60 protein-coding genes and 1 other annotated feature (1 of these 61 only partly in view) are annotated in these 57,671 nt (G+C 31.3%); of the genes, 53 read left to right on the top strand and 7 right to left on the bottom strand.

The window, feature by feature from the left end:
• The 9 genes from BN350_RS12130 to BN350_RS12090 all read left to right on the top strand — a co-directional run.
• Nucleotides 1–250: the final stretch of a hypothetical protein gene (locus BN350_RS12130; protein ID WP_028043841.1), read on the top strand. Its footprint begins 521 nt before the window's first position; only the last 250 of its 771 coding nucleotides appear in the window; the start codon falls outside the window, past its left edge; its stop codon occupies nt 248–250.
• 11 nt (nt 251–261) lie between these two features.
• Nucleotides 262–1,569, top strand: coding sequence for a tRNA (N(6)-L-threonylcarbamoyladenosine(37)-C(2))-methylthiotransferase MtaB (mtaB, locus tag BN350_RS12125; protein ID WP_028043840.1), 1,308 nt, complete (start codon nt 262–264; stop codon nt 1,567–1,569).
• Nucleotides 1,556–3,031: a UDP-N-acetylmuramoyl-L-alanyl-D-glutamate--2,6-diaminopimelate ligase gene (locus BN350_RS12120; protein WP_028043839.1), complete on the top strand. Its 1,476-nt coding sequence runs from the start codon at nt 1,556–1,558 to the stop codon at nt 3,029–3,031. The genes mtaB and BN350_RS12120 overlap by 14 nt, the downstream gene beginning before the upstream one ends.
• The gene (gene deoC / locus BN350_RS12115) at nt 3,009–3,671 is read left to right on the top strand and encodes a deoxyribose-phosphate aldolase (protein ID WP_028043838.1); all 663 of its coding nucleotides are present in this window, start codon (nt 3,009–3,011) and stop codon (nt 3,669–3,671) included. Before BN350_RS12120 ends, deoC begins: the two co-directional genes overlap by 23 nt.
• 75 nt (nt 3,672–3,746) lie before the next feature.
• On the top strand, nt 3,747–3,929 hold the full coding sequence (gene rpsU / locus BN350_RS12110; RefSeq protein WP_028043837.1) for a 30S ribosomal protein S21: 183 nt from the start codon (nt 3,747–3,749) through the stop codon (nt 3,927–3,929).
• Nucleotides 3,930–3,985: 56 nt separating this feature from the next.
• Complete coding sequence (locus tag BN350_RS12105) at nt 3,986–4,189, top strand: YabP/YqfC family sporulation protein (RefSeq protein WP_028043836.1); 204 nt, start codon at nt 3,986–3,988, stop codon at nt 4,187–4,189.
• Nucleotides 4,170–5,111 carry a sporulation protein YqfD gene (locus tag BN350_RS12100; protein ID WP_049945569.1) on the top strand — a complete coding sequence of 314 codons (942 nt, stop codon included), beginning with the start codon at nt 4,170–4,172 and terminating at the stop codon, nt 5,109–5,111. Before BN350_RS12105 ends, BN350_RS12100 begins: the two co-directional genes overlap by 20 nt.
• The gene (locus BN350_RS12095) at nt 5,095–6,057 is read left to right on the top strand and encodes a PhoH family protein (RefSeq protein WP_028043834.1); all 963 of its coding nucleotides are present in this window, start codon (nt 5,095–5,097) and stop codon (nt 6,055–6,057) included. The genes BN350_RS12100 and BN350_RS12095 overlap by 17 nt, the downstream gene beginning before the upstream one ends.
• Before the next feature lie 210 nt (nt 6,058–6,267).
• Complete coding sequence (locus tag BN350_RS12090) at nt 6,268–7,155, top strand: hypothetical protein (protein WP_028043833.1); 888 nt, start codon at nt 6,268–6,270, stop codon at nt 7,153–7,155.
• A gap of 48 nt (nt 7,156–7,203) precedes the next feature.
• Here BN350_RS12090 and mutY read toward each other — a convergent pair whose 3' ends face one another.
• On the bottom strand, nt 7,204–8,217 hold the full coding sequence (gene mutY / locus BN350_RS12085) for an A/G-specific adenine glycosylase (RefSeq protein WP_028043832.1): 1,014 nt from the start codon (nt 8,215–8,217) through the stop codon (nt 7,204–7,206).
• Nucleotides 8,218–8,275: 58 nt separating this feature from the next.
• Here mutY and BN350_RS12080 point away from each other — a divergent pair, with 58 nt between their 5' ends.
• From BN350_RS12080 to BN350_RS12040, 9 genes are all read left to right on the top strand, one after another.
• Complete coding sequence (locus tag BN350_RS12080; protein WP_028043831.1) at nt 8,276–9,463, top strand: deoxyguanosinetriphosphate triphosphohydrolase family protein; 1,188 nt, start codon at nt 8,276–8,278, stop codon at nt 9,461–9,463.
• Nucleotides 9,464–9,521: 58 nt separating this feature from the next.
• Complete coding sequence (locus BN350_RS12075; protein WP_008789799.1) at nt 9,522–9,848, top strand: cyclic-di-AMP receptor; 327 nt, start codon at nt 9,522–9,524, stop codon at nt 9,846–9,848.
• A gap of 37 nt (nt 9,849–9,885) precedes the next feature.
• Entirely contained in the window at nt 9,886–11,562 is a 1,677-nt protein-coding gene (locus BN350_RS12070) for a GNAT family N-acetyltransferase (protein ID WP_028043830.1), read from the top strand.
• Nucleotides 11,563–11,822: 260 nt separating this feature from the next.
• Entirely contained in the window at nt 11,823–13,391 is a 1,569-nt protein-coding gene (locus tag BN350_RS12065) for a DEAD/DEAH box helicase (RefSeq protein WP_028043829.1), read from the top strand.
• 166 nt (nt 13,392–13,557) lie between these two features.
• On the top strand, nt 13,558–16,194 hold the full coding sequence (gene ppdK / locus BN350_RS12060; RefSeq protein WP_028043828.1) for a pyruvate, phosphate dikinase: 2,637 nt from the start codon (nt 13,558–13,560) through the stop codon (nt 16,192–16,194).
• 117 nt (nt 16,195–16,311) lie between these two features.
• A complete protein-coding gene (locus BN350_RS12055) occupies nt 16,312–17,304 on the top strand; it encodes a DNA-processing protein DprA (protein ID WP_028043827.1) in 993 nt (330 codons plus the stop codon).
• A 4-nt stretch (nt 17,305–17,308) separates the two neighbouring features.
• Nucleotides 17,309–17,947 carry a rhomboid family intramembrane serine protease gene (locus BN350_RS12050; RefSeq protein WP_231385282.1) on the top strand — a complete coding sequence of 213 codons (639 nt, stop codon included), beginning with the start codon at nt 17,309–17,311 and terminating at the stop codon, nt 17,945–17,947.
• A gap of 11 nt (nt 17,948–17,958) precedes the next feature.
• Entirely contained in the window at nt 17,959–18,852 is an 894-nt protein-coding gene (gene galU / locus BN350_RS12045) for a UTP--glucose-1-phosphate uridylyltransferase GalU (protein WP_028043825.1), read from the top strand.
• Nucleotides 18,852–19,328: a hypothetical protein gene (locus tag BN350_RS12040; protein ID WP_028043824.1), complete on the top strand. Its 477-nt coding sequence runs from the start codon at nt 18,852–18,854 to the stop codon at nt 19,326–19,328. The genes galU and BN350_RS12040 overlap by 1 nt, the downstream gene beginning before the upstream one ends.
• A 22-nt stretch (nt 19,329–19,350) precedes the next feature.
• Here the strand turns inward: BN350_RS12040 and BN350_RS12035 are convergent, their stop codons facing one another.
• Together BN350_RS12035 and BN350_RS19165 are read right to left on the bottom strand one after the other, a co-directional pair.
• Nucleotides 19,351–19,932, bottom strand: coding sequence for a manganese catalase family protein (locus BN350_RS12035; RefSeq protein WP_028043823.1), 582 nt, complete (start codon nt 19,930–19,932; stop codon nt 19,351–19,353).
• 17 nt (nt 19,933–19,949) lie between these two features.
• The gene (locus BN350_RS19165; RefSeq protein WP_028043822.1) at nt 19,950–20,372 is read right to left on the bottom strand and encodes a spore coat protein CotJB; all 423 of its coding nucleotides are present in this window, start codon (nt 20,370–20,372) and stop codon (nt 19,950–19,952) included.
• Nucleotides 20,373–20,480: 108 nt separating this feature from the next.
• On the opposite strand from BN350_RS19165, the gene BN350_RS12025 reads away from it, so the two are divergent.
• Both BN350_RS12025 and BN350_RS12020 read left to right on the top strand, forming a co-directional pair.
• Nucleotides 20,481–20,906, top strand: coding sequence for a hypothetical protein (locus tag BN350_RS12025; RefSeq protein ID WP_028043821.1), 426 nt, complete (start codon nt 20,481–20,483; stop codon nt 20,904–20,906).
• Between the two features lie 201 nt (nt 20,907–21,107).
• A complete protein-coding gene (locus tag BN350_RS12020; protein WP_028043820.1) occupies nt 21,108–22,382 on the top strand; it encodes an O-acetylhomoserine aminocarboxypropyltransferase/cysteine synthase family protein in 1,275 nt (424 codons plus the stop codon).
• Nucleotides 22,383–22,418: 36 nt separating this feature from the next.
• Here BN350_RS12020 and def read toward each other — a convergent pair whose 3' ends face one another.
• Both def and BN350_RS12010 read right to left on the bottom strand, forming a co-directional pair.
• Complete coding sequence (gene def, locus BN350_RS12015; RefSeq protein ID WP_028043819.1) at nt 22,419–22,988, bottom strand: peptide deformylase; 570 nt, start codon at nt 22,986–22,988, stop codon at nt 22,419–22,421.
• A gap of 73 nt (nt 22,989–23,061) precedes the next feature.
• Entirely contained in the window at nt 23,062–23,271 is a 210-nt protein-coding gene (locus BN350_RS12010; protein WP_028043818.1) for a hypothetical protein, read from the bottom strand.
• A gap of 123 nt (nt 23,272–23,394) precedes the next feature.
• On the opposite strand from BN350_RS12010, the gene BN350_RS12005 reads away from it, so the two are divergent.
• The 13 genes from BN350_RS12005 to BN350_RS11945 all read left to right on the top strand — a co-directional run bounded on the left by BN350_RS12005 (nt 23,395) and on the right by BN350_RS11945 (nt 32,651).
• The gene (locus BN350_RS12005) at nt 23,395–23,655 is read left to right on the top strand and encodes a UPF0223 family protein (RefSeq protein WP_028043817.1); all 261 of its coding nucleotides are present in this window, start codon (nt 23,395–23,397) and stop codon (nt 23,653–23,655) included.
• Nucleotides 23,652–24,863: an FtsW/RodA/SpoVE family cell cycle protein gene (locus BN350_RS12000; protein WP_028043816.1), complete on the top strand. Its 1,212-nt coding sequence runs from the start codon at nt 23,652–23,654 to the stop codon at nt 24,861–24,863. Before BN350_RS12005 ends, BN350_RS12000 begins: the two co-directional genes overlap by 4 nt.
• A gap of 31 nt (nt 24,864–24,894) precedes the next feature.
• Nucleotides 24,895–25,203, top strand: a complete 309-nt coding sequence (ylbD, locus tag BN350_RS11995) for a spore coat protein YlbD (protein WP_187117136.1) — start codon at nt 24,895–24,897, stop codon at nt 25,201–25,203.
• 13 nt (nt 25,204–25,216) lie between these two features.
• A complete protein-coding gene (locus BN350_RS11990) occupies nt 25,217–25,378 on the top strand; it encodes a YlbE-like family protein (protein ID WP_231385281.1) in 162 nt (53 codons plus the stop codon).
• Between the two features lie 8 nt (nt 25,379–25,386).
• Complete coding sequence (locus tag BN350_RS11985) at nt 25,387–25,734, top strand: YlbF family regulator (protein WP_028043813.1); 348 nt, start codon at nt 25,387–25,389, stop codon at nt 25,732–25,734.
• A gap of 7 nt (nt 25,735–25,741) precedes the next feature.
• Entirely contained in the window at nt 25,742–26,293 is a 552-nt protein-coding gene (rsmD, locus tag BN350_RS11980) for a 16S rRNA (guanine(966)-N(2))-methyltransferase RsmD (protein ID WP_028043812.1), read from the top strand.
• A 4-nt stretch (nt 26,294–26,297) separates the two neighbouring features.
• Nucleotides 26,298–26,774 carry a pantetheine-phosphate adenylyltransferase gene (gene coaD / locus BN350_RS11975; RefSeq protein ID WP_028043811.1) on the top strand — a complete coding sequence of 159 codons (477 nt, stop codon included), beginning with the start codon at nt 26,298–26,300 and terminating at the stop codon, nt 26,772–26,774.
• Between the two features lie 110 nt (nt 26,775–26,884).
• Nucleotides 26,885–27,757, top strand: coding sequence for an aspartate carbamoyltransferase catalytic subunit (locus tag BN350_RS11970; RefSeq protein WP_028043810.1), 873 nt, complete (start codon nt 26,885–26,887; stop codon nt 27,755–27,757).
• A complete protein-coding gene (locus BN350_RS11965) occupies nt 27,750–29,024 on the top strand; it encodes a dihydroorotase (RefSeq protein ID WP_028043809.1) in 1,275 nt (424 codons plus the stop codon). Before BN350_RS11970 ends, BN350_RS11965 begins: the two co-directional genes overlap by 8 nt.
• Complete coding sequence (locus BN350_RS11960) at nt 29,025–29,783, top strand: dihydroorotate dehydrogenase electron transfer subunit (protein WP_028043808.1); 759 nt, start codon at nt 29,025–29,027, stop codon at nt 29,781–29,783. It abuts the gene before it with no gap.
• Nucleotides 29,776–30,693, top strand: coding sequence for a dihydroorotate dehydrogenase (locus BN350_RS11955; RefSeq protein ID WP_028043807.1), 918 nt, complete (start codon nt 29,776–29,778; stop codon nt 30,691–30,693). The genes BN350_RS11960 and BN350_RS11955 overlap by 8 nt, the downstream gene beginning before the upstream one ends.
• Before the next feature lie 456 nt (nt 30,694–31,149).
• Nucleotides 31,150–31,272: a hypothetical protein gene (locus BN350_RS21695; RefSeq protein ID WP_261797199.1), complete on the top strand. Its 123-nt coding sequence runs from the start codon at nt 31,150–31,152 to the stop codon at nt 31,270–31,272.
• A gap of 497 nt (nt 31,273–31,769) precedes the next feature.
• Nucleotides 31,770–32,651 carry a DMT family transporter gene (locus BN350_RS11945; protein WP_028043806.1) on the top strand — a complete coding sequence of 294 codons (882 nt, stop codon included), beginning with the start codon at nt 31,770–31,772 and terminating at the stop codon, nt 32,649–32,651.
• On the opposite strand, the gene BN350_RS11940 is transcribed toward BN350_RS11945, so the two are convergent.
• A complete protein-coding gene (locus BN350_RS11940; protein ID WP_338140307.1) occupies nt 32,626–33,615 on the bottom strand; it encodes an NAD(P)-dependent oxidoreductase in 990 nt (329 codons plus the stop codon). The two genes, BN350_RS11945 and BN350_RS11940, sit on opposite strands and share 26 nt — an antisense overlap.
• Here BN350_RS11940 and BN350_RS11935 point away from each other — a divergent pair.
• The 8 genes from BN350_RS11935 to BN350_RS11900 all read left to right on the top strand — a co-directional run bounded on the left by BN350_RS11935 (nt 33,590) and on the right by BN350_RS11900 (nt 42,449).
• Nucleotides 33,590–34,048 (top strand): hypothetical protein, encoded by a 459-nt coding sequence (locus BN350_RS11935; protein WP_028043804.1) that lies wholly within the window; start codon nt 33,590–33,592, stop codon nt 34,046–34,048. The genes BN350_RS11940 and BN350_RS11935 overlap by 26 nt on opposite strands.
• Before the next feature lie 130 nt (nt 34,049–34,178).
• On the top strand, nt 34,179–34,445 hold the full coding sequence (rpsO, locus tag BN350_RS11930; protein WP_028043803.1) for a 30S ribosomal protein S15: 267 nt from the start codon (nt 34,179–34,181) through the stop codon (nt 34,443–34,445).
• 155 nt (nt 34,446–34,600) lie between these two features.
• Complete coding sequence (gene mgtE / locus BN350_RS11925) at nt 34,601–35,959, top strand: magnesium transporter (protein ID WP_028043802.1); 1,359 nt, start codon at nt 34,601–34,603, stop codon at nt 35,957–35,959.
• A gap of 37 nt (nt 35,960–35,996) precedes the next feature.
• A complete protein-coding gene (locus BN350_RS19160; protein ID WP_231385280.1) occupies nt 35,997–36,320 on the top strand; it encodes a hypothetical protein in 324 nt (107 codons plus the stop codon).
• Nucleotides 36,321–36,536: 216 nt separating this feature from the next.
• Nucleotides 36,537–38,669: a polyribonucleotide nucleotidyltransferase gene (gene pnp, locus BN350_RS11915; RefSeq protein WP_028043801.1), complete on the top strand. Its 2,133-nt coding sequence runs from the start codon at nt 36,537–36,539 to the stop codon at nt 38,667–38,669.
• The gene (locus BN350_RS11910; protein ID WP_028043800.1) at nt 38,662–39,213 is read left to right on the top strand and encodes a Maf family protein; all 552 of its coding nucleotides are present in this window, start codon (nt 38,662–38,664) and stop codon (nt 39,211–39,213) included. The genes pnp and BN350_RS11910 overlap by 8 nt, the downstream gene beginning before the upstream one ends.
• An 88-nt stretch (nt 39,214–39,301) precedes the next feature.
• Nucleotides 39,302–41,221 (top strand): sensor domain-containing diguanylate cyclase, encoded by a 1,920-nt coding sequence (locus tag BN350_RS11905; RefSeq protein WP_028043799.1) that lies wholly within the window; start codon nt 39,302–39,304, stop codon nt 41,219–41,221.
• A gap of 109 nt (nt 41,222–41,330) precedes the next feature.
• Complete coding sequence (locus BN350_RS11900) at nt 41,331–42,449, top strand: 6-phosphofructokinase (RefSeq protein ID WP_028043798.1); 1,119 nt, start codon at nt 41,331–41,333, stop codon at nt 42,447–42,449.
• A 307-nt stretch (nt 42,450–42,756) separates the two neighbouring features.
• On the opposite strand, the gene ald is transcribed toward BN350_RS11900, so the two are convergent.
• Nucleotides 42,757–43,866, bottom strand: a complete 1,110-nt coding sequence (ald, locus tag BN350_RS11895; protein WP_028043797.1) for an alanine dehydrogenase — start codon at nt 43,864–43,866, stop codon at nt 42,757–42,759.
• 233 nt (nt 43,867–44,099) lie between these two features.
• Here ald and BN350_RS11890 point away from each other — a divergent pair, with 233 nt between their 5' ends.
• The 12 genes from BN350_RS11890 to radC all read left to right on the top strand — a co-directional run bounded on the left by BN350_RS11890 (nt 44,100) and on the right by radC (nt 56,452).
• Nucleotides 44,100–45,023 (top strand): hypothetical protein, encoded by a 924-nt coding sequence (locus tag BN350_RS11890; protein WP_028043796.1) that lies wholly within the window; start codon nt 44,100–44,102, stop codon nt 45,021–45,023.
• A 64-nt stretch (nt 45,024–45,087) separates the two neighbouring features.
• On the top strand, nt 45,088–46,368 hold the full coding sequence (gene tig / locus BN350_RS11885) for a trigger factor (protein ID WP_028043795.1): 1,281 nt from the start codon (nt 45,088–45,090) through the stop codon (nt 46,366–46,368).
• 118 nt (nt 46,369–46,486) lie between these two features.
• Nucleotides 46,487–48,811 carry an endopeptidase La gene (lon, locus tag BN350_RS11880; RefSeq protein ID WP_028043794.1) on the top strand — a complete coding sequence of 775 codons (2,325 nt, stop codon included), beginning with the start codon at nt 46,487–46,489 and terminating at the stop codon, nt 48,809–48,811.
• Between the two features lie 87 nt (nt 48,812–48,898).
• Nucleotides 48,899–49,489 carry a ribosome biogenesis GTP-binding protein YihA/YsxC gene (gene yihA / locus BN350_RS11875; protein ID WP_028043793.1) on the top strand — a complete coding sequence of 197 codons (591 nt, stop codon included), beginning with the start codon at nt 48,899–48,901 and terminating at the stop codon, nt 49,487–49,489.
• A 56-nt stretch (nt 49,490–49,545) separates the two neighbouring features.
• Nucleotides 49,546–49,851 (top strand): PTS sugar transporter subunit IIB, encoded by a 306-nt coding sequence (locus BN350_RS11870; RefSeq protein WP_028043792.1) that lies wholly within the window; start codon nt 49,546–49,548, stop codon nt 49,849–49,851.
• Nucleotides 49,852–49,911: 60 nt separating this feature from the next.
• The gene (locus BN350_RS11865) at nt 49,912–50,634 is read left to right on the top strand and encodes a LysM peptidoglycan-binding domain-containing protein (protein ID WP_028043791.1); all 723 of its coding nucleotides are present in this window, start codon (nt 49,912–49,914) and stop codon (nt 50,632–50,634) included.
• Nucleotides 50,631–51,536 carry a hypothetical protein gene (locus BN350_RS11860; protein WP_028043790.1) on the top strand — a complete coding sequence of 302 codons (906 nt, stop codon included), beginning with the start codon at nt 50,631–50,633 and terminating at the stop codon, nt 51,534–51,536. Before BN350_RS11865 ends, BN350_RS11860 begins: the two co-directional genes overlap by 4 nt.
• 29 nt (nt 51,537–51,565) lie before the next feature.
• Nucleotides 51,566–51,770: a binding site (T-box leader), on the top strand.
• 35 nt (nt 51,771–51,805) lie between these two features.
• Nucleotides 51,806–52,489 carry a DMP19 family protein gene (locus BN350_RS11855; protein WP_028043789.1) on the top strand — a complete coding sequence of 228 codons (684 nt, stop codon included), beginning with the start codon at nt 51,806–51,808 and terminating at the stop codon, nt 52,487–52,489.
• A complete protein-coding gene (locus BN350_RS11850; RefSeq protein WP_028043788.1) occupies nt 52,470–55,088 on the top strand; it encodes a valine--tRNA ligase in 2,619 nt (872 codons plus the stop codon). The genes BN350_RS11855 and BN350_RS11850 overlap by 20 nt, the downstream gene beginning before the upstream one ends.
• Before the next feature lie 105 nt (nt 55,089–55,193).
• Entirely contained in the window at nt 55,194–55,358 is a 165-nt protein-coding gene (locus BN350_RS20995; protein ID WP_187117135.1) for a hypothetical protein, read from the top strand.
• A 67-nt stretch (nt 55,359–55,425) separates the two neighbouring features.
• On the top strand, nt 55,426–55,785 hold the full coding sequence (locus BN350_RS11840; protein WP_028043787.1) for an SPOR domain-containing protein: 360 nt from the start codon (nt 55,426–55,428) through the stop codon (nt 55,783–55,785).
• Complete coding sequence (radC, locus tag BN350_RS11835) at nt 55,778–56,452, top strand: RadC family protein (protein ID WP_028043786.1); 675 nt, start codon at nt 55,778–55,780, stop codon at nt 56,450–56,452. The genes BN350_RS11840 and radC overlap by 8 nt, the downstream gene beginning before the upstream one ends.
• Nucleotides 56,453–57,671 lie beyond the last annotated feature (1,219 nt).

The raw sequence follows: 57,671 nt of genomic DNA, 5'->3' as shown, positions 1-57,671 counted from the left end.
TGAACGTCATATTTGTTTTTATTATGAGGCTTTCAAAACAATCTATATATTTCAAAAAGATACACAGAAATTATTAAATAAAATGATTATTCAAGATGAGCAGAGTCATGGTGATATTTCTATAGAAGATGTGCGAAAGATAGCTTTTGATATTGAAAATTATTTATATAAGGACTGTTTGGATTTATTAAAAGATAGACAATTGATATGTGATAAGACATATCAGAAGATATTAAAGAAATATCGATAGAAAGGAATTTTATGAAGACAGTTGCGTTTTTAACGTTAGGATGTAAAGTGAATACATATGAGTCTGAAGCTATGTTAAAATTGTTTCATCAAGATGGCTATCAGGAAGTGGATTTTAAAGAAGAGGCTGATGTATATGTGATTAATACATGTACAGTGACCAATACAGGTGATTCAAAATCACGTCAGATGATTAGAAAGGCAATACGCCAAAATCCCAATGCAATTGTTTGTGTTGTTGGATGTTATAGTCAAGTCGCAAGCGAAGAAGTTATTGCAATTGAAGGGGTCAAAGTTGTTTTAGGAACGCAATATCGTCAAAGAATTGTTGAGTTTGTTAAGGAATATGAAAAAACAAAACAACCTGTTATTCATATTGCTGATGTCATGAATTTATCTACTTTTGAAGATTTAGATATTGATGAATTTACGAAAAATACAAGAGCGTTTCTGAAAATTCAGGATGGCTGCAATAATTTTTGTACTTATTGTATTATTCCTTATGCTAGAGGGAGAGTACGTTCAAGAAAACCCGAAAGTGTCTTGATGCAGGCACAGAAACTTGTTGACCATGGCTTTGTTGAAATTGTATTAACAGGAATTCATACTGCAGGATATGGACAAGATTTAGAAGGCTATAGTTTTTATGATTTGCTGGTTGATTTAACAACTCAAATTAAAGGTTTAAAACGTTTGCGTATCTCATCCATTGAGATGAGTCAGATTACGCATGAAATTATTGATTTAATTGCGACATCTCCAATTGTTGTTGATCATTTACATATTCCTATTCAAGCAGGCTGTGATGCAACGTTGAAAAGAATGAATCGTCATTATACAACAAGTGAATTTGCAGATAAACTTAATGAATTAAAAACAAAGTTACCAACTTTATCAGTAACAACAGATGTTATTGTTGGATTCCCTGGTGAAACAGATGAGGAATTTGAAATGACTTATCGTTGGATTCAAGAAATGCATTTTAATCAATTACATGTTTTCCCTTATTCAAGACGGCAAGGGACACCAGCTGCTAAGATGAAAAATCAAATTGATGGGAAAGTCAAACATGAGAGAGTGAAAAGATTAATGGCTCTTTCAACGCAATTACAAAGTGAATTTGCAGCTCAACAAATAGGAAAAGTCATAGAAGTTTTAATTGAAGAAAGACATGGTGATTATATGATTGGACATGCTTCTAATTATTTGAAGGTTCATGTGATGTTACCAGATTCTTCTATTGGTCATATTTATCAGGTTATGATAGAAAAACAAGATGGTGTTGAATTGATAGGAAGTGTTGTGAGTGAAAAAAATTAATGAATTGTTTAATGTTGAAGATGATTTTAAGGTTGTTTCGATTCATAGTGATTCACGTTATGTAGGGAAGGATTCTATCTTCTTTTGCGTGGATGGATTAAGTGTGGATGGGCATAAATATATAGAGGATGCTGTTTTTCAGGGAGCTAAGTGTATTGTTTATTCTAAGCCTTTGGCTTATAAGCATCGTGATATTCTTTATATTAAAGTAGATAATGTTTTGGATGAATTGAATCGTGTTGCTGATTTGTTTTATGATCATCCTAGTTATAAGATGACTATGATTGGAGTGACTGGTTCAAGTGGGAAAACAGTTGTTGCTTTAATGATTAAAGAAGTTTTGTCTCATTATTTGAAAATGGGTTATATTGGTACAAATAATATTGAATATGCCGGAGTGATTGAACAATGTCCTTATACAACACCTGAGACAATATTTTTACAGCGTCATTTACATGATATGGTGAAGAGTGATATCAAGGGTGTAACATTAGAAGTTTCGAGTCATGGATTGGCTTTAAAACGTGTGGATAGTGTTCATTTTGATATTGCTATTTTTACAAATGTTTATGAAGAGCATTTGGATTTTCATGGGACAATGGAGCATTTAATGGCTTCTAAAGCAAAACTCTTTTCTTTGGTTGATGAAAAAGGATATGCTATTTTAAATACTGATGAAGTACGTTTTTATACAATGGTAAAAGATTCTTTGCATTGTCATCTACTGACATATGGAATTGAGCATAAATCAGATGTAATGGCAAGAAATATTCAGTTGTTTATTGATCATAGTGAGTTTGATTTGCAAATATATGATGAGATGAGACATATTTCTGTACCTGTTCTAGGACGATTTAATATTTCTAATGTATTAGCAGTCATTACATCAATGCTGGCTCTTGAAATGCCTATTAAGCAGGTATTAGAGTCTATTCGTTACATGAAAGGTGTGGACGGACGTATGGAACGTTTAGAACACCCTTATCCTTTTCATGTTATTGTTGATTATTGTCAGCATGCGAAAAGTTATGAGAAAGTTTTTGAGTTTGCTCATCATGTTAAAACATCAGGCCGTATTATTGCTGTTTTTGGTGCGCCAGGTAAAAAGAATTACAATAAACGTGAAAAGATAGGTAAACTTGCTAATCAGTACTGTGATCAAGTTATTTTGACAGCAGAGGATAATCGTGATGAGGATATTCATGATATTTGTCTAGATATCCAGGAATATATAGAAAAACCAGTCAGTGTTATTATTGAAGATCGTCGTATAGCTATTGAACAGGCTATTGAAATTGCAAATATTGGTGATATCATATTAATTTTGGGAAAAGGACATGAACAGTTTATGGCTTCATCAATTGGAAATGAACCTTATCCAGGAGATAAATATGTCGCATTAGAAGCAATAGATAAAATATTTAAAGGAGAAGATGAAGATGAATTACAACAAATTTATTGATCACACTGCATTAAAAGCAGACACAACAAAAGCAGTCATTGACACATTATGTCAAGAAGCAAAACAATATGATTTTGCTTCAGTCTGTGTTAATCCAACATGGGTACATTACTGTGCTGACTATTTAAAAGATACAGATGTTAAAATCTGTACTGTTATTGGTTTTCCATTGGGTGCCAATACTTCTGAAGTTAAAGCATTCGAAGCTAAAAATGCTATTGAAAACGGGGCTGATGAAGTTGATATGGTTATTAATATTGGCGCTTTAAAGGATGGAAGTAATGATCTTGTTTATCGTGATATCAAAACAGTCGTTGATGCCAGTGAAGGGCATTGTGTGAAAGTGATTATTGAAACATGTTTATTAACGGATGAAGAAAAAGTTACTGTTTGTCAGCTTGCTGCTCAAGCAGGAGCAGCTTTTGTAAAAACATCAACAGGATTTAGTACTGGTGGTGCAACACCGCATGATGTTGCTTTAATGAAAAAAACAGTAGGTGAAGTTTGTGAAGTGAAGGCGAGTGGTGGTGTCAGAAATTATGCTGACATGATGGCAGTAATTGATGCTGGAGCAACACGTATTGGAACGTCTGCTGGTGTTAAACTTATGCATAATGAAGAAAGTAAGGAAGATTATTAACAAAAAACCTTGATTTTCTTTCATTATCCATGTATAATGACGAATGTACTTGATTGTAAAGGGGGGAAGTTCAAAATGGCAAAAACTGTAGTAAGAGAAAATGAATCTTTAGATGACGCATTACGTCGTTTCAAAAGACAAGTTTCAAGAACAGGAACCCTACAAGAAGCTCGTAAAAGAGAATTCTATGTGAAGCCTGGTTTAAAACGTAAAATGAAATCAGAAGCTGCTAGAAAAAATAAAGGTAAACAAAGATAAGAAGAACTCAAGTTCTTCTTTTTTTGTTTTAACATATATTAAGATGAGGTGATAACATGCTGCTAATAGATCATCATAAGATATATGTGAAAGATTATTTGGAAATATTGATAATGAATCAGCAATTTTTTAAAATAAAGATGAATGGGTATTGTTTAAATGTAAGGGGAGAAGCCCTAGAAATCTATTATTATGATCATAATGAAATACGTTTAAATGGTCATGTGAAAGTGATTGAATATGATGAATATAGGGTATGATGTTTATGAGATTGATTATCAAGTTATTTTCCTATTATTAAAATTTGCAAAACAGAATAAATTAAAAATTCTTCATTTGAGAAAAAAAGACGATATGTATTCATTTCATATTCCTACATATCAAAGATATATTTTAAAGACATTTGATCAGCCTTGTTATTATATAAAAACAATAGGATTTATGAAATATATCCTGTTTTTATCAAAACAGTATTTGAATATGCTTGGTGTGGTGTGTTTCCTAGGTACAGTGATTACCTGTTCATACTTTATTTTTGATATTGAAATTATTGGCACTATGCCAGCTGTCAATCAGCAAATGATTACAGATTTAAAGAAAGAACAAGTTAATTTATTTTATCCCTTAAAAAGTTATGAACGCTTAAATACAATATTAGCTGATTTAAAAACCTTATATAAAGATAAAGTAGAATATATAAGTGTCTATCAGGTGGGTAGTGTTTTTCATGTAGAATATACAAAGCGTAAACAGGATCAAATAGAAAAGGATGATTTTCGTAATCTTTATGCAAAAAAAGATGGTATGATTGCTTCTTTTGATGTAGAAAGTGGACTCATTCAAGTTAAAAAGAATGATTATGTAAAAAAAGGTGATTTACTTGTAAGCAATACTATTGTATCAACGCAAAATAAGACCAAAATTATACCTGTTAAGGGTCATGTTTATGCTTATACTTTTAATCAATATACTGCAAGCATAAAAAATGTAAAACAGGATCAGGCAGAGCTATTCTACCAGTTACTGCTTGCAATTCGTAACCAGATACCAGCAAATGCAATCATAGATAAAGAAAATGTTTTACAAATGACAAAGACTCGTAGTAAAATAACATTGAAAGTACATTATACTTTGTTAGAAGATATAGCTATTAAAGGAGAAGAGAATGAAGAAAGTCATTAAATTAGATTCTTATACAATAGATGAAGTCAAAAGATTAATTGGTCCACAAGAAGAGAATATTCAAATATTAGAAGACACTTTTGAAACAGATATTATTGTTCGTGGTGATGAGATTGTCTTGAATGATGAGGAAGAAACCATTCAAAACATTGAAAATATTTTCAAGACACTCTTAAAACTTGTGAAACAAGGAAAAACAATTAGTAAAAGAGATGTTATGTATACATTGAAACTTGCAAAGAGTCATCATTTAGATGTTATTGATGAACTGTATCAGATAAAAATAGCACGAACAATGAGTGGGAAATTAATCTATCCAAAAACATTGGGTCAAAAGGAATATTATTATGCATTAAAACATAATGATGTCGTTTTTGGAATTGGACCAGCTGGAACAGGAAAAACTTATTTGGCAGTTATATTTGCAGTACAGGCTTTGAAAAATAATGAAGTGAAAAAAATTGTTTTAACAAGACCGGCTGTAGAAGCAGGTGAGAATCTAGGATTTCTGCCTGGAGATCTTAAAGAAAAAGTCGATCCTTATTTAAGACCACTTTATGATGCATTGTATGATATGCTAGGTCAAGAACAAACAGAACGTCTTATTGAAAAAGGAACAATTGAAATTGCTCCCTTAGCTTATATGCGTGGTCGTACTTTAGAAGATGCTTATGTTATTTTGGATGAAGCCCAAAATACAACGGATGCTCAAATGAAGATGTTTTTAACGCGTTTAGGATTTAATTCAAAGATGATTGTTACAGGAGATATCACACAGATTGATCTTCCTAAAGGTGTTGTCAGTGGTTTAAAACGAGCGTTAACGATTTTAAAAGATGTCAAAGGTATACGTTTTGTTTATTTAACAGCATTAGATGTTGTGAGACATCCTGTTGTACAAAAAATTATTGAACGTTATGAGAGTGATGAGCATTATACAGAATAATTTTGTGGTGGAGAAAGAAAAAGACATATTGATAACATATCATTGTAAAAGAAGACACTTTATTTGTAAACAGATCAAACAAATAAAGTGTTGTTTTTTTTATATTTATAATAGAGTTTAAGGAGGAATATTGATGAAAATATTTATTATAGAAAATAAGGGTTTGAATATTACTAGATGAGAATGGGAAAGCTGAAAGGAGAATGAATAATGAATAATTTACGTATACAACTTAAGGATTTTTTACAGGATCATTTTCTTGTGATGAACACATTAGATGATTCGACAAAGGAAAAACAAAGAGAAATTGTTGAATTTTTAAGTCAAATAGAGGAAATGCAGGATAATGCGCATAAAAAAATTGAAGATTTAAGTCAAAATTATTCTGAAATGATAAAAACTTTTCATTTACTTTATGATCAATTAAAACAAGTCGATAATGACCTTGAAAAAAATCAGAAGTCTTTGCAAAATATGACTATTGAAATAAATAAGTTAGGAATAGACATAAAAACATATGATGGCAAATATAGTGATATTGTCAATCAAATAAAAATCTTTCAACAGCAATTAAGCAATAAAGAAAAAGAATATAATCAAGCAGTTGGAATGTGCTTTATACCTTTTGCGGGATTCCATTATATGTCAAAATGTGCTGATATACGAAATAATCAAATACCATTAATTAAAAGAAATATTGATAAATTAATAGCTGATAGAATGACACAGGAGAAACAAAAAGAAGAAGCAAATATGCGAAATGCTTCATTGGTTTTTCAAATGAAGACAACAAAAATACTCATTAATGATATGATTTCAAAGAAACAAGTACTTACCCAACAGATGACTCAAAAGAAAGATGAAATCACAAGTAGCGTTCAACAAATGGTCTATTATTCTATCCTACAAGAAAAATTAAATAATTTTTTGACTCGAGGTGATACGTTGGACCAAGTTCTGACTTTGTTAGATCAAGAACCAGATATGATTCATTATGAAGATCAAACCTATTTTGATATTTTAAAAGCATTTTATGATAATCCAGATGATCAAGTTTTTGAAAGATATATTATGGATGCCCAAAATCAAATTTTTTAGAATAAAAATAAGACTTATTATTTGTTCGAATTATAAGTCTTATTCATTTTATTTAGTTTTTAAATAGGCTTTTAATACTTTTAAATGAGCAGTTGAAATTGGTAAATCAGTAATTTCATCTAAAGTGAATAATCCTTTGATTGGCTCATTGAGAACAAAATGATAAACATGCATCTGCCATGTACGATGAGTAAAGACATGTTTAATATCAGCAATATGAGACACAATAGATATAGGTATTTGATATTGTTGCTCAAACTCTTCAATGAAGCGATAAGGGCTTTCAATATCGTATTGAATCATACCATAAAGATTTTCCAAAAGACCAGTGGGATTTTTAATGAGTAGAAATTGATTTTGGTATGTAATAATACCTGTAATATAATGTATTTCTTGATGTTTTATATTTTTGATATTGATAGGTAAAACCATTTGCTGGTTATGTTTGTATGCTTTACAAAAAGTATTGATTGGACATTTTTCACATCGTGGATGAAGAGGGCGACAAATTGTTGCTCCTAAATCCATGAGACCCTGATTAAAAGCTGAACTGTCATAACCGATTAATAAATCTTGAACAAGTTCTGTTATCTTTTTTTGTGTTTTATTGAGTGCGATATTTTCTTTTAATAAATAAATTCTTGACATGATTCTCAGCACATTTCCATCGATTGCTGGAGTAGCCTGATGATAGGCTATGGAGCAGATAGCTCCTGCTGTATAAGGCCCTATTCCTTTTAAAGATAATATCTCTTGATATGTCTGGGGAAAGATACCATTATATTGATTAACAATGATTTGGGCTGTCATATGGATATATTTGGCTCGACGATAATAACCTAATCCTTCCCATAATTTGTATACCTCTTCTAATGAAGCGTTGGCTAATTGTATAATGTTTGGAAAGGTTTGGATAAAGCGTTCGAAATAGGGAATGACAGCTTCAGTTGTTGTTTGTTGCAACATAATTTCACTAATCCATATTCTATATGGATCTTCATTTTGACGCCATGGAAAATCTCGATGGTTTTGCTGATACCATGTTATTAAATTGTTTTGCATATAATCACCAAAGGTATTATACTATAAATAATGATGAAAAATCAAAGGAAGTGATATTTTGAAAAAAGAAGATAAAATTATTCATTCATCTTTAGTTGCTACAAATCTTATGGATGAACGTCTTTCGCCTTATGCAACCCAAAATAGTCAATGTATTAAAGTGAAACATACACACAAACCATCGACTGAATTTGATATAAGATGGCCGTTTGAAAAAGATATTGATCGTGTCTTATATTCAAAAAGTTATTCACGTTATGTTGATAAAACACAGGCATTATCATTTTTTAGTAATGTGCATATTACCAAACGTTCACTTCATGTTCAATGGGTCTCACGTATTGCTAGACAAATTGGACGAGGTTTAAATTTAAATCTTGATTTAATAGAAGCTATTGCTTTGGGGCATGATTTAGGACATGCGCCATATGGTCATGTTGGAGAAAAGGCTATTAATGATTGTTTAGAAGAAAGAGGCTTTGGCTATTTTAATCATAATGCCAATAGTGTTAGACATTTATTGTTTATAGAGCGTAACGGTGTTGGTTATAATGTCTCTTTGCAAGTTCTTGATGGAATTTTATGTCATAATGGTGAAATCCTTTCGAGAATTTATAAACCAGATCGTCATAAAACGATTGCTCAGTTTTGGGATGAATACGAAAAATGCTGGCATATTAAAAATTATTCAAAGAAAATTGTGCCAATGACATTGGAAGGGTGTGTTGTGCGTATTTCAGATGTGATTTCATATGTGGGGAAGGATATTGAAGATGCCATTAAGGTTGGTATTATTAGTGAAGATGACTTACCACAGGATGTTGTAACAGTATTAGGGAAAGATAATAAATCTATGATTAATCGCTTAATTGGTGATATTGTTATTCATAGTTATCGTAAACCTTATTTGGAATTTTCGGAAGAAGTCTATCGAGCTTTAGAAAGTTTATTTCAATTCATATCTGTTCATATTCATCATCATCCAACTTTGATTAAAGAAAATGAGAAATTAACACGTTTGGTAAAAGAACTTTATAATGCATTTTATGAAGATTTGATTGATGATAAAAATGAAAATCATGGAATTGATTTGCATGTTCATAAAATGGTAGAAACATATCAACAAACAGCAATTGAACTTATTGTGAGTGATTATTTATCAGGAATGACGGATAGTTATGCACTTCGTGTCTATGAGGATCGTTTTTTACCAAGACAACATGGGGAAATGATACAAGATGATTAAAAAGAGATGTAATTTTTTTTAAAAAGTGATAAAATGAATTTAAGAAGGGGGTAATCTTATGAAACTTATCATAGCCATTGTCAATAACGATGACAGTTCTACTGTTCAATCTGCTTTAACTGAAGGTGGGTTCTTTGTAACAAAACTTGCAACATCAGGGGGATTTTTAAAGAAAGGAAATACAACTTTCTTTATAGGAACCAATGATGATAAAGTTGATCCTGCTTTAGAAATTATTAAAGCGCATGCAAGAAAACGTGTAGAAAAAGAACCAACTGTCCCTCCTACTGAAATGGGTGAGTTCTTTACACCTATTATGGTAGATGTTTTGGTTGGTGGAGCAACTGTCTTTGTAGTAGATGTAGATCGTTTTGAAAAAATTTAAAAAACAGCTTAGGCTGTTTTTTCTTTAAGGAGAAGGTATGGAACTAAGAATTTTAAGAGGTCATGAAATCAAAGAAGCAAATCAGTTAATTAAAAGTGTATTTATAGAATGTTTATCATCATATTATACTCAACAGGGGATAAGGGAATTCCTGGTGACTTTTGAAGATGAAAATATATTGACTATGATTCAACAGCATCGTTTCATTATGGTTGGGGCTTTTGAAAAAAAACTCATAGGTGTTATAGGAATCAAAGATTTGTGCCATATACAAAGTTTGTTTATAAAAAAAGATTATCAGCGTCAGGGTGTTGGAGAAGAATTGTTAAATTTTGCAAAGAATTGGATGTATGGAGAAGTGACTGTTAATGCGGATGTACATGCTGTAGATTTTTATTTGCATCAAGGCTTTGAAATCGCTGAAAATCAGCAAGAAGTCAACGGTATTCGATTTGTTCCCATGGTATACCGTAGTTTTAATGAAAATCAGTTTCAAACATATGATGAAGTTCATGATTTTATAGCAAGCCAAAAAGATCGCGTTTATGCATTAGATAATTTTAAACATTTTATGCAAGATATGGGTCATCCCCAATCACTACTAAAAACCATTCATATCGGTGGGACAAATGGAAAAGGATCAACAACAAATTATATTCGTTCTGTTTTGCAAAAAGAAGGTTATAAAGTTGCAACATTTACTTCGCCTGTCTTAGTGACGAGATTAGAGATTATGCGTATTAACAATGAACATATCCAAGATCATGAAATCATTCAATATGCAAATCGTTATATGTCAATGTGGTTAAAATATGAATTATCAATGTTTGAAATTGAAGTATTTATTGCAATTATGTTTTTTATTAAACATAGGGTGGATTTTGCAGTTTTTGAAGTTGGTCTAGGAGGTGAATTAGATGCAACAAATATTGTTTCACCAATTATTGCTGCAAATACGAACATTGGTTTAGATCATACAGAATATCTTGGTGATACATATGAAAAGATTGCTCGAACTAAAGGTGGAATCATTAAAGATTATGTTCCTTTTATAACTGGTGAAAAGAAAAAGGAATGCTTAGATGTATTTAAGGAAATTTGTGAGTTGCATCACAGTCCGTTTTATATTGTTCAACCTATAAATAATGTCATCGATGATGCTCAACAGGTATCTTTTGATTATCGTCAGTATCATGTTGTTTTAAATACATCAGCCAAATATCAATGTGAGAATAGTGCCTTAGCTATAGAAATATTGCTTTATCTTAAAGAAAACGGATATATTGAACTTACCAATGGAATTCTTTTAGAAGGTCTTAAAGAAGCTGTGTGGCAAGGACGTTTTGAAGTGCTTTGTCAGCATCCATACATTATTATTGATGGCGCTCATAACAAAGAGGGAATGGAAGCATTCTATCAATCGGCACGTAAATATTCACATATTAAGATTATATTCAGTGCCTTAAGAGATAAAGATACTCATGCCATGCTAGAACTATTATTAAAATTAACTGATGATGTCACAGTCTGTGAATTTGCTTTTCATCGGGCTCAGAGTGCAGAAAAGTTAGCTGAAGATTTTCCAGTCAAAGTTGAAAAAGATTGGAAGAAAGCAGTTGATGAAGCCTTTTTGCATCAGGGTGTTGTCTTTATTACGGGATCTTTGTACTTTTTAGCACAAGTAAGACCTTACATTTTGAATCATCAAAAATAAACCTTGTTTTTTTATAAATGGTATGCTATTATCACATAGAAGAAACACGACTGAAATGTAAACCAGGAGAACTTCCTGGTTTTCTTTATGGGGATTCTTCGATATTGTCAGTTTTGAAAACACAAAAGTGTATTATATATATAGAACGTTCGCCTTAATTTGTCTGAAGTCTCAAAGAGTGTAGGTGAATGTATAGAAGTCACGCACATTTGAAGTTTTACAAAGTCAACAATAAAACAAAGACAAAGAAAGAGGAAAATATGGACAAAATAATATTTAAAGATTTAGGGTTATCACAGAATGTATTAAATGGAATTGAAGCAATGGGATATGTAAGCCCATCACCTATTCAGGAAAAATCAATCCCGGTTTTATTAGAAGGAAAAGATATTATAGGTCAGGCTCAAACTGGAACTGGAAAGACATTGGCATTTGGAAGTGTGCTATTGTCACAAATTGAACATAAAGAAAAATATGTACAAGCATTAATTTTATCACCAACCAGAGAATTGGCATTACAAATACATGAAGAATTGAAACGTATTGGGAAATATACTGATTTATCTATTGTTAGTGTTTTTGGTGGTAGTGATATTGAAAGACAAATCAGAGATTTAAAAAAAGGTGCTGATATTGTCGTTGGGACACCTGGACGTGTGCAAGATTTAATGCGTAGAAAAGTATTAAAAATTAATCAGATTAATCATATGGTATTAGATGAAGCTGATGAAATGTTAAATATGGGATTTGTTGAAGATATTGAAAACATCTTAAAAACAACTCCAGAAAATAAACAAACAGTTTTATTTTCTGCGACAATGCCAGCAGCAATCAAAAAAATTGCAAGTAACTATATGCAGGAAGATTATATGCATATTCAAATTAAATCAAAAACAAGAACTGCAGCAACAGTATCACAATATTATTTTGATGTACCAAGAGGATATAATAAATTTGAAATCTTATGTCGTATCTTAGATTCACGTCAAATGGATAGCACAATAGTTTTCTGTAAAACAAAACGAAGTGTTGATGAAATTGTAGCTGCTATGCAACAAAAGCATTACAATGTAGAAGCAATGCATGGTGATTTATCACAAAATCAGCGTACAAATACTTTAAAACGTTTTAAAGAAGGAAAAATTCAATATTTAGTTGCAACTGATGTTGCTGCAAGAGGAATCGATGTTGATAATATATCACATGTTATTAATTATGAGATGCCTCAGGATGAAGAATTATATATTCATAGAATCGGAAGAACAGGTAGAGCTAATAAAAAAGGTGAAGCATATTCGATTGTTTCAGGGCGTGAAAAAAGTTTCTTAATGTCAATTGGGAAAAGAACAAATAGTCAGATTGAAAAAATTGAAATTCCTAGCAATGAAGCAATCTTTGAACAAAAGATGAAAGAGTTATTGCTTGATGTTCAAGAGGAAATGCTAAAAGGGAAGAAAGAATTATTTAAAGAAGTTATTCAAGATATCCCTGAAGAATTAAGAGAAGATACAATGGCTACATTATTATCTATGTGTTATCGTCAAAGAGTTGGTTTTGACTATCAAGATATTAAAAAACAATCTTCAGGAACATATGATCGTATCTTTATGACTTGTGGAACAATGGATAGAATCAAAGTCCCTGATGTTGTCAATTTCTTAGTAAGATATGGAAAAATCAAGAAAAGTGATATTGGAGATATTGCATTAAAGAAAAAATTTACTTTTGTTGATATTAAATCTAATGTCAGTCAAAAAGCAATTAAGGGTTGTCATAAACAAAAATTAAAGAAAAGAACAGTTCAATTAGAATTTGCTGGAGATAGATAAAAATTTAAAATTGAAAAAGATATGATGAATTAAGGATAAATTGAAAAATGGATGAATCTAAAAAAAGATTTATCCATTTTTTTCATCATTTATATAAATTAATGGTTGAATGTAAGCACTCACATAGTGTATAATGTTATAAGTAATAAAAAGGAGGAACTTATAAATGGAAAAATATGTCTACCTATTTAGTGAGGGAAACAAAGAAATGCGTAACTTGCTTGGTGGTAAAGGTGCTAACTTAGCAGAAATGACTAATATTGGATTACCTGTGCCTCAAGGGTTTACAGTAACAACTGAAGCCTGCACTAAATATTATGAAGACGGGAAAATGATTTCTAAAGAAATTGAAGACCAAGTTTATGAAAAACTTGCTGAACTTGAAAAAATCACAGGAAAAACAATGGGGGATCCACATAATCCTTTACTTGTGTCTGTACGTTCTGGAGCAAGAGCTTCTATGCCTGGTATGATGGATACAGTCTTAAACTTAGGGTTAAATGATGAAGTTGCTAAAGAGTTTGCGAAAGCAACAAATAATCCTCGTTTTGTATACGATAGTTATCGTCGTTTTATTCAAATGTTTGCTGATGTTGTTATGGGATTCCCAAAAAGTTCATTTGAAAGAATGTTTGATAAAGTTAAAGAAGAAAAAGGTGTTGAATTTGATACTGATTTAACTGCTGAAGATTTAATGGAAGTTGTTGAAATTTATAAAAGTGAATATAAGAAACATGCTGGTGTAGATTTTCCTCAAGATCCAAAAGAACAAATGATGGAATCTATTAAAGCTGTCTTTAGATCATGGAACAATGATCGTGCAATCACTTATAGACGTTTAAATGATATCCCAGGTAGCTGGGGAACTGCTGTTAATGTTCAAGAAATGGTTTATGGTAACCGTGGAGATACTTCTGGTACAGGTGTTGCTTTCACAAGAAATCCTGCAACTGGTGAGAAGAAATTATATGGTGAATATTTAATGAATGCACAAGGTGAAGACGTTGTTGCTGGTATTCGTACACCTCAAACGATTGATACATTAAAAGAAGTTATGCCTGAATGTTATGATCAATTTGTAAAAATTAATGCTATTCTTGAAGATCATTATAAAGATATGCAAGATATGGAATTTACTATTGAAGATGGTAAATTATTCATGTTGCAAACACGTAATGGAAAAAGAACAGCTGCTGCTGCTTTAAAGATTGCTGTTGATTTAGTGCAAGAAGGAATGATTACAAAAGAAGAAGCTTTATTAAAAGTAGAACCAAAACAATTAGATCAATTGTTACATCCTAACTTTGATGATTTAAGTTTACGTTGTGCTCATGTTGTGGCTACTGGATTAGCTGCATCACCAGGTGCTGCAACTGGACGTATTTATTTTACTGCTGAAGATGTTATTGAAGCGTCTAAAAATGGTGTTCAAGATATCTTATTAGTTCGTCTTGAAACTTCTCCAGAAGATATTGAAGGTATGAATATTGCTCATGGTATCTTAACAATCCGTGGAGGAATGACTTCACATGCTGCTGTTGTTGCTAGAGGTATGGGAACTTGCTGTGTATGTGGATGTGGTTCATTAAAGATTGATGAAGAAAATAAAGTATTAACAACACCTGATGGTAAAAAATATCATGAAGGTGATTACATGTCATTAGATGGAAGCACTGGTAATGTTTATGGTGAACAAATTAAAACTGTTGAACCAGAAATTAGTGGTGACTTTGAAACATTTATGGAATGGGCTGATGAAGCACGTACTTTACAAGTTCGTACGAATGCAGACACTCCTAGAGATGCTTTACAAGCACGTAAGTTTGGTGCTGAAGGTATTGGACTTTGTAGAACTGAACATATGTTCTTTGAAGAAGAAAGAATTTTCAACTTCAGACGTATGATTACTGCAGAAACTGTAGAAGCAAGAAAAGAAGCATTGGAAAAAATCTTACCATATCAAAGATCTGACTTTAGAGAATTATTTAAGGCTATGGAAATCTATCCGGTAACTATCCGTTTCTTAGATCCACCTTTACATGAATTTTTGCCTCATACTGATGAAGAAATCAAACCATTAGCTGAAAGTTTAGGAATGACTTTTGAAGCTTTAAAAGCACGTGTTGAATCTTTAAAAGAATTCAACCCAATGATGGGGCACAGAGGTTGCCGTCTTGCTGTCACATATCCTGAAATTGCTGAAATGCAAACAAGAGCTGTTATTGAAGCGGCTATTGCGGCTAATCAAGAAGGACAAAATGTTGTTCCTGAAATCATGATTCCTCTTGTAGGAGATGTTAAAGAATTACAATATGTTAAAAAAGTTGTAACTGATACTGCAGATAAGATTATTGCTGATGCTGGAGTTGAATTACCATATAAAGTTGGTACAATGATTGAAATTCCAAGAGCTGCATTAACAGCTGATAAGATTGCAGAAGAAGCTGAATTCTTTAGTTTCGGTACAAATGACTTAACTCAAATGACTTATGGTTTCAGCCGTGATGATGCTGCTAAGTTCTTAGATGATTACTATTCTAAACAAATCTTTGAAGCTGATCCATTTGCTAAAGTTGACCAAGAGGGTGTTGGACAATTAATGCAAATTGCTGCTGAAAAAGGTCGTAAAACTCGTCCAGATATCAAATTGGGTATCTGTGGTGAACATGGTGGAGAAGCAAGTTCAGTTGAATTCTGTCATAGATTAGGATTAACTTATGTATCATGTTCTCCTTATCGTGTACCATTAGCACGTTTAGCTGCTGCTCAAGCTGCTGTTAAAGAAAAAATGGGAATTGAATAATTGAAAATGAAGGTATGTCTAAAAAGGCATGCCTTTTCTTATAGAAAGTATTTTCGTGTATCGACTCATGAAAAGAACTATGATATAATAGTTGGAAAGTGCAGGGCAGGTGGTATAATGAAAATACAATTAAATTTGGATAGTATAGCTGTTCTTTTATTTTGTGGTGACTTGGTTGTTGATAATACTGCTCCATTATCACAAGATGAATGGTATGAGGTAGAACGTAGATTAAAATCTTCGACAAAAAAGACACCTTCTAAACTTTTTGGAATGAATAGAGATACTTTAATTCAAATACTAGGGATAGATGAATATATTGCATATAAAATGATTGCAAGAAAAGAAAGATTGAATGATTTAATGTTTGCCTTAGCAAACTTGGAAAATGAAGGTATTTACATTACAACAAAATATGAAGAGAATTATCCTCAAAATTTAGCAATACTAAAGAAAAGAGCGCCTTTATATTTATATTATGTAGGCGATATATCAATAACACAGAAACATATGGTATCTGTAGTTGGACCTCAAAATTTAGAGAAAAAATTGAATTCATTTACTAGGAATACAATCACAAAAATATTTGATGAAGAAAAAATATTGGTTGCTAATGGAACAAAAGGGACTGATGCTTATGCTTTAAAAGCATTTATGCAATTAGGCGGAAAGGTTGTTTGCTTTGTGAGTGATCATATGTTTGATAAAAAGAAAACATATTCTAAAGCTATTAAAGAGGGACGAATGGTTTTGGTAAGTGCAGTTGATCCTTTTGCTTATTTTAATGTTACAAATGCATTAGATAGAAATATTTATGTATGTGGTTTATGTGATTTACAAATTGTAACTGCAACTCATATTAATAGTGGTGGTGTTTGGTTTACTACAATTCAAAATTTCCATTATCATTGGACAAAACAAATGGTTTTAGATGATGATAAATATAATGGAAATATTCGTCTTCTTGAAATGGGTGCTATTAAAGTGACATATGATGATATGTTGTCTTTATTGACTCTTGATCAAATTGTTGAAAAAAATGAAATTATTGAGGAGGAAGAAGAAATTCTCGTAGATCAGATGTCTATATATGAATTTTTAGATGAATAATATGATGAATGAACTTATAAAAAAATATAAAAAAGCGCCAGTAACAATGGGGTTGATAACAGTATGTATTATTGTTTATTTGATTTCATTTGTTTTGTATGGTGAAGAAATGAATGTGTATGAAGGAATAACAATGGGTGGATATAATCCTATATACGTTTATCTTGATAATCAGTATTATCGATTATTAACAGCAAATTTCATACATTTTGGGTTGTTGCATATTGCTGTTAACTGTTATTCTTTATATGGTATTGGTATGTTTATAGAGGCTTCCTTAAAACCAAGGAAATATGCAATAGTATTACTTGTGAGTGCACTTGCAACAACTGGATTACCTTACTTGCTTTTTTTGATAAATGGCTTTGAGGCTAATACAGTAAGTGGAGGAATTAGTGGGGTTATCTTTGGCTTGATTGGTGCTTTGGGAGCGTTAGCTATAAAATATAAGAATATTTTTATGGATATATTTAAACAGTTAGCACCAAACGTCATATTGATGCTTGTGATTTCATTTATTGTGCCAACGATTTCTATGTCGGGACATGTATCTGGATTGATTGGTGGTTTTGTGGCAACTTATGTTATGCTGAATATGAAATCTAAACAGAAAAAGAACCCTTATAGTGATTTGATAAATTAAAGGAGAAGATTATGAAGAATCAGAAAGTAAGAAAAGCAGTTATTCCAGCAGCAGGATTAGGAACGAGATTTTTACCTGCGACTAAAGCATTAGCTAAAGAAATGCTTCCCATTGTTGATATTCCAACAATTCAATATATTATTGAAGAAGCAGTTGCAAGTGGTATAGAAGAGGTTCTTGTTATTACAAATAGTAATAAACATGCAATGGAAAATCATTTTGATGTGAATTATGAATTAGAAGAGCGTCTTAAAGCATCTGGTAAAGATAGGCAGGTCAAATTAATTCGTGATATTGCTGATTTGGCTAATATTTATTATATCCGACAAAAAGAGCCTAAAGGATTAGGTCATGCAATATTATGTGCAAAAACGTTTATTGGTGATGAACCCTTTGCTGTTTTGTTAGGTGATGATGTTGTTGTGAATAAAGAAAGTAAACCAGCATTACAACAATTAATTGATGCTTATCATCAAACTCAGTCTTCTGTGGTTGGTGTTCAAACTGTGAAAAAAGAAGATGTTTGTAAATATGGTATTGTAGAACCTGATCAGGCTCATAAGACACAGGGAAGACTTGTTAAATTATCAAGTATGGTAGAAAAACCTTCAGTTGACAAAGCACCAAGTCAGATGGCTGTTTTAGGACGTTATGTATTAACACCAGAGATTTTTGATTTATTGGAAACACAAGAAACAGGTGCGGGTGGAGAAGTACAATTGACAGATGCCATCAAACGTCTGATGGATAGACAAGCTGTTTATGCGTATGATTTTGAAGGTGTTCGTTATGATGTAGGAGATAAGTTTGGCTTTATTAAAGCAACGATTGATTTTGCATTAGATAGAGAAGAACTTCATGATCAGGTATTAGCTTATATTCAACAGATAGCAGGTGAACAATAATGTCATTTGAAGATAAATTTAAACAATATAAAGAACGTCAGGAAGCAAAAAAGTATTTTAGAGCAAATAATGATCAGTTTCTTAATTCGAATGAATGGATCAAAACAATTGGTGGAGGATTTCTTGCTTCTATAGCCACAGGTATAGTTTTAGCAATAGTGATATCAGCGTTGCATATTACATCATCACTCTTTTACTTAATTAGTGCATATGTTGTTGCGACAGCAGTCACAAAAATCGCTCAAGTACGGTCACAGCAAGTTGCTATAGCAACTGTTATTTTAACTTTTATATGTTATGTTGTCAGTGAAATAACAATGAGTTATCTTGTTTTAAGTCAATTAGGTATTCCTATTGGTATTATTGAAGTTATACAACTCATTATTCCAAGCATAAAAAGTCTATTTGTTGGAGACTTGTTTACGACAATAGTCGCTGTTATTGGTCTATTTATTTCATATGAGATGGCAAAGTAAAAACCCGAATTATCGGGTTTTTTTAACATTTTTGATTAAAATCTGGCTGATAATACTTTTTGACATACTCTTCGTATAATTCTCTAAATCTTTCATAATGAACAATTTCTCGTTGTCTTAAGAAAGATAATGGAGCAAGTATATCAGGATCATTTGTCTGATCCATTAGGTTTTCATAAACAGCTCTTGCTTTTTGTTCAGCCGCCATATCTTCTGCTATATCAGCAACTGGATCACCGGTTGCAGCAAAGTAAGCAGCAGTAAATGGTACTCCATTTGCATCAACAGGATATAAAGAACATCCGTGCTCTGTATAATATCCTTGAAGTCCAGCAGCTTTAATTTCCTCTATAGTCGCTCCTTGAGTTAACTGGTAAACGATTGTTGAAACCATTTCCATGTGTCCGAGTTCTTCTGTCCCTATATCAGTTAATAAAGCTTTTCCTTTTTCATCAGGCATTGTGTATCGCTGAGAGATATAACGCATCGATGCAGCTAATTCACCATTTGGACCACCAAATTGAGTGATGATATATTTTGCCATTTTTAAATCTTTATTTTTTATTGAAATAGGGTATTGTAATTTCTTGCTGTAAGCCCACATTCCTTAAATTCCTCCTTTTAACATTGATATTCCCAAGGCCAAGGCCCCTGAACCCATTGAAATGGGATTGTGTTATGACTGTCTTTAACTGCTAATGGTCCAAATTCTTTTTCAAATTGACACTTTGCTTCTTCAGCTTTTTTAGCATATTCAGTATAAAGTTTAACCATTCTTTGATTTTGCGGATGCATGTCTAAATATAAATTGATTTCATGCGCTACAAAGTCATACATCTGAACCTCTAATAATGCTTGTTGTCTTTTTGTTTGAGGTTGTAGACAATAATTTGAGAAACCATGATATGTCATATACAAGTCTTTAAAAAGATTTCCTAGCATAATGGCTTCTTGTGGATCAAATAATTTTGGATTCTTTTCTAAATTTGTTTCTGGCATAAAAAATGGTTGAAAGCATGATTGATTATCTTGAAAAACGTTCATAATTCCCTCCTTCAACTTACTATATGCCATTTTTTTTATAGTGTGAGGACAACTGTTTATTTTCAGTTCATATTGTATGATTATAATAAATAAGGAAAGGGTGATTGCATGAAAGTTCAAGTTGTTTATACTACTCATTGTAAAGATGCTAAAATACTTGCTGAAGATATGGCAAGATATGCGCGAACATACGCTAAGCCTATTTCTGATTTTTGTTTTGATGAAGATATTGACTTGTTAGTTATTGGTTTTGAAGAATACCCCTGTTTAAAAGATAAGGAATTAGAAGATTTTATATCTCATCTTTCTCGTAATCATATTCATAATTTAGCTTTGTTTAATTTGTTTTGTTTTAAGAATAAACAAATGGATAAAGTAATTCAATTATGTCAAAAGCAAGATTTACCATTAATGAGAGAAACATATTCATGTAAGAAAGGTATTAAACCAAAACAGATTTTGGATGATGATGTTATTTCTGGTGGCAGAATCTATATAGAGGATATGGTGAATATTTGTATAAATTATTATTGATGGTTTTATTTGAGTATTCAGTTTTATAATAAATGGTAGAGTTTTGATATAAGAAATAGAATTCTTTGTATTTTGTTTTATCAAAAGTTATGGTAAAGAAGTTTATTGAGATTATATATAGCATGATGTAAAAAAGAGCGATTGCTCTTTTTTTTCATTTTATGATATGATACAATACTTTCATTAAGGGGGAATAAAGTAATGAATAAGAATTATCAATTTGAAACATTGCAAATTCATGCTGGCCAAAAACCAGATCCAGTGACAAAAGCTACAGGTGTACCGCTATATCTATCGAATGCTTTTACATTTGATGATGCAGATCAAGCCAAAAATATTTTTGCATTAGAGGAAGGAGGGTATTTTTATTCACGTTTATCTAATCCAACAGTTGATGTTTTGCAGCAAAGAATGGCAGCATTAGATGGTGGTGTGGCTGCTGTTGCATTTTCTTCAGGAACTGCTGCTATTATGGGATTGATCATGACTGTTTGTCAATCTGGTGATGAGATTATTGCAGCTAATAATTTATATGGTGGAACAATTGGATCATTGTCTGGAACAATGGCAGGGATGGGATTTGTTTCTCATTTTGTTAATCCAAGGGATTTAGAAGCAATAGAATCACTTATTAATGAAAAAACGAAATTAATTTTCGTAGAGTCAGTAGGAAACCCTAATGGTGATATGTTGGATTTTGATGCAATTAGTATGATCTGTAAAAAATATGGAATCTTATTTGTTGTAGACAATACGACACCAACACCATATTTATTTAGACCTATTGAACATGGTGCTGATTTAGTTGTCTATTCTACAACAAAATATATCGCTGGTCATGGTAATGTGATGGGTGGCATTATTGTTGATAGTGGAAAATTTAATTGGCATAATGATCGTTATCCATTATTTACAAATCCTGATAAAGCATATCATGATATTATTTATGCTGATTTAAATGAAACTGCATTTTCTACAAAAGCAATTGCGAAGACATTGAGAGATTTGGGTGGATGTATGTCTCCATTTAATGCGTATATGACATTATTAGGATTAGAAACATTGTCTTTACGTATGGCTAAGCATGTTGATAATTCAAGAAAGATTGCTCAATTCTTAAATGATAATGATGCTGTTGAATGGGTGAGCTATGCTGAATTGGAAGGTCATGAATCACATGATTTATGTCAAAAATATTTTCCATGTGGATTTGGAGGATTGTTTACATTTGGTGTAAAAGGTGGTATAGATAGTGGAAAAACTGTAATTAACCATATTCAGCTCTTTACTCACGTGACTAATTTTGCAGATTCTAGAAGTTTACTGACGCATCCCGCTTCAACAACACATGCTCAAATGAGTGAAGAAGAACGATTAGCTGGTGGTGTTCAACAAGGAACAATTCGTATTTCTGTTGGATTAGAAGATCCTGGTGATTTAATTGCAGACTTACAACAAGCATTTGATCAAATATAATTAATATAAAAACTCTATTCTGTTAAGAATAGAGTTTTAATCTACCACTATAGCATTTGGAATAGGTGCTTTTGGATGTTCTTTGTCAATACGATCATAGAAAAGTTTTCCATCAAAATGATCTAATTCATGTTGTAAACAGATAGATAAGAAACCTCTTGCAACAATTGTGACTTCTTGCTTTTGGAAAATATCATAACCTTTAACAGTTACTTTTGCAAAGCGAGGAACATAACCGTCAACTTCATCGTTAACACTTAAGCAACCTTCGCCATCTTTTAAATATGATTTTTTTTCAGTATATGCAATAATCTTTGGATTAACTAATCCATAATCATCAGCTTTTTTTATGTTTCCTTCATCATCATATGTAAGAACATGAATAGCACACATTCTTTTTAATATACCGACTTGTACTGCAGCTATACCAACAGCAGGCCTTATATCATATTTTTCAGACATTTCATCATCTTGTGAATTCACTAGGAATTCATGCATATCACGTAATAATTGTTCATCTTCCTGACTAATTGGCATTTCAACTGGCTTTGAAATTTCTCGAATAAGGGGATGATGATCATCAATTATATCTTTCATCAATAACATATCGTTCACCTCGCGATAATTATTTTATCATAAAAATAAAAAATATGCCAGAATTCTGGCATATTTTCTTTGACTAACAAATTTTAGTACATCCACAGATGATGAGTAATAAGAAGACAACTAATACAATAGCGAACCAAGTACATCCACTACCAGTACCAAAACCACCACCGCAGCTCATAGTTGGGTAAGTTTGACATCCACCACAACCAAATGGGTTACAAGCGTAAGCAGGCATATAACTATTGCATCCGCATCCTCCATAATTATAACAAGAGTTCATTGAATTCCCTCCTTTCAATTTAACATATTCTTGTTTTACAAAATTGCTAGTGTTTCTACCCAATTCTTATTTTATTTTTGTAGAATATCATGTATAATAGAAAAAACGAAGGAAGTGAGTGAAATGTATGATTATCCATTAGATCCTTATTGGAGTACTGAGGACATTATTGATGTGATGGCTTTATATAATGCAGTAGAACAGGCTTATGAAGAAGGTATCTCAAAAGAAGAATTTATGAATTGTTATCGTAAGTATCTTCAAGTTGTTGATTCAAAGAGTGAACAAAAGAAGATTGATACAGCATTTGAAAAGGTTTCACATTATTCTATATATCGTGTTTTTCAAAAGGCAAAAGAAAATGATTGGATTGACATGCGATGATTAGCCTAATCAGAAGGATATTTAAGAGTCGTGGTGTTGATAAGACAATTTATGCCTGTGTTGTGATTTTGACTATTTTTGGAATTGTTATGATTGGAAGTGCATCAATTGGACAAACAGCCAAATACGGACCTACATATGCAACTATGAATATGGTTAAACAAGGAATTTTCGTTATATCTGGGTTTGGCTTTATGATTTTTCTAACTCGGTGTTTTAAAAAAAGTTGGGTAAATTCTACAACAACATGGGTATGGTACTTTATAGGAATTGCTTTATTGTTATCGTGTTTATTATTCAAAGATGTTAAGGGATCCCATGCATGGATACATATTGGTTCTTTTACAGTTCAACCTGCTGAATTTATGAAAGTCATTATGATTCTTTATCTCTCTTTTCATTTTGGAGAAATTGAAGAGTATTGTCAAATTCCAAAGAATATTTCTAGAAACAAAAAAGAAGAGTTGCAGAAAAGAAAACTATGGTATTGTGTACTAAGACCAATTCTAGCAATCTTATTTGCATTTATCATTATAGGTTTTGTTCAAAAAGATTTGGGTAGTGCTTTAGTTCTTGGGTTTATGTGTATGATGTTGTTTTTTATTACACCTAAAACTTATTATTCTAAATATAAAAAACTATCTTTAATTATATTGGGAATAGGTATTCTTGCTTTTGTTTTTGGAGCGACTTTCATATTGAAACCTCATCAGTTAGGAAGAATTAGTACTTGGTTAAATCCTTTAGGGGATATTGAAGGTGATGGATGGCAATTGATTAATTCAATGGTTGCTTTTTCTAATGGTGGTTTAATAGGTAAGGGGTTTGGTGCTTCGCAGCAAAAATATGGTTTTATTCCTGAATCTCATAATGATTTTATTGTTGCTATTATTTATGAGGAATTAGGATTGGTTGGTTTTTTATTGTTTTTGATTCCTTATTGTATTATTATTTTTAAGATGTTTAATTATGGATTAAAAGTTAAAGAAACAAAGAGTAAAATTATATTATATGGTGTTGGTCTTTATTTCTTTACCCATTTACTGGTTAATGTAGGTGGTGTATCTGGTTTGATCCCAATGACTGGGGTTCCCTTGTTACTAATTTCTTCTGGAGGATCATCAACTTGGGCAGGTATGATAGGCTTAGGTGTTGCACAGTCAATTATCGCTAAGTATAATCGAGATCAGTTAAAAGAACATATTTAGTTTATTTGCATATTCTAGTATAGGTGAGAATATGGAAATAGATGATTTTAAAGCTTTTGTACGAACGATTCCTTCGATTAAAGAGGAAGTTATTAAGGGAAGATATACTTGGCAGCAGTTGTATGAATTCTATGTTTTATATGGTGAAGATGATAAAATGTGGGAACCATATAAAAAGTCACAAGTTGATTTAACAGGAATTTTAGATATTGTTAAGAATGTTGATTTAGATGCTTTGTCAAAGAGTTTTGAAGGTATTCAAAAAGTATTGGATTTAGTGAGTGGTTTTGTTGTGAAAGATGAACCAAAAACTCAGACAAAGCAATGGTATGATGATTAATGATGAAATGAGGATGTATTTAAGATTACATCCTAAATGGTATCTTATTCTTTCACGCTATCCACAAGAATTTCCAACAATGATGGAGCAATATCGTATTGAAAATAAACTAACATTAGCTGATCGCATTGAAAAAGTAGGAACAATGCTTCAAATGTTAGAAATGTTATTATAGGAGAAAAAATGTATAAAGAAATAGATGAACTTATTGAGAATATTATAGTAGATGAGGTATTCCTGAATTATTGTCAAACTGAAAGGGAGTTATATGATGAGACGACTCTTGCATTAGTATCAAGACATCAGATTCTTCAGGAAGATTATTTGCGTATAAAAGCATATTCAAGTGAAGATGAATTGAAAGAAATGAGAGAAAAGTTAAAAGAATTAAATAGTGAAATATCTCAAAATCAAAAGATAACAGATTATTATCAGGCTTATCATCATTTAAATGATCTTTTAGAGGAAATCACACAGATGGTTTTTGCAAATATTAGTGATGAACTTGTTTTGGACAGGTTTACATTGTGAGGTAAATATGAGAGTAGTAGCTGGAAAATATAGAAGTCGACAATTGAAAAGTGTTGATTCTCATTTAACAAGATCAACAACTGATAAAAATAAAGAGAATCTATTTAATATGATTGGTCCTTACTTTGATGGTGGAGTATGTTTGGATTTGTTTAGTGGCAGTGGGGGGTTAGGTATTGAGGCTTTGAGTCGTGGTATTGATAAACTTTATTGTGTTGATAAGCAATATAAAGCATTTGCGACAATAAAAGAAAATATAAAGAGTTTAAAGATTGAAGATGTGACAGAAGTTTATAAAATGGATTATCAAAAAGCATTACAATTATTTGCACAAGAGAATTTAAAATTTGATTTGGTTTTCTTGGATCCACCTTATGGAATGAAAATCAATCAAGAAATTATTCAATATATGGCACATCATCATATGCTACAAAATAATTGTGTTATTATTATTGAAGATTTGATAGAGGAAGTTATTGAAATCAAAACACCATTTGTTTTAAAGAAGCAACAGTCGTATGGAATAACAACATTACAGATTATAGAATATAAGGAGTAAGAAGATGAAAGCAGTTTATGCAGGAACATTTGATCCCGTAACTAATGGACATTTAGATATTATTGAAAGAGCAAGTCTTATGTATGAACATTTATATGTGACTATTTTTGAAAATCCCAATAAAACAACAATGTTTGATTTAGAAGAAAGATTGGTCTTATTGAAAGCAGTTACAGAGAAATTTGATAATGTTACTGTGGATAGCAGTTCAGCATTAGCAGTAGAATATGCGAAAGAAGTAGGCGCTTCTGTTTTAGTTCGTGGGTTACGAGCAACAATGGATTTTGAGTATGAACTCCAATTGGCTTTTTCTAATCAATATTTAGATGATAGTGTGGATATGGTTTTTTTGATGACAAGACCAAATCATTCTTTTATTTCATCATCTTCTGTTAAAGAAATTGCATCACATCATCATAGTGTCAGAGGACTTGTTCCTGCAGTTGTAGAAAAAGCATTAAAAAGAAAAATAAATGAATAGAATAAATTGTCAAAATATTATACATTTGATATGATATTAAAGATAAAGGTATATCTATTCATAAAAAGGAATATACCAAAAAGGTATATTTTTTTTGGAAGGAGAAAGACATGAAAAATATTTTCAATTTAAGTGATTTAAGTCTAGAGGAAATTAATGATCTTATTGATGAGGCTATTGCCTTTAAGAATGGCAAAGAAATCAATTATCAACAAAAAAAGGTTGTTGCAAATTTATTTTTTGAACCATCAACAAGAACGCATTACAGTTTTGATATGGCTGCTGGTAATTTGGGGTGTCGTACACAAAATTTTGAAGCAAGTAATTCAAGTTTAAAAAAAGGTGAGACCTTATATGATACTTGTAAATTATTTGAAAGTATTGGCTGTGATGTATTAGTTATTCGTCATACTGATGAGGATTATTACAAACAATTGACTGGGTTGAACGTACCAGTGTTAAATGCAGGTGATGGAAAAGGAAATCATCCTTCTCAATCATTATTGGATTTAATGACAATCAAAGAAGAATTTGGTTATTTTGAAGGATTAAAGGTGGTTATTGTTGGTGATATCTTACATTCAAGAGTTGCTCATTCTAATTATGATGTGATGCAGCGATTAGGAATGAAAGTTTATACATCTGGACCATTAGAATATAAACAGGATGGCTATAATTATGTTGATTTTGATGAAATTATTGAGGAGATGGATGTTGTTATGTTATTACGAGTGCAACATGAAAGACATACTGGAGATGAAAACTTTTCTAAAGAAAAATATCATCAAATATATGGTCTTTCTCAGGAAAGATATAATTGTTTAAAAGATACAGCGATTATTATGCATCCTGCTCCTATTAATAGAGATGTTGAAATTAAAGATGAACTCGTAGAAAGTGAGAAAAGTCGTATTTTTACACAGATGAAAAATGGAGTTTTTGTAAGAATGGCGATGATTCATAAGGTGTTGGAAGATGAATAATTATTTATTAAAAAATGCAAATTTATATAGAAATCAAAAGTTTCAAATTGTCGATATTTTGATTGAGGATGGGGTGATTACTGAAATTGCTCAAAATATTGAAAAAAATATACCTACATATGATTTGAAAGGTAAAATGGTCTCTCATAACTTTATTGATATGCATGTCCATTTAAGAGAACCAGGATTTGAATACAAGGAGACAATTGCGAGTGGAAGCTTAAGTGCATTATATGGTGGTTATGGGACAGTTGTTGCAATGGCAAATACACAGCCTTGTATGGATGATTTAGACACTATTCATGATTTTCAAAAACGTGTTGAAAAAGATGCGCATGTGAATGTTTATACATATAGTGCAATTACAACAGATCTAAAAGGAAAAGAATTAGTAGATATGGCTCATATTGTTGAGGAAGATATAGTTTTAGGATTCTCGGATGATGGAAAGGGTGTCCAAAGTGATGAAATGATGGATTTGGCAATGCAGTTGGCAAGTAATATAGATTCTATTATTGTTGCTCATTGTGAAGATGAAAGTGAACTGCAGGGTGGATGTATTCATGATGGTCTTTATGCAAAAAAGCATCATCTTGTTGGAATTAACAGTGCTTCTGAATATAAACAGGTTGCAAGAGATTTAGAACTTGTACGTCATTATCACAATCGCTATCATGTATGTCACATTTCGACTTTAGAAACTGTAGAATTATTGAGACAGGCTAAAAAAGATGGCTTGCCTGTTTCTGGTGAAGCATCACCACATCATTTGATTTTGACAGAAGAAAATATTCGAGATTGTCATCCAAATTATAAAATGAATCCACCACTTCGTTCAAAGGAGGACCATCAAGCTCTTATTCGAGGATTAAATGATCAAACAATTAAAGTTATTGCAACCGATCATGCTCCTCATGCAAGAGAAGAAAAAAATCGTCCTATTCAGGATGCACCATTTGGGATTATTGGAATTCAACATGCTTTTCCATTGCTTTATACATATCTTGTACAAAAGAATCTCGTGAAACTTGAAACAATTTTAGATGCTTTAACAACAGGACCGGCTCATGTTTTAAGGTTAAAAGGAACTGTTGAAGTAGGAGCTATTGCTAATTTATGTATATTCGATTTAGAAAAATCATTTGTTATTGAAGAAAAAGATATTCGTTCTAAATCTATAAATACACCATTTCTTGGAGTAACATGTCAGGGAAAGTTAGTTGCAAATATTATTAATGGAAAAATGATAGAAATGGAGGAAATGTAAGTGGCACATTATCAGGGAATAATGACTATTATATCAAAGAAAGAACTTGTGAAGGATGTTTATGAAATGGTTTTAGAAGGGGAATCAGCATCTTATGTTACAACACCAGGTCAATTTATTAATATTAAGATTAATGATTCTTTACAACCTTATTTAAGAAGACCTATGAGTATTTGTGATTATGATAAGAATCATATAACAATTATTTTTAGAGTCGTAGGAGAAGGTACAAAGATTCTTTCAGAAAAACAAATTGGAGATCAGTTAGATTGTTTAACTGGTTTAGGAAATGGTTTTGATGATTTGGATTATCAAAATGCTGTTGTAATAGGTGGAGGATTAGGTGTTCCGCCAATGTATAAATTAACAAAAGATTTATTAGCAAAGGGTGTAAAAGTCACAGCAATCCTAGGATTTAATACAAAAGATGCAGTTTTTTATCAGAAGGAATTTGAAAAACTTTGTCCCACATTCATTGCTACTATGGATGGCAGTTTAGGTGATAAAGGGACTGTTGTTGATGTTTTAAAGAAACATGAGATAGACATGGATGTTTATTATGCTTGTGGTCCTGAAAAAATGTTAGATGCATTAGTTTTAGAGTGTCCGGATAAAGGCTATCTATCTTTTGAAGCCAGAATGGGTTGTGGTTTTGGAGCATGTATGGGATGCTCATGTAAAGTCAAAACAAAACCATATAAAAGAATTTGTGTTGAAGGACCAGTATTACATTCAAGTGAGGTGATTGTCAATGGCTAATTTAAGAGTAAAATTACCAGGATTAGATATGAAAAATCCTGTTATTCCAGCAAGTGGGACATTTGGTTTTGGCTATGAATTTGCAAAGTTTTATGATATTAATGTTTTAGGTTCAATGATGTTAAAAGGGACAACATTAGAGCCACGTTATGGAAATCCTTTGCCTCGAATTGCTGAGGGACCAAGTGGACTGCTTAACGCAATTGGGTTACAAAATCCAGGTGTAGATGCTGTGATTAGTGAAGAATTAGAAAAATTAAGACCTTTATATACTGATAAAGTGATTGCTAATATTGGTGGTAATGGTATTGAAGATTATGTTGAAACAGCCAAAAGATTATCAGCTCATGATATGGTTGGTGCTTTAGAATTAAATATATCTTGTCCTAATGTTCATTGTGGTGGAATTCAATTTGGGACTAATCCAGAAATGGCTGCTGAGGTGACACGAGCTGTTAAGGCAGTCAGTACAAAGCCGGTCTATGTCAAATTGTCTCCAAATGTTACAGATATTGTGGCTATGGCTTTAGCTGTCGAAGCAGCAGGGGCTGATGGAATTACAATGATCAATACGATGATTGGTATGCGTTTTGATATTAAAACAGGAAAGCCGATCATTGCTAATAAAACAGGTGGTTATAGTGGACCAGCAATTTTTCCAGTTGCCTTAAGAATGGTTTATCAGGTGACACAAGCTGTTTCTATTCCAGTGATTGGAATGGGTGGTATATCAAGTGGAAAAGATGCTATTGAAATGATGATTGCAGGAGCAAGTGCTGTTGCTGTGGGATGTCAAAATCTAGTTGATCCTTATGCGTGTCCAAAAATTGTACAAGAAATGAATGATTTACTTGATGAAATGGGAATTAAAGATATAAACGAAATTGTTGGAAAATCTCATCAATACTAAGATGCATAACATGATATGCATCTTTTTTTCAAAAAGTCTTGACCTTATAGTTAATATAAGGTGTATAAAGGATGAAGAGGTAATTATGTAAAAATTAAAGAATTAGAAGAGATAACATATTTATCTAGTCAAGCAATTCGCTTTTATGAAGATAAAAATTGCTGCATTTCAATAGAGATCAATCTGGATATCATGATTATATAACAGAAAATGTTGAACAATTTTTCAAAATCAAATTATTAAGAAGGTAAGGTTTAACAATTCACGATATTATTCAATTCAATCATGAGAAATCAATATTGAGGATATCTTATATGAGAAAAATTCTGATTATGAGAAAAAAGATTTAGAATTATCTGTTTAAAAAGAATTATGTTTACAAGTTATTAAGGCTAAGGGGGATTATCAGTCTCTTTATGAGAATATTGATTATTTTGATTCTCAAGAGTTTAATATATGGAAGAATATCAAAGGTTATCAATTGGCGTCATTGCTTCCGTGATTGCTAGAATTGTCTTGACATTAAGTTGGAAATCTTTCTTAAAAGATTATCGTTCTCAAATGAAAATATATATGTAAGAAGGTATATATATTTTATCACAGTCACGTATTTATTCTTTTCTTTATATTATATTGTCTTTTGAAGTAATAATTATTTTGATAATTTTTCTATCTAGGTTCCTCAAGCATCACGATTATCAAAGTTATGATTTTGTTTTACCATTAATAAAAAAACATTTTTTACCATAGATGATTATCAATGGTTTATACTGTTTTTGAGAATGTAACAAAAGTGAGTCATTAAATTATTGTAAAACACTTTTTTCATTCATTAGGAAGCACATATCATTTATCTGATATAGAAAAAGTCAAAACAAGATTTCGTGAAAATGGATTTTGTTCTTATATAACCAAAGAAATTTTTATTATCAAATCACAATGAGTGATGGTGTTATGTTAGACCAAATATATAGAGATTGTTTTCTTCAAACATAGAAAATAAGTAAGCAGAAAACTCTTTTACATTTTCTGCTTTTAAATATAAAAAAATGGTGCATACTATTTTGGGTGATATCATGTCGATTTATTTACAATTATTATTAGCAAGTTTCTTTTGGGGAAGTAATGTCATTGTTATGAAACTATTATTACAAGAACTTCCTTTTTTATTATTGGCAACAATGCGTGTTTTTTTATCTTTTCTTTTTTTAGGAATTTATATGAAAATGAAACATCTTTCTTTTCATTACGACTATCATAAAAAAGCACTCTTTATTGGTATGTTCGCAATTTATCTCAATTTTTTCTTTACTTTTTTAGGAATGAATGAAGTGAAAGGAATAGATAATGCATTTATGAATGCTCTAGCTCCAATGATGACTTTTGTTTTTTCAGTTCTTTTATTAAAACAGAAGGGAAACTTGAGAGAATATATTGCAATTGGATTAACAATTTTTGCATTTTTATTATCAATACGTTTTCAAATTTTTGATATTCAAATTGGATTTTGGTATTTGTTTTTAGGAATGATTTTATATATGCTAGCTAATGTTTGTATTCAAAAATGGCAACTTCATAATTGCTTAACTCTTTCTTTTTATGAATTGTTTTATGGATTTCTTTTTTTAGTCATTCATTGTTGGATACAAAATCAACTTCATTTTCAACCATTATTTGAAATATCTTTATTCCACTGGATTTTGTTTATTGTAATTTCAGGAATTGGATTTGCTTATATACAAGTTATTTATATGAAGTCTATTGGAACCATTGGTGCTTTGAAAACAAGTTTTTTTCTGAGTTTAAATCCTATTATTACTTATATTGAATCATTGATTTTTTTAAATGAATCATTTGATTGGTTACATTTTATTGGTTTTGTTTTACTAGGCATTTCTATTTATTTTATTAAAGGACAAAAAGAAAAAGGAACTACACTTTTTCGTAATAATGAATAAGCGCTTGTGTTCCATTTTCGTCTTCATGAAGATTTTCATACATTTCTAAAACCTTATCTAATATATTTAAATGGGTTTCATAAGAATCCATTTCTTTTTGAGCAATTTTCATATCTTTAATAAAGTGTTTAATATAAAATCCCGGATTGAAATCCTGATCAATCATTGCTTGACCATTATGTTCTAATTGCCAGCTCCCAGCAGCACCTGATGATATGCATTGCATCATTGTTTCAGTATTAAGTTTGGCTGTATGAGCATAGTGAATAGCTTCAGCAACACCTGCAATGGTACCAGCTATGACAATTTGATTGGCCATTTTTGTGTGTTGACCCATACCGGCATCACCAGTATAATGAATTGTTTTTCCTAAAATATGAAATAACGGTTTGGCTTTTTCAAAAGCATCCTCATCACCACCAACCATAATGGAAAGCGTTGCATTTTTTGCACCAATATCGCCACCTGATACAGGAGCATCTAAGCTTAATAATCCTTTTTCATTAGCACTTGTATAAATTTTTTGAGCTAAAGCAGGAGCAGAAGTTGTAAAATCAATAAGCAAAGTTCCTTTTGGAACATTTTCTAAAATACCATTTTCGCCATAGTAAACTTCTTCCACATCTTGAGGATATCCAACCATTGTCATAATAACATCCTGATTTTGAACACATTCTTTAACTGTATCTTTCCAGATGATTCCGGATTTTAATAAATCTTCGACTTTTGATTTTGTTCGTGTATAAATCGTCACAGTATAACCAGCATTATGTAAATTTCTAACCATTGATTGGCCCATAACACCAACACCAATAAATCCAATATTTTGCATATAATACCTCCTCATTAGAAATATTCTATCATTTTTTGACTTTTTTGGAAATGATATGACAAAAAAAAGAATGAGTGATATACTAAAGAAGCAGGAGGGATCATTTATGAAAAAGAAATCAATAATTTTCATTGTTGTTGCTGTGATTGGTGCTATTTTGTTATATTTTGAATTAAATTCGAATCAATTGGGAAAAGATACGTATAATGAGGATCACATTGAAACAATTGAAAATCAATGGAATCTTCAATTACCAGATTCTAAAACACTTGTATATCAAAGAAGTACACCGTTTGGATTTCATGGAGATCAAACAAAATATTTCTTATTTAATCTTTATCATTCTGATCAGTCTTATTTTGTTGATTATATAAAAGAACCATCAACAGAATTCGAAAATGAAGTTTCTCAATTATTATTAAATCTTCAATATGAAGAACAATATATCCCAAAATTTGATGAAGGATATGCTTATCAAAAATTAAGTCAAAACAATTTTCATCAACTTTATCTCATTGTATCAGATGATTTATCAAAACTATATGTGATAGAAAATAAAATATAGTGATAAATGGAAAATATCTTGACATATGTATCAAAATCTTTATAATAACATGTGCGGCTACATCTAGGATATAAGAGTCCTCGACCTATATCTTGGAAATAGCTAAGTTAAAATACAAGGAGGAAATGTTATGTTAACTAAAGAAGAAAAAACTGCTATTATTAAAGAATATGCAACTAAAGAAGGAGATACTGGTTCTCCAGAAGTACAAATCGCTGTTTTAACTGCCGATATCAACAAATTAAACGGACACTTTAAAGTTCATAAAAAAGATCATCATTCAAATAGAGGTCTTTTAAAGAAAATTGGTAGAAGAAGAGATTTATTAAAATATTTAAAAAATAAAGATCTTGATAGATATACAGCATTAGTTGACAAATTAGGATTAAGAAGATAAAAGATATTCAAAAAAGAATATCTTTTTTTCTTTGTCTCGTTTATAATAATGTTAGATTTTATCTTGAAAGGATGTGATTTGTATGTTTTACAGTAATAACGATGTTCCTGAGCCGTTATCCTTTTTACATACAATAATATCTTGGAGGGAAAAATATGGAAGAAAGAATAGAAGAATTAGAAATTCAAATTAAAGATTTATTAGAGAATAAAAAATATCACCAGATTAGAGAATTATTAGTTGATTTAAATGAAGCAGATATTGCAGAAATTATTGAAACAATTGATGAACGTGAAGATGTTGTGCGTTTGTTTAGATTATTACCTAAGGATAGTGCAGCTGATGTTTTTTCATACATACCAGTTGAATATGAACAAATGATTATTGAGTCTTTGACAAATCGTGAGATTGGACAAATCATGAATGATTTGTATTCTGATGATGCAGTTGATATGTTAGAAGAAATGCCTGCAAATGTTGTGAAAAAGGTTTTAGCAGCAACTGATAAAGAAACACGTAGAGATATTAACAGTTTGTTAAAGTATCCAGAAGATTCTGCTGGTAGTATTATGACTGTTGAATTTGTTGACTTACGTGCCTATATGAGTGTGAGTGATGCGATTGAACGTATTCGTAAAACAGGAATTGATAAAGAAACAATTAATATCTGTTATGTTACTGATGCCCAAAAACATCTGTTAGGAATTGTAACATTAAGAGAAATTATTTTGTCTAATGAAAACATAAGTATTAAAGAATTGATGACTGAAAATATCATTACAGTTCATACATTGGATGATCAAGAAGAAGTTGCAAAACAGTTTCAAAAATATGATTTTGCAGCTATGCCAGTTGTTGATAATGAAAATAGATTGGTTGGTATTATTACTGTAGATGATGTAATGGATATCATTGAAGAAGAGGCAACTGAAGATATCGAAATGATGGCTGCTATTACACCAACTGATCAACCATATATGAAAACCAGTGTTTGGGATACTTACAAAAAACGTATTCCTTGGCTCTTGTTATTGATGATTTCTGCTTCAATTACGGGAAAAATTATTCAAGGTTTTGAATCAGCTTTATCCACTTATGTTATTTTAACTGCTTTTATTCCTATGTTAATGGACACTGGTGGAAATTGTGGGTCACAGGCATCTGTATCTGTTATTCGAGCTTTATCATTGGATGAAGTTGAATTTAAAGAGCTTCCACTGGTCATCTGGAAAGAAATGAAAGTTTCTATTATTGTTGGAGGTACACTTTCAGTAGCTAATTTTGTAAAGATATTATTAATTGACCAAACAACAACATTAGTTGCTTTTGTTGTTTGTTTAACTTTATTTGTTACTGTTGTTGTTGCTAAATTGGTAGGCTGTATATTACCTATTTTGGCTGATAAAATTGGGTTTGATCCTGCTGTGATGGCAAGTCCTTTTATTACAACAATTGTAGATGCTTTATCTTTATTAGTATATTTTAATGTTGCAGGGATATTTTTGAATTTATGATGGATATATATATGTTTCTTGGATTGGAATTATTTACTTGATAGGGTTAATATTTCCTAATCTTCTTTGGGCAAAACATCAGCCTATTGGTTATGATACATCTCATGAAAATAAAGTTTTATTGGTATTGGAAAGAGTTGGTGAAGTTCTTACATCTTGTTTTGGTGTAATATCTTTTCAAGAAGTTGTTTATTGTTTTGACATTTTTATGATGATTTCTATAGTAGCTATGTTTATTTATGAAGGTTTTTGGGTTCGATATTTTAAAAGCGCTCAAACGCTTAATAACTTTTATGCTTCATTTTTAGGTATTCCACTTGCTGGAGCAACTTGTCCAGTTATTGCTTTTTTGTGTTTATGAATATCAATTCAAAATATTGCTTTGATTGTATCGACAATACTTTTAGGAATTGGACATATTGGTATTCATTATCAGCATTTTAGAGATATAAAGGGGAAACATTAGAGAAAATGTTTCTTCTTTTTTATGAGTTTATGAATATCTCAAAATAAATGTTTTGTTATTAGGACAATTTATGCTATAATGTCTTAGATAATGAAGAGGTGGAAATATAATATGTCAAAACAAGTATTTAGTTTAGAATTTTATGGTAAGACATTAACTGTAGAAACAGGAGAACTTGCTAAACAAGCCAATGGTTCTGTATTGGTAAGATATGATGATACAGTTATTTTGTCAACTGCTGTAGCAGGGAAAGAACCAAAAGATGTGGATTTTTTCCCATTAACCGTTACATATGAAGAAAAATTATATTCTGTAGGTAAAATTCCTGGAGGATTCTTAAAAAGAGAGGGACGTCCTAGTGAACATGGGACATTAACGGCTCGTATGATTGACAGACCAATTCGTCCGCTATTTGCTGATGGGTTTAGAAATGAAGTTCAAGTTGTGAATACAGTTTTATCTGTAGATCAGGATGCATCACCAGAAATGGCTGCAATGTTTGGGGCTTCATTAGCATTATGCTTATCTGATATTCCTTTTAATGGACCTATTGCTGGTGTACATGTTGGATTGATTGATGGTGAGTTTACTGTTAATGCAGGGCCAGAGGACATGGAAAGAAGTTTAATTAATCTAGAAGTTGCAGGGACTAAAGATGCTATTAATATGGTGGAAGCTGATGCTAAAGAAGTTGATGAAGAAACAATGTTAAATGCATTGATGTTTGGTCATGAAGCAATTAAAGAATTAATTGCTTTTGAAGAAAAGATTGTTGCAGCTTGTGGCAAGGAAAAAGTTGAAATTCCTTTATTTGAATTAGATCCTGCAATTGTTGCAGAAGTTGAATCATTAGCCAAAGAAAGAATGATTGATGCAGTTCGTATTCCAGGAAAATTGGAAAGATATGGAGCTATTGATGATATTAATGATGAAATTGTTGCTTTATTTGAATCGAGAGAATATGCAGATTTTAAAGAAGAAGCAAAAGTTATCAAACAAGTCAAAATGGTTTTACATGACTTAGAGAAGGATGAAGTCAGAAGATTAATTACGGAAGATAAAGTAAGACCTGATGGACGTCAAATTGATGAAGTGAGACCATTAAATGCTCAGGTAGATTTATTGCCAAGAGTTCATGGTTCAGCATTATTTACACGTGGTGAAACACAAGTACTATCAGTGTGTACATTAGGGGCGCTAGGAGAACATCAAAAGATTGATGGCTTAGGATTAGAAGATCAAAAGAGATTCATGCATCATTATAACTTCCCACCATATTCTGTAGGTGAAACAGGAAGAATGGGGGCTCCTGGTCGTCGTGAGATTGGACATGGTGCATTAGGAGAAAGAGCATTGGCTCAAGTTATTCCAAGTGAAGATGAATTTCCATATACAATTCGAGTTGTATCAGAAGTATTAGAATCAAATGGTTCATCATCACAGGCATCAATATGTGCATCTTCAATGGCTTTAATGACAGCTGGAGTTCCTATCAGTAATCCAGTCAGTGGGGTTGCTATGGGATTAGTAAAAAAAGGTGATGACTATACAATATTGACAGATATTCAAGGAATGGAAGATCATTTAGGCGATATGGATTTTAAAGTCGCAGGTACAAAAAAAGGAATTTGTGCATTGCAAATGGATATTAAAATTGATGGAATTACTAAAGAAATTTTGCAGGAAGCATTAACGCAAGCTAAGATTGGACGTCAACAAATTATGGATTGTATGTTAGGAGCTATTGATCAACCTAAAAATCAATTAAGTCCATATGCTCCAAAAGTCTTTATGATGAGAATTGATCCAGATCAAATTAAAGATGTTATTGGACCTGGTGGAAAGAATATTAATGAAATTATTGAAAAATCAAATGATGTGAAGATAGATATTGAACAAGATGGTCGTGTAACAATTTATCATTTTGATCAAGATGCTATTAATACAGCTGCTAAACTTATTGAAAACATTGTCAAGAAAGCAGAAGTTGGAGAAATCTATGATGGTAAGGTTGTTCGTGTAGAAGACAAATTTGCCTTTGTTGAATTATTTGAAGGAACAAATGGATTCTTACATGTTGGAGATGTTGCACATGAAAGAATTAATAAAGTTTCGGATGTTTTAAAATTAGGTGATGTTGTGAAAGTAAAAGTTATTAAAATAACTGATAAAGGTGTTAATGTTTCTAGAAAAGCATTATTACCAAAACCAGTTCAATCAAAGGAAGATAAATCTGGTGAATAAAATTATTCTGGCTTCAACGTCTCCTAGACGAAAAGAATTACTAGAAAGAGAAGGCATCGATTTTATAATCGATGCTTCTTCTATAGATGAAATTATGGATGAAACATTACCCATTCCACAAAGATTCATTTCTTTAGCAATTGATAAGGCAACACCAATCCATCAAAAATACCCTGATGATATAGTGATTGGTGCTGATACAATTGTTTATTTTAACAATCAAATTATTGGTAAAGCTAAAGATGAAAAAGAGGCGAGATATATATTAGAAATGTTATCTGGACAGAAACATACTGTGTATACAGCGGTTGCAATTTATTTTGGAAGTCAATTAGAAACTTTTGTTGAAACGACAGATGTTTATTTTAAGGATATTCATGGAATGTTGGATAAGTATTTAAACTCAGGTGAATGGCAAGGTAAAGCTGGGGCTTATGGAATTCAAGGGTTAGCTGATTGTTTTGTTGATTATGTTGATGGCGATAAAGATAATGTTATTGGATTACCAGTATCAAAAGTTGTAAAGAAATTAAAATATCGTTAACCTATCTTTGATAGGTTTTTTCTGTTATCTATAAGGTAAATATGGTATGATAAGAAAAATAATCTATTGTAAGAATTGGGGAATGATAATGCAAAAAATAATGCGAAAATATTTATTATTTATAATGATAATTGCAATGATTGCTATTTTAGTATTTCATTACAATGCAGTAGGAATGACTTTAGTCAATGAAAAACAACGTTCTTTTCAAAATAAAATAAATCAATTAATCTCTGTAATAGAAAATAATGATATTGAGTTACAAACTTTAACAGAAAGTTTAAACGAAGATTATTTAACGCGTGCAAAAGCTTTTGCATATATAATTGAAAAGGATTCAAGTATCTTAAAGAAACAATCGGAGCTAGAAAGAATATCAAAATTGTTAAATGTAGATGAATTACATGTTACAAATAGTCAAGGAATTATTACATATTCAACTGTTCTCAAGTATATTGGAATTGATTTTCATGATGGTGAGCAAACAAGTGGTTTTTTGCCAATTTTAGAGAGTTATCCCCAAAATAGTTATGTTATTCAAGAAATGCAACCTAATACAGCCGAAAGAAAAATGATGCAGTATGTGGGTGTAAGTCGTCCTGATGAAAAAGGAATTGTACAGGTTGGATTGGAACCTGCTAGATTAATTGATACCAAGAAGAGAAATACATATGCGTCTATTTTGAATAAGATTCCTGTTGATAAAGGAGAAAGTCTATTTGTGATTGATAAGAAAACAAAGGCAGTGATAGCGCATACTGATGAGAAATATTCAAGTGTAGAAAACATTGAAACATTGGGTGTTACGTTAGAAGACTTTCTTTCTGCGCATAAAGGTAAATTTTTTAAAGTGGATCAAAAACAGCGTTATATACTCACTAATGAAAATAATGATGTTATTTTTGGAATTGGAATTCCTCAAGATACTTTATATGCAACGAGAATGCGTGAAACAATAACTTTTGCATTTTACCTTTTGGTGATTTATATTGTGTCTTTATTAGTTGTGAATAGGGTGGTTAATCGTTATATCATTAGTGGTGTTCATCGTATTGTTCATGATTTACATGAAATACAAAGAGGACATTTAGATCTTAAGGTTGATGTGAAAACTGCACCGGAATTAGAAACATTAAGTCAGGATATTAATGCAATGGTTCAAGCTATTCTAAATGCAACAGTCAAGGTATCACAGATTATTGAAATGACTGATATTCCTATTGCTGCATTTGAATGTCGAGAAGACATTCCTCATGTTTTGGTAACTTCTCGTTTAAAAAGTCTTTTGCATTTGGATAACCAACAGGCTGATATATTATTTAAAGATAAAACACTCTTTTTAAATAAATTAGAGATACTATTGAAAAATGAAGTTGCTTCTCATATTTATTGCATTGATTATCAGTATTATTTGAAAATACATGTTGTTTATGAAGAAGGAGATATATTAGGAACAGTTGAAGATGTTACCAATGATTATTTACAGCATTGTATGTTGAAATATGAATCAGAACATGATACTTTAACACATCTCTTTATTTATAAAACATATCTGCAGCAGCTAGAAGAGTTGAATAATTCAGATTTAGAATTAAAGGTTGCAGCTGCTGTTATGATTGATTTAGATGACTTCAAACAGATTAATGATCAGTTTGGGCATGATTTTGGTGATGTTTATCTTACAAAATTTGCTTATTGTCTTCATATGCTAGCACCTGATCATGCGATTATATCAAGACGTTCTGGTGATGAATTTTGTATGTTCTTATATGGTTTTGAAAATCGTAAAATGTTGAGTGATTATATTCGATACTTATGGTCAGAAATGTCACAAATGAAATTATCATTTGCCCAACGTAAAGATGTTTATTTGCATGCATCAGGTGGATTAGCATGGATGAATGAGCATGAAAATGTTTATGAATTAATGAAAGCCGCCGATATCGCTTTATATAGGGCAAAGAATGATGGTAAAGGAAAGTGCTTTATTGAGGGACAAGGTTTTTAGAAATCTTGTCTTTTCTTTTAAAAATATGTAAACGTATTCATTTTTTTGTTGTAGTCTTGCTCGATTTTTATTATAATAGATAAGTAGGAAAAAATTGGAGGATATATATATGGAAAAGAAAGTGAAAAAAATTGCATTACTTTCTGGTGGTGGTGACTGTCCAGGTTTAAATGCTGTTATAAGAACAATAACAAAGACTGCAATTAGTAAATATGGTTGGGAAGTTATTGGTTATGTTTATGGATACCGTGGTTTATACAATAACAATTATATTGAATTAACAGAAGAAAAAGTAGAAGATATCTATAAAGAAGGTGGAACTATTTTATATAGTTCTAATAAAGATAATTTATTTGATTACCTTGTAGATGATGGAAAAGGTGGAAAAATAAAAAAAGATGTGAGTGATATTGGGGTTGAGAATCTTAAAAAAGCTGGTGTTGATGTTTTGGTAGTTTTGGGTGGTGATGGAACATTAACAAGTGCTAGAGATTTTTCTAGAAAAGGTGTAAATGTTATTGGAGTCCCTAAAACAATGGATAATGATTTATCAAGTACTGATTTGACTTATGGATTTATTAGTGCTATGAGTGTGGGAACTGAATTTATAGATCGTTTACAAACTACTGCGAAGTCACATCATCGTGTGATTTGTTGTGAATTAATGGGTAGAGATGCTGGATGGATTTCATTGTATGCAGGTTTAGCAGGAAATGCTGGGGTTTGTTTAATTCCTGAAATTCCATTTACTATTGAGAACATTGCAAAACATGTAGCTAAACGTGATGCTGCTGGTATGCCTTATACAGTTATTGCTGTAGCTGAAGGTGCGAAATATGCAGATGGAACAAAGGTAATTGGTAAAATTGTTGAAGATTCACCAGATCCAGTTCGTTATAGTGGTTTGGCAGCTAAAGTTGCAGATGATCTTGAAAAGGTTATTCCAAATCATGAAGTACGTTCAGTGAATCCTGGGCATATTATCCGTGGTGGTGATATTACAGCATATGACCGTATATTATCAATTCGTTTTGGAGTGAAAGCTTGTGAATTAATTGATGAAGGATTATTTGGCAATGTTGTTACTTTACATGGTGAAAATATGGATTATACATCTTTAGAAGAAGTGATTGGTGATGCTAAATTTGGAAAACAAAAAGTTGTTGATCCAAATGGAGAATTAGTTAGAGCTGCAAAAGCAATCGGTGTTTGTTTCGGTGATGAGTAAATAAAAGCAAATAAATTAATGCGATGTTATTAAGTTAAGTATAGGAGAAGCACAAAAATATGCTTCTCCTTTTTGCTGAAAAAAGCTATATCAGTAGGAAATATGAGAACTCATCTATAGATCATTTAAAATCTAAAGAGATAAATCCAATTTCATCTATTAAATGAGATGCAACCCAATGTCTCTATACTTTAACTATAGATATGACTCATGAGTTACAATTCATTACTGCATTTTTCAAAAAATAAAAACCATAAGACATATTCTATGAACATTGTCTTATGGTCAATATGAAATAAATCTTTTTTTAAATTAGTCCTTTTGGATTATGGTAAGTCTCGTGAAGCGCTTCAGCAACAGCCTGACATGTTAACATTCCTTTGAATGTGTTTAATCCCAACAAGAAACCTTCATCTTGTTTTAATGCTTCTAGTCCTAAGTTACTAAGTTTTAAAATATAAGGAAGAGTTGCATTAGATAAAGCAATTGTAGAAGTTCTTGGTACTGCACCTGGCATGTTTGCAACTGAATAATGAAGTACTCCATATTTTTCAAATGTTGGCTGATCGTGTGTTGTTGTATGATCGCATGTTTCAATACATCCACCTTGATCAATAGCGACATCAACAATGACACTTCCATCTTTCATTGTTTTAACCATATCCTCAGTCACTAACTTAGGGGCACGAGCACCTGGAATTAAAACTGCACCAATAACTAAATCAGCTGTTTTCAATGCATTACGTAGGTTGTATTCGTTGTTGAAGACAGTATGAATTGTTCCATTGCTCATGTCATCAATATAAGCCATACGTTCTGCATCAATTTCAAATACATGGACTTGGGCACCTAAGCCACTAGCAATACGAGCAGCATTGAATCCAACTGTTCCACCACCAATAATAACAACTTCAGCAGGCATAACACCAGGAACTCCACCAAGCAGTAATCCACTACCTCCATGTGTTTTTTGTAATAAAGTTGCTCCAACTTGAACAGACATGCGTCCCGCAACTTCACTCATTGGTGTAAGTAAAGGCAATGTATGCTTTTTAGATACAACAGTTTCATAGGCAATTGCTGTTGTATGGGAGTCAAGCAGTGCTTTTGCGAATGGTTCATTACTTGCAATATGCAGATAAGTGAAGACCATCTGATCTTCGCGCAAATATTTATATTCACTTTCTAAATATTCTTTGACTTTAACTATTAAATCTGCTTTAGCAAAAACATCCTCTACTGAACAAATTTGAGCACCGGCTTCTAAATATTCTACATCACTAAAGCCACTTCCTATACCAGCATTTGTTTCTACAAGAACACTATGTCCTTCTTTCACTAATGTCATAACACCAGCAGGTGTTAATGAAACGCGATTTTCGTTATTTTTAATTTCTTTTGGTATACCAATAATCATATTCTCACTCCATTTCTGTGTCTATTATATCATGAATACCTTTATGAAGTAAATTTCTTTTCTTCTTATTCTTTACAGTAAAAATCCAAAAGTTGTAGAGATATAATGAATATATATTTTTTATTTATATATGATATTGTGTAAATATCAATAAATGAAAATATTTTGAGTTTTATTTGATTAAAGGATATATATTTGATAGAATGTCTATTGCAAGTCAAGGAGGTGGGATAATGATTGAAGAATTGATTCAAATGGGTGAATATGCACAAGCACTTTCTATGTTAAATGATATGAATGATGAAAATACACGATATTTACGTTTGGTATGTCTTGTTGGATTAGGTGAGTTTCAGCAAGCCAAGGCTGAGGGGGCATGGGCGAAAGCAAATGCGAAAGAAACATATTATGATGTTATTTCTATGTATGTGACAACATTAAAGGAATTAGGCGATTTTGATGAAGCAATTGAAATATTAATTGAAGAATTATCGATGCCTTATATACCATATCAATATGAGATGTTATTTAATGCAGCTTATGATCAGGTTCTTTTAGATAAGCAAGAAGCGCATTTTGAAGTTGAATCTAAAAATCAGATTTTTTCAATTGAAGAGATAGATCAGATTTTAAAGAAAAAAGAATGTAATGAAGATTTATTATATATGGCTATTGATCAACTGCAGCAATTAAATGTGAGATTGTTAATATCAACAATCCAAGAATATCTTATGAGTCCATATCGCCATTTTTTTGCCAAAACATTATTAATTGAAATTATGATTGATCAGCAGGTAGATGAAGATTTGGATGTAGAAAAATTTGGAAATATATATTCTATAAATCCGAGTTACATGCCTTTAGTTTTGGAACAGCCTCAATATACTGGGATAGCACATTATCTAGAAAATGTTATCGAATCAGAAAATCCGGCATTATTAGAACAATGTATAGATTTTTTAGAATATATTCTTTATGCATTTTATCCACGTGAGATTTATGATAATGAATATAATGTATGGGCTGCTGCAATACATTATTATGTGGCAACATTACAATCAATAGATGTTGACTTGGAAGATTTAGAAATCGTATATTATTGTGATAAAAATGATGTTGAACAGCAAATTTTAGCACTCAAGCAAATAGAGTGTTAAAACAGTTGCATTCTCATGATGTTTCATGTATAATATGCGTGTTGAAATAATGGAGGAAGTATAAATGGAAACAGTTTGTAACAAACTTGAAAATTGTATGATGGAAGTTAAAACAACTTTCACTACTGAAGAATGGAAAGATGCTCAGAAGAAAGCATTGAACAAATTAGCAAAAAATGTAAAAATTGATGGATTTAGAAAAGGACATGTCCCTGTTCAAATGGTTAAAGCAAGAATTGGAAAAGCTGCTATTTTGGAAGAAGCAACTGATGTTATTTTGCAAAAAAGTTATGCTGCTATCTTATTAGATAATGGTATTCAGCCAGTTGGACAACCAGAAGTGAAAATCGATGAATTAACTGAAGATGTTTTAAAAATAACTGTCACTGCACCTGTTGCTCCAGAAGTAAAATTGGGAGAATATAAAGGGTTAGATGTCAAAAAAGGACAAGTGAAAGTTACTAAAAAAGAAATTGAAGAAGAATTAAAGAATTATCAAAATCAATTTGCTGAACTTGTTATAAAAGAAGAAGGAACTGTTGAAAATGGTGATACAACAGTTATTGATTATGATGGTTATAAAGATGGTGTTGCTTTTGATGGTGGAAAAGCTGAAAACCATGAATTAGAAATTGGGTCTGGAGCGTTTATTCCAGGATTTGAAGAACAACTTATTGGAATGAAAGTTAATGAAGAAAAAGAAATTAATGTTACTTTCCCAGAAAACTATCAAGCACCTGATTTGGCTGGACAAGAAGTTGTCTTTAAAGTAAAGGTTCATGAAATTAAGTCTAAGGTATTACCTGAAATTGATGATGAACTTGCTAAGGATGTTAATATTGATGGTATTGAAACATTAGCAGATTTAGAAACTTATACTAAAGAACAAATCAAAAATAGAAAACAAAGTGAAATTGAATCTAAGTTTAGTGATGATATTTTTAACGCAGTTATCGAAAATACTCCATTAGAAGTACCAGAAGCAATGATTGCAACTGAAACCGATCAAATGTTAAAAGAAGTAGAACAAAATCTATCTCAACAAGGTATGAATTTAGAATTGTTCCAGCAATTAACAGGTAAGACAATGGATGATATGAAAGCTGAAATGAGAGAACAAGCTGAAAAACGTGTAAAATTTAATTTAATTTTGGCTGAAATTGTAAAAGCTGAAAACATTGAAGTTAGTGATGATGAAATTGATGAAGAAATCAAAGAAATTGCTACTTACTATGGTAGAGAATTTGATGAAGTTAAGAAAATTTTTGAAGGTCAATTAGGACAAATCAAATCTGATTTAGCAACTCGTAAGGCTGTTCAATTAATCAAAGATAACGTGAAATAAGACGCCTAATGCGTCTTGTTTTGTTAAGGCGTTTGAATGGACAAAGGTAACATTATTCTATATAATAATGTCAATTGGATGAGTTTATATTTCATCTTTGTAAAGGAGGTCATGAATTATGGAAGAATTAGATATTGTTGTTGATTTACCTATCATTTGTACAAGAGGCATGATTGTTTTTCCTGCACATGAAATTTCTTTAGATGTTGGAAGAAGTTTTAGTTTAAAAGCAATTGAAAAAAGTATTAATGAATTCGATGAGAATATTGTTTTTATATCACAGAAGAATCCTATTGATGAAAACACTGATTATGATCATGTTTTCCATTTTGGGACTTTGTGTAAAGTTAAAAGAAGAATTAAAAGAGATAATCACGGAACAATTAAGTTGACTGTTGAAGGACAAAAAAGAGTTGAAATTTTAAGTCTAGAAGAAAAAGATGGTTGCTTATTTTCAAAGGTGAAGTATTTAGAAGATATAACTGGAGAAAAAACTGAAGAGGTGGCATTAGTTCGTAAAGTTACTGAACAGATGCAATCTATGAACAAAAATTTACAAATGTTTCCACGTGAAGTCTTTTCTAATTTATCACAGGGTATGAGTGCAAGTGCATTGGCTGATACTATTGGTCAATATATTAATGTTGAATTACAGACTAAACAGAAAATACTTGCTGAGTGTGATATTAACAAACGTCTTTTACTTGTTTTAGCAAGTATGGAAGAAGAAAAAGTTATTAATGAATTAGAAGAAAAAATCAATATTAAAGTGAAAGAAAGTATTGATGAAAATCAAAAAGAGTATTATTTAAGAGAAAAATTACGTGCGATTAAAGAAGAATTAGGTGACACACCTAATAAAGAAGATGATACTGATTTTATTCGTGAAGAAATGAAATCAAAGCCATATCCTCAATATATTAAAGATAAGATTGAGGAAGAATTGCGTCGTTATGAGATGATGCCTGCAGCATCATCTGAGGCAAATGTTGTAAGAACATATATTGATTGGGTTATGAAAACACCATGGTATCAGGAAACAGAAGATGTTCAAGATATTAATGAAGTCGAGAAAATCTTAGATGAAGATCATTTTGGTTTAGAAAAACCCAAAGAAAGAATTGTTGAACATTTAGCTGTTAAACAAATGACTCATTCTTTAAATGCGCCCATTATTTGTTTGGTTGGACCACCAGGGGTAGGGAAAACATCTATTTCTAAATCTATTGCAAGAGCATTGGATCGAAAATTTGTGAAAGCTTCATTAGGTGGAGTTAAAGATGAGGCAGAAATTAGAGGACATCGTAGGACTTACTTAGGATCAATGCCAGGTCGTATTATTCAGGGAATGAAGAAGGCGGGTGTGATTAATCCTGTATTCTTATTAGATGAAATCGATAAGATGTCTAGTGATTATAAAGGAGATCCTACAAGTGCTATGCTTGAAGTGTTAGATCCAGAGCAAAATCAACTTTTCTCTGATAATTATATTGAAGAACCTTATGATTTATCTAAAGTTCTCTTTATTGCAACTGCAAATGATTTAGGAGGTATTCCTGAACCATTGAGAGATCGTCTTGAAATTATTGAAATTTCTTCTTATACAGAACAAGAAAAATTAGAAATAGCAAAACGTCATCTTTTGAAAAAAGAATTAGATAGACATGGATTAAAAACTGAACAATTAATTATTCCTGATGAAACAATGATGGCTATTATTCGTCATTATACACGTGAAGCAGGAGTGAGACAGTTAGAGAGATTAATTGCGCAAATCTGCCGTAAATCAGTTTTAAAGATATTAAAGAATCAAGGGATTACCTTAACTATAGAAAAGTCCAATTTAGAAGAATATTTAGGTAAGGCACCATTTGAACATACAAAGAAATTAGATAAACCTCAAGTGGGTGTTGTTACTGGTATGGCTTATACACAATATGGTGGCGACATTTTGCCAATTGAAGTTAATCATTTTAACGGAACTGGAAAATTTATTATTACTGGACAATTAGGTGATGTTATGAAAGAATCAGCATCAATAGCATTAGACTATATGAAAGCCAATCGTGAAAAATATGGATTACAGGATATCGCGTTTGATAAAGAAGATATTCATATACATGTTCCTGAAGGTGCTGTTAAGAAAGATGGACCTAGTGCCGGTGTGACTCTAACAACTGCTATATTATCAGCTTTTAGTAATCGACCAGTTCGTGATGATGTTGCTATGACTGGTGAAATTACTTTACGTGGACAAGTTTTGCCAATCGGAGGTTTAAAAGAAAAATCTATTTCTGCTCATCGAAGTGGAATTCGTACTATTATTATTCCAAAAGATAATGAAAAGGATATTGATGATATACCTCAATCAGTTCAAAAAGATTTAAAAATTGTTTTAGCTGATCATATTGATACAGTTTTAGAGAATGCTTTAGTAAAATAGGGTCTTTGGCCCTATTTTTTTCTAGTTATTTTTTGTTGATTATGTTAAGATGAACGTAGTCAGAATTTATGATGAAGGAGGAATTTGATGTATACAATAAAAAAGGCAGAATTTGTTTTATGTGCTGCTTGGAAATCTCAATGGCCAGATAATGATTTACCAGAAATATGTTTAGCTGGACGTAGTAATGTCGGAAAATCAAGTCTTATTAACACGATTACGAATCATGGTAAACTTGCTAAAGTATCTGGTACTCCAGGAAAAACAAGAACGCTTAATTTTTTTAATATTAACGATGAATTACGCTTGGTAGATGTTCCTGGTTATGGTTATGCTAAAGTTAATGATAAAATTAAAGAAACCTTCGGCGATATGATTGATACATATTTAAGAGAACGTGATACTTTAAAAGGATTAGTTTTAATTGTTGATTATCGTCATAAACCAACACGTGATGATATTGAAATGTATAAATATGCAAAATATTATGAAATTCCAGTTATTGTTGTTGCGACAAAAGAAGATAAATTAAAACGTAATGATCTCAAGAAAAATGAGAAAATCATTAAAGAGACATTAGACTTTGATAAAAATGATATGTTTGTGAAGTTTTCTAGTTTGTATAAAACAGGTGTTGATGAAGTATGGGAATGTATTTTGAAACTCTGTCAAAAATAAATTCTTAACAAACTTTAAATATTGTTGTATAATGTGGCTTAGGGGGGATATAAGAAATGATAAGAATCATGTTATGCTGTGCATCTGGAATGTCAACAAGTTTATTGGTTGAAAAGATGAAAAAAGCAGCAAAAGAAGAAAATATTGAAGTTGAAATTTGGGCAGTTGGTGCTAATGAAGTGAAAGCAAATGCAGATAAAGCTGATATTATATTGCTTGGTCCACAGGTTCGTTATGCACAAAAGAAAATTGAATCTGAAGCACCTGGTGTACCAGTAGCAAACATTGGTATGCGTGAATATGGTATGATGAATGGTGCAGCCGTTTTAAAACAGGCATTAGAAATTGTTGAAAAGAAGTAATGACTTCTTTTTTTTTCATAATTTGTATTTTTCTGCATACAGTTTCTTAGGAGGGAAAGTATGCAAAAAATATATTTTAAGAAATTAGTTGATTTGAATCATCAATTAAAAGAACTTGTATCTATCTCAGTTGATGAATCAATCAGTTATAAGATGGAAAATCAAGGTATGAGAGCAATAGGCAGTATTATGATTAATGGTGAATATAAAGATGATCAAACAAAAAATAGTTTTCATGAAACGATTGATTTGGATATTTTGGCACAATTTGATAAAATTACAGATAAACGTGATTTTCATGTAAAAGTAGAAGATTTTGATTATACGCTTAATGAAGGCAACTTAACATTGGTGATTCAAGCCTGTATTTATGGTGTGCAAGATGATGAAGACCGTGTAATTGAAGCATCCGCTATACCTGAAGTCTCTGTTGATGATGAAGATATTGCTTCCGAAATTGAAGAATTGTTGCGTGAAGAAGAAGTTATTGTTCCTATAGTTGAAGAATCACAGCCAACACCTGCAATCATCAAAGAACCTGTTACGTTGGAAAGTCCACAATTACCAGAAAAAACAATTAAAGAAAAAATGGAACATCATGATGAAGATGACGATGAAGATGATGAGGACCTTGGTACTTATTATTTGTACATTGTTCAAGATGGGGATAATTATCAGTCAATTGCTAATCGTTATCAGATTGATGAATATGCTTTGAAAGCTTATAATCATGAGCGACCATTGACTCAAGGGACAATTGTAATTGTACCATACTATTCATGAAAGAACTGATTTTAGACTACTATGGCATCCATGTCATTGGTTTAATTACTTTGGCGACAAATGTTTTAAAAATCAAGAGTCAAGAAGGGTATTTTGTATTAAAGATTGTCAATGATAAACATTTAGAAACTATGTATGAATATATTGAAACATTACATCTTGAATGTTTTACTCAAATTCTACTCAATAAGAATAATGAATATTTAACAATTTATGAGCAACATTATATTTATATCATGCCATACATTGATAATAGTCAGGGTATGCTTAAAGAAATGAAAATAAAATTTTATTTTGAGACACTTGCATATCTTCATTACCATAGTTTCTATTATACTAAGGTTAATAAACAATATTTTGAAACACTTAATCAGGATATATTGCTTATTATTAATGAACGTAGTGCTTATTATGATCAAATGATTCAAAACTTTGAAAATATTGCTATGCGTTCTCCAAGTCAATGGATGCTCGTTATGAACTATTATCGTATTTATGGTGCTCTGTGTAGTGCTCGACAGTATTTGTCACGTTATATGGAACATACTATTGATTATCATCAGATTCGTGTTTGCATGAATTATAAGCATTTTGATTATGATCATATTTCATTGAAAGAAAAAAGATTATTATCTATTGATAATGTTTGTATTGATTTGCCTATCTATGATTTGTTTGATATCTATCAGAGGATACCAGATATATTATTTGATTTAGATTGTTTTAGTGAATGCTATCTTAAGAAGATAGAACTTAAGGAAGATGAAAAATTATTACTTTGTTGTTTAATGAACATTGTTCCACTTATTGATTATTCGCAGGATGAAATAGAGAATATCATTAAATTATCAAGATTAATGTATTATTTAGACTCTGTTCATAACTTTATTGGACAATTGTAATTGACTTTAAAGTGATCCTTTGTTAAAATGATGATACATTGATGAGGAGGAGTACATCTTGTATTCTTATAGAGAGTCTCTGGCTGGTGAAAAGAGATAGAAGAAATGATGGAAGGTAGCCTCGGAGTATGTCTTTTGAATGAAATAGTAGAAAGACACGTAGAACTGCGTTAAAGTTTTGAGGTATACGTAAGTATATAAATTAAGGTGGTACCACGAACATTCGTCCTTATACGAATGTTCTTTTTTATTTGAAGGAGGAAAAAAAGATGGATTGGAAAATTATGTTGGTGTGGGTATTATTTATTGGTTCACTTGTGTTTCTTGGTTATTTCTTTATAAAAAGAATAAAAAAGAATAAGCAAATACAAAAAGAAGCACAAAGAGCTTATCAGGAAAGAAGAGAAAAATACACTTATTTAAAACCGGGTATTTTTGATGAATGTCCTAGAGAGGATGTTTCAGCAGCGGCTTTATTTCACTGTCTAAGAAAGGAAGCTGAGGATTTTGATCACTATTTTGAAAATATGACTCATCCTGAAATTGTTGTTTATGGGATTTATTTAGTGAGTTCTTCAATTGAAGGATCAGGTGGTTCTTTGCATAGTTTTTTCTTAAGTCCTGCGAATAAGCCATTTGTGCCAATGATAGTAGATATTTTTGAAGAAGTTGGTTCTCATGAAATTGCTGATTTAATGAGGGCAGCAAGACGCTTTGCAGAAATTATTGAAAATGATGAAGAAGATGATGAAAATGATCCAGATATGGGAGATTATACAAGATATAATTTTACTGATTTTACAAATGAGTTTATTGCAATGGTTAGTACAACAAATTTAAATGAAAAATTAATTAAGTATATTTTGGACCATAAGGAAGATTTTTATGATTATAATATTCCTGAAGAAACAAATGAGAACGGAGTTGAAGAGGATGAAGGAATTAGCGAGTAAATATAATCACAAAAAAGTTGAAGAAGGAAAATACAAGACTTGGGTTGATAGAAAATATTTTGAAGCAGGAGACATAACAAAAAAACCTTATAGTATTGTTATTCCACCACCTAATGTAACTGGAAAGTTACATCTTGGTCATGCTTGGGATACAACATTACAGGATATGATTATTCGTTATAAAAGAATGCAGGGTTATGATGCATTATGGCTACCAGGAATGGATCACGCAGGAATTGCAACACAGGCAAAAGTTGAAGCACGTATGCGCGAAGAAGGTATTTCTCGTTATGATTTAGGGAGAGAAAAATTCTTGGAAAAAGCCTGGTCATGGAAGGAAGAGTATGCTTCTATCATTCGCAGTCAATGGGAAAAATTAGGATTGTCACTTGATTACTCTAAAGAAAGATTTACTTTGGATGATGGATTGAGTGAAGCTGTTAAAACGGTTTTTGTTAAGCTTTATGAAAAAGGATTAATTTATCAAGGCGAACGTATCATTAACTGGGATCCAGTTCAAAGAACAGCTTTATCTAATATTGAAGTCATTCATAAAGAAATAGAAGGACATATGTATTATTTTAAATATCAAGTTGTTGAAACTCAAGAAACTTTAGTTATTGCAACAACACGTCCTGAAACTATGTTTGCTGATCAGGCTATCTTTGTTCATCCTGAGGATGAAAGATATACGCATCTTATTGGAAAACATGCGATTAATCCAGCTAATGGTGAGGCATTACCAATCATGGCTGATAAATACATTGATATGAGTTTTGGAACTGCTGTTATGAAATGTACACCAGCACATGACCCAAATGACTTTGCACTTGCTAAAAAATATCATTTAGCAATGCCTATATGCATGCATGATGATGGAACAATGAATGAGTTATGTGGGCGTTATGCAGGAATGGATCGTTTTGAATGTAGAGAAGCATTAGTCCAAGATTTCAAAGATGCTGGAGTCGTTGATCATATTGAGACACATATGCATCAGGTAGGACATTCTGAACGTAGTCATGCTATTGTTGAACCATATTTATCTAAACAATGGTTTGTTAAAATGAAACCATTGGCTGAAGCTGCTTTAGCAAATCAGCAACAGAACTCTAAGGTTCATTTTGTACCAGCTCGTTTTGAAAAGACTTTTTTACAATGGATGGAAAATATTGAAGATTGGTGTATTTCTCGTCAACTTTGGTGGGGACATCAAGTTCCTGCATGGTATCATAAAGAAACGGGTGAGGTCTATGTAGGGAAAGAGGCACCAGCTGATAGAGAAAATTGGAAGCAGGATGAAGATGTTTTAGATACATGGTTTTCCAGTGCTTTGTGGCCATTTTCAACATTGGGATGGCCTGATACTGAAAACGATTTGTTTAAACGTTATTTTCCAACAAATACATTAGTGACAGGTTATGACATTATTTTCTTTTGGGTATCTCGTATGATCTTTCAGTCATTAGAATTTACTGGCGAAAGACCTTTCCAGGATGTTCTTATTCATGGCTTAATTCGTGATGAACAAGGAAGAAAAATGTCTAAGTCATTGGGAAATGGCGTTGATCCTATGGATGTTATTGAGGAATATGGTGCAGATACATTGCGTTTCTTCTTAACGACGAATTCTGCTCCTGGAATGGATTTGAGATATATTCCTGAAAAACTTGAATCATCATGGAATTTTATAAATAAAATATGGAACTCAGCACGTTTTGTATTAATGAATATTGATGAAGATATGAAATACGAAGATTTAACATTTGATTATTTAAATTTATCTGATCAATGGATTTTAAATAGATTAAATGATGTTATTGCTTCTGTTGATGAAAACATGGATAAGTTTGAATTCGTAAATGTGGGTAGTGAGTTATATAGTTTTATTTGGGATGATTTCTGTTCGTGGTATATTGAACTCTCTAAAGTTCATTTAAATAGTGAAAATCAGCAAGAAAAAGCAGCAACACAAAATACTTTGGTATATGTATTAAATGCTATTGTAAGATTATTACATCCATTTATGCCATTTGTAACAGAAGAAATTTATCAATCAATCCCACATCTTGAAGAGTCAATCTGTATTTCAAGTTGGCCAACAATACAGACAGAATTAACAAACAAAACAATTAATGATCAGTTCCAATATCTATTTGATATTATTAAAGGAATTAGAAATATGCGTGCACAATATGTTATTAAAAACGCTATTGAAATTGCCTATAGTATTCAAACGAAGGATGAAGCATTAGAATCATTATTGCATGATTTATCTCCATATATTTATAAGTTATGTCATGCCTTATGTATAGGTTATAATGTAGATACATCAGAAAATGTAGCAACTGAGATGATTAAAGGTGGAAATGCTTTGATTGTTGAATTAGGAGATTATATTGATTTAAATGCTGAAAAACAAAAATTGGAGGATGAACTCAAAAAATTAATGAGTGAAATTAAACGTTGTGAAGGTATGCTTTCTAATCCCAATTTTATCAATAAAGCACCTGCATCAAAAGTTGAAGCAGAAAAAACAAAATTAGCAGATTATCAATCAAAATATGATGCTGTAAAAGAAAAAATCGAGAAAATGTAAAGTGAAATGAAAAAATTTCACTTTTTTTCATTTTTGAGAAGAAAAATGGAAAATAAATGCGTATATATATAGTATAGGGGCTAATAAATGAAAGGAAGGATAGATATGAAGGAATTAACTTTACAAGAACAATATGAGATTCAAGGTGGCTCACTTATAGGAACGGCATTATTATATCTTTTGTTGGGAGCTGGGATATATAAGATCTGGAAATCTAAGAGAGGACGTATATCTATACCACGACTTGTTAACATTGAATGGCGTAATTAATGATGTGAAAGGCTTTGGCCTTTCATATTTTATTCATATATGCATATATATGAAAGAGGTGATAAATATGAAATTTGAATGGAAGATTGTTATTATGGGAATGTTATTTTCAGTATTTTGTATATTGTTATTTACATATGGGACGTCATTGTCGCAAAAAACAATATATGTTTATCAGGTTGGTATTTATAAAGAGGAAAACAATAAAGATGATAAATTATCTGAACTTAAAGAGCAGGGGATTGAAGGCTGTTATTATCAAAAGGATGACCAATATTATGTTTTGTCAATAGTTAGTGAAGATCAAAAAGCAGTAGAGGAACAAGCAACAAAAATAAAGGGGATTATGAAATCATATCAGGTTGATTCACAGACATCAACTCAAGAATTATTAGATAATCTAGCGAAAGGAGTCACACATGATTAAATCATTACCAAAAGAGGAAAATCCAAGAGAGAAAGCTTTGATATATGGTATTGAGTCATTAAACAATGTTGAGTTACTGGCGCTCATTTTAAGAACAGGAAATAAGGAAGAATCAGTTCTGCAATTATCTCAAAGATTACTTAATGATATAGGTGGTTTTTCACAGCTTAACCATGTTTCTTATGCTGATTTAATTCAACTTAAAGGCATAAAGGAAGCAAAGGCAATAGAAATTTTAAGTATTATTGAAATAGCAAAACGACTTCAAGCAAATATTTCACCTGGACAATCATTAGTAACTCCAACTGATATATATCAAAGAGTAAAGAATAAATTAATGTTTTTAAAACAAGAACATTTTGTTATTTTATGTTTAGATAATAAAAATCGTGTTTTAAAAGAAAAAACGATTTTTATTGGTTCTATTAATATGAGTGTTGTAACTCCTAGAGAAGTTTTTAAAGAAGCTATTCATGTCAGTAGCGCAAAACTTGTTTTGTTACATAATCATCCTAGTGGTGATGCATTTCCTAGTGATGAAGATAAACAGTTAACAATACAATTCATCCAATTAGGAGAAATGATGTCAATAGAAATCATTGATCATTTGATTATTGGCTGGAATCAGTTTTATAGTTTTAAAGCTGATCAGATTTTCTATCAATAAAGAATTTGGTTTCGTCAAATGTTTTATAAATATATATGCTGATTGTGATATAATGATGGCGCAGATGTTTTCGAGGATAAAATGGTTATACATGTGATATGTATTCTTGTTTATTTTCTTTGTTTTATAGAAAGGAATTGATTATGCTTAAGATCACTATTTCCTCAACATGTGTCTATTATAAAGAGATATCTCTTGATGATGTATTGACTATTCATTATGATATTACTCTCTATAAGTCCATGCTTCATAAGCATTACGGATAAGCTTATTTAGACAATATAATGAATTCTCAATATCTTAAGAATATCTACAATACAGTTCACTATCTTCCATTAAGTGCCAACAGTAAAGCAAATAATACAATGATCTATTCAATTATGACTATATGAATAGATTTATGACTTATATCACAACCGATAAGACAAGAATCGCTTTTCCATTGTCATATTCCTATAGAGAAAAGGAACTTCAAAGAGTATTCAATCTTAAACATTCAATACTGGGAATGGCAGAGTGTTATACAATGGTTGACAAGGGGGCGGAATATTTTATCATCTAACGATATGACTAGACATTAATTATAGTGAATATATCTTTGATATGGATAAGGGTTCTGTCAAACAGATGAACAAGGCAATATGATTTATTACAGAGAAATTCCATTTGAATTATTTAATAAGACAACAAAGCAGAAAAACTGTAAATCAGTTATTAATGAAAATATAGCAAAAAACACTTATAATGATTATCACTATGACCATAATGTCTACGAGGGTTAGACATATGGTCATAGTAAACGTTAGAATCATCAAGAGAATAAATCAGTGTTATAGAAGAAGCAGATAGGCAGACTTACAGATAACGAATATTAGTCTATAGAAACCATAATATTATCCAGCGGGCAAGAAACCAACTGAAACTGGACTATTGTGATAATAAAGCAGTGGAATGTTGAAATTGTTCCTTTTCTTGTCAATAATGGTAATTTGATGTGAAATGAATTAATTTGATAAAATGCTTTTCTCGAATTGCTTTTTTTGACTCTAGATATTATAATGTATGAGACTAGGGGTGATATTTTGTATAAGAAGAATAATAAATGGAATAAACAAAATAAAAGAATTGTTATTGTTACCATTGTTTTGGTTCTTTTTTCGGTTATAACTTTAGTAACAAATCGATCTGCATCAGGAATTGAGACAATGTTCAAAGATAC

It is taken from the genome of Candidatus Stoquefichus massiliensis AP9 (genome assembly GCF_000455285.1).
Taxonomy (GTDB): Bacteria; Bacillota_I; Bacilli_A; order Erysipelotrichales; family Coprobacillaceae; genus Stoquefichus; species Stoquefichus massiliensis.
The sequence above is the reverse complement of the archived record's forward strand: the minus strand, read 5'-3'. Positions and strand labels throughout refer to the sequence as shown.

What these genes read in the sequence shown, in the direction of transcription:
- mtaB (WP_028043840.1), top strand. Translation starts at nt 262, where the DNA reads ATGAAGACAGTTGCGTTTTTAACGTTAGGATGTAAAGTGAATACATAT.
- deoC (WP_028043838.1), top strand. Translation starts at nt 3,009, where the DNA reads ATGAATTACAACAAATTTATTGATCACACTGCATTAAAAGCAGACACA.
- rpsU (WP_028043837.1), top strand. Translation starts at nt 3,747, where the DNA reads ATGGCAAAAACTGTAGTAAGAGAAAATGAATCTTTAGATGACGCATTA.
- BN350_RS12105 (WP_028043836.1), top strand. Translation starts at nt 3,986, where the DNA reads ATGCTGCTAATAGATCATCATAAGATATATGTGAAAGATTATTTGGAA.
- BN350_RS12100 (WP_049945569.1), top strand. Translation starts at nt 4,170, where the DNA reads ATGATGAATATAGGGTATGATGTTTATGAGATTGATTATCAAGTTATT.
- BN350_RS12095 (WP_028043834.1), top strand. Translation starts at nt 5,095, where the DNA reads ATGAAGAAAGTCATTAAATTAGATTCTTATACAATAGATGAAGTCAAA.
- BN350_RS12090 (WP_028043833.1), top strand. Translation starts at nt 6,268, where the DNA reads ATGAATAATTTACGTATACAACTTAAGGATTTTTTACAGGATCATTTT.
- mutY (WP_028043832.1), bottom strand. Translation starts at nt 8,217, where the DNA reads ATGCAAAACAATTTAATAACATGGTATCAGCAAAACCATCGAGATTTT.
- BN350_RS12075 (WP_008789799.1), top strand. Translation starts at nt 9,522, where the DNA reads ATGAAACTTATCATAGCCATTGTCAATAACGATGACAGTTCTACTGTT.
- BN350_RS12070 (WP_028043830.1), top strand. Translation starts at nt 9,886, where the DNA reads ATGGAACTAAGAATTTTAAGAGGTCATGAAATCAAAGAAGCAAATCAG.
- BN350_RS12065 (WP_028043829.1), top strand. Translation starts at nt 11,823, where the DNA reads ATGGACAAAATAATATTTAAAGATTTAGGGTTATCACAGAATGTATTA.
- ppdK (WP_028043828.1), top strand. Translation starts at nt 13,558, where the DNA reads ATGGAAAAATATGTCTACCTATTTAGTGAGGGAAACAAAGAAATGCGT.
- BN350_RS12055 (WP_028043827.1), top strand. Translation starts at nt 16,312, where the DNA reads ATGAAAATACAATTAAATTTGGATAGTATAGCTGTTCTTTTATTTTGT.
- BN350_RS12050 (WP_231385282.1), top strand. Translation starts at nt 17,309, where the DNA reads ATGAATGAACTTATAAAAAAATATAAAAAAGCGCCAGTAACAATGGGG.
- galU (WP_028043825.1), top strand. Translation starts at nt 17,959, where the DNA reads ATGAAGAATCAGAAAGTAAGAAAAGCAGTTATTCCAGCAGCAGGATTA.
- BN350_RS12040 (WP_028043824.1), top strand. Translation starts at nt 18,852, where the DNA reads ATGTCATTTGAAGATAAATTTAAACAATATAAAGAACGTCAGGAAGCA.
- BN350_RS12035 (WP_028043823.1), bottom strand. Translation starts at nt 19,932, where the DNA reads ATGTGGGCTTACAGCAAGAAATTACAATACCCTATTTCAATAAAAAAT.
- BN350_RS19165 (WP_028043822.1), bottom strand. Translation starts at nt 20,372, where the DNA reads ATGAACGTTTTTCAAGATAATCAATCATGCTTTCAACCATTTTTTATG.
- BN350_RS12025 (WP_028043821.1), top strand. Translation starts at nt 20,481, where the DNA reads ATGAAAGTTCAAGTTGTTTATACTACTCATTGTAAAGATGCTAAAATA.
- BN350_RS12020 (WP_028043820.1), top strand. Translation starts at nt 21,108, where the DNA reads ATGAATAAGAATTATCAATTTGAAACATTGCAAATTCATGCTGGCCAA.
- def (WP_028043819.1), bottom strand. Translation starts at nt 22,988, where the DNA reads ATGTTATTGATGAAAGATATAATTGATGATCATCATCCCCTTATTCGA.
- BN350_RS12010 (WP_028043818.1), bottom strand. Translation starts at nt 23,271, where the DNA reads ATGAACTCTTGTTATAATTATGGAGGATGCGGATGCAATAGTTATATG.
- BN350_RS12005 (WP_028043817.1), top strand. Translation starts at nt 23,395, where the DNA reads ATGTATGATTATCCATTAGATCCTTATTGGAGTACTGAGGACATTATT.
- BN350_RS12000 (WP_028043816.1), top strand. Translation starts at nt 23,652, where the DNA reads ATGATTAGCCTAATCAGAAGGATATTTAAGAGTCGTGGTGTTGATAAG.
- ylbD (WP_187117136.1), top strand. Translation starts at nt 24,895, where the DNA reads ATGGAAATAGATGATTTTAAAGCTTTTGTACGAACGATTCCTTCGATT.
- BN350_RS11990 (WP_231385281.1), top strand. Translation starts at nt 25,217, where the DNA reads ATGTATTTAAGATTACATCCTAAATGGTATCTTATTCTTTCACGCTAT.
- BN350_RS11985 (WP_028043813.1), top strand. Translation starts at nt 25,387, where the DNA reads ATGTATAAAGAAATAGATGAACTTATTGAGAATATTATAGTAGATGAG.
- rsmD (WP_028043812.1), top strand. Translation starts at nt 25,742, where the DNA reads ATGAGAGTAGTAGCTGGAAAATATAGAAGTCGACAATTGAAAAGTGTT.
- coaD (WP_028043811.1), top strand. Translation starts at nt 26,298, where the DNA reads ATGAAAGCAGTTTATGCAGGAACATTTGATCCCGTAACTAATGGACAT.
- BN350_RS11970 (WP_028043810.1), top strand. Translation starts at nt 26,885, where the DNA reads ATGAAAAATATTTTCAATTTAAGTGATTTAAGTCTAGAGGAAATTAAT.
- BN350_RS11965 (WP_028043809.1), top strand. Translation starts at nt 27,750, where the DNA reads ATGAATAATTATTTATTAAAAAATGCAAATTTATATAGAAATCAAAAG.
- BN350_RS11955 (WP_028043807.1), top strand. Translation starts at nt 29,776, where the DNA reads ATGGCTAATTTAAGAGTAAAATTACCAGGATTAGATATGAAAAATCCT.
- BN350_RS21695 (WP_261797199.1), top strand. Translation starts at nt 31,150, where the DNA reads ATGGAAGAATATCAAAGGTTATCAATTGGCGTCATTGCTTCCGTGATT.
- BN350_RS11945 (WP_028043806.1), top strand. Translation starts at nt 31,770, where the DNA reads ATGTCGATTTATTTACAATTATTATTAGCAAGTTTCTTTTGGGGAAGT.
- BN350_RS11935 (WP_028043804.1), top strand. Translation starts at nt 33,590, where the DNA reads ATGAAAAAGAAATCAATAATTTTCATTGTTGTTGCTGTGATTGGTGCT.
- BN350_RS11940 (WP_338140307.1), bottom strand. Translation starts at nt 33,615, where the DNA reads ATGAAAATTATTGATTTCTTTTTCATAAATGATCCCTCCTGCTTCTTT.
- rpsO (WP_028043803.1), top strand. Translation starts at nt 34,179, where the DNA reads ATGTTAACTAAAGAAGAAAAAACTGCTATTATTAAAGAATATGCAACT.
- mgtE (WP_028043802.1), top strand. Translation starts at nt 34,601, where the DNA reads ATGGAAGAAAGAATAGAAGAATTAGAAATTCAAATTAAAGATTTATTA.
- pnp (WP_028043801.1), top strand. Translation starts at nt 36,537, where the DNA reads ATGTCAAAACAAGTATTTAGTTTAGAATTTTATGGTAAGACATTAACT.
- BN350_RS11905 (WP_028043799.1), top strand. Translation starts at nt 39,302, where the DNA reads ATGCAAAAAATAATGCGAAAATATTTATTATTTATAATGATAATTGCA.
- BN350_RS11900 (WP_028043798.1), top strand. Translation starts at nt 41,331, where the DNA reads ATGGAAAAGAAAGTGAAAAAAATTGCATTACTTTCTGGTGGTGGTGAC.
- ald (WP_028043797.1), bottom strand. Translation starts at nt 43,866, where the DNA reads ATGATTATTGGTATACCAAAAGAAATTAAAAATAACGAAAATCGCGTT.
- BN350_RS11890 (WP_028043796.1), top strand. Translation starts at nt 44,100, where the DNA reads ATGATTGAAGAATTGATTCAAATGGGTGAATATGCACAAGCACTTTCT.
- tig (WP_028043795.1), top strand. Translation starts at nt 45,088, where the DNA reads ATGGAAACAGTTTGTAACAAACTTGAAAATTGTATGATGGAAGTTAAA.
- lon (WP_028043794.1), top strand. Translation starts at nt 46,487, where the DNA reads ATGGAAGAATTAGATATTGTTGTTGATTTACCTATCATTTGTACAAGA.
- yihA (WP_028043793.1), top strand. Translation starts at nt 48,899, where the DNA reads ATGTATACAATAAAAAAGGCAGAATTTGTTTTATGTGCTGCTTGGAAA.
- BN350_RS11870 (WP_028043792.1), top strand. Translation starts at nt 49,546, where the DNA reads ATGATAAGAATCATGTTATGCTGTGCATCTGGAATGTCAACAAGTTTA.
- BN350_RS11865 (WP_028043791.1), top strand. Translation starts at nt 49,912, where the DNA reads ATGCAAAAAATATATTTTAAGAAATTAGTTGATTTGAATCATCAATTA.
- BN350_RS11860 (WP_028043790.1), top strand. Translation starts at nt 50,631, where the DNA reads ATGAAAGAACTGATTTTAGACTACTATGGCATCCATGTCATTGGTTTA.
- BN350_RS11855 (WP_028043789.1), top strand. Translation starts at nt 51,806, where the DNA reads ATGGATTGGAAAATTATGTTGGTGTGGGTATTATTTATTGGTTCACTT.
- BN350_RS11850 (WP_028043788.1), top strand. Translation starts at nt 52,470, where the DNA reads ATGAAGGAATTAGCGAGTAAATATAATCACAAAAAAGTTGAAGAAGGA.
- BN350_RS20995 (WP_187117135.1), top strand. Translation starts at nt 55,194, where the DNA reads ATGAAGGAATTAACTTTACAAGAACAATATGAGATTCAAGGTGGCTCA.
- BN350_RS11840 (WP_028043787.1), top strand. Translation starts at nt 55,426, where the DNA reads ATGAAATTTGAATGGAAGATTGTTATTATGGGAATGTTATTTTCAGTA.
- radC (WP_028043786.1), top strand. Translation starts at nt 55,778, where the DNA reads ATGATTAAATCATTACCAAAAGAGGAAAATCCAAGAGAGAAAGCTTTG.